Source organism: Streptomyces sp. NPDC029159 (assembly GCF_055564055.1).
The window spans coordinates 1-56,669 of record NZ_JBVHWT010000018.1; the positions used below are offsets into that span (position 1 = coordinate 1).

A 56,669-nucleotide genomic window follows, 5' to 3' on the forward strand; every position below is an offset into this window, starting at 1 on the left:
GGGGGGGGGGGGGGGGGAAGGCTGGCCTTTTTTTGGAAAGGAAAGAGGCAAGGAAGGGATGGGGGGGCGTTTGCCTCGGCGTCCTTTGTTGTTCCCCCCCCCCCCCCCCCCGGCCCGGGTGCGCGAACCGGCGCGCACCCCTGAATCTCCTGCCGTCGGCGGTTCCCCGGCGCAGGTCAACGCGGTGGACCGCGGGATTAGGGGTATCCCGACCGGTGCGGCGACTGCATGATTGTGCAGTGGTTTTCCCGCCGGAGCGAGGCGGGGCGAGGAGGGTCGAGCGGGCATGGCGGACGGAGCCGAGCCGGGCACGGTGCACAGCGGAACACCGGACGGAGGCGGTCCGCGGGCCGCCGGGGACGCGCCGGAGGCGGTGCCGCCCCCGCCCGGACCGGCCCCGCAGAACCCGTGGCGCAACCACTTCCTGAACCTCCTCGACCGGCTTCCGCTGCCGATCGCGGTGTGCCGGGCGGACGGCGGGGTGCTGATCGCCAACCCCGCGATGGCCGCCGAGTGGGGCGCCCCGCCCGGCCGTCTCTGCGGCCGCAACCTGCTGGATCTCTTCCGGCCCCGCGACACCGCCCAGTTGGACCGGCTGACGGAGGCGCTGCGGCTCGGCCGCCGCTCGCGGTACCCGGTGGCGGTGGGCTGGCGGGGGACGGACGGGGTGGTGCGGCAGGGTGAGCTGTCCCTCGACCCGGTGGGCGATCCGTCGGCGCGGCCCCCGACGCTGCTGGCGCTGCTGAAGGTCCGGGAGCAGACGGCGCCGACCGCACCGCGCGGCCGGGTCAGCCCGGTGGAGGGGCGGATCCTGGCGCTGGCCGCGGGCGGCGCCACCACCGCGGCGATCGGCTCGGCGCTGGGACTGACCGTGGACGGCGTCAACTACCACCTCTCCCGGCTGGCCCGCCGTTGGCGGGTCCAGGGCCGTACCGCGCTGGTGGCCCGCGCCTACGTGCTGGGCGTCCTGGAGCCGGGCAGCTGGCCGCCGCGGGCCACCTGACCAGGCGTTGCGCCACCCGGTGCCCGGCCGCCCGCCCGGACAGGCGTACGGATAACCTCAAGGTGTGGAGGACAACCAGCAGCCCGCGTTCGAGCGGGGCACGGACGGCCCGAAGGTCATCGTCGTCGGTGTCGACGGCTCGGACTCGTCGTGGCGCGCCGCCGCCTACGCCGCCGGGCTGGCCCGCCGCCAGGGCGCGAAGCTGGCGCTGGTCTACATCCAGCCGCTGCTGCCCGCCGGGGCGACGATGGGCGCGCCGGTCGTCGACACCACCCACGAGGTGGCCGAGGAGCTGATGGCGGAGATCCGCCGGTCGACGGAGCGGCTGCAGGGGCTGTACCGGATCCGCTGGGAGTTCCACACGCTGCGCGGCGACCCGTACGCCGGGATGGTGCAGATGGCCGACGAGCTGCAGGCGGACGCCGTGGTCGTGGGCGCCTCGGAGTCGGCCGGGCACCGCATCATGGGCTCGGTGGCGGTCCGGCTGGTGAAGACCGGACGCTGGCCGGTGACGGTCGTCCCGTAGCGGACGCCTTTCCGATCTTCGTGGGGCCGGTGGCACCGGGCGGGTCAACTCCGCTGGTGGGCCGGGGTGCGCTGGGGCACGGTGAGAGGTGCACGGGCGGAGCGCCGCCCCGACCAGGGAGACCACCGTGACGGACCACACCTACCGTGTGACGGAGATCGTGGGCACGTCCCACGAGAGCGTCGACGCCGCGATCCGCAACGGCGTGCGGCGCGCCTCGCAGACCCTGCGCAACCTCGACTGGTTCGAGGTCTGCCAGGTGCGCGGCAACCTCGTCGACGGCGAGATCGAGCACTACCAGGTCGGCCTCAAGGTCGGTTTCCGGCTGGAGAGCACGGACTGACGCCCTCCGCGGTATGCCCCGGTGAACTCCCCGCCCGGACGGCGTGGGAGATGCCTTCCCCGCCGGCCGTCGAGGGTCCATCATGAGCCGCCGTCAGGCCACGACGGAGGTACGGAGGTCACCAATGGGGTTGCGTCCGGGACACGGCGTACTGCGCCGCAAACCGATCGAGCACATCGAGGAGGCCGAGGGCGGCTCGGCCCAGCAGCTGACGCGGGTGCTGGGGCTGTGGCAACTGACCGCGATCGGCGTCGGCGGGATCATCGGCGCCGGGATCTTCACGCTGGCCGGCACCGTCGCCAACGGCAAGGCCGGGCCCGCCGTGCTGCTCTCCTTCCTGATCGCGGGCGTCGCGAGCGCCGCGGCGGCGTTCTCGTACGCGGAGTTCGCCGGGCTGATCCCGAAGGCCGGATCGGCGTACACCTACGGCTATGCGGTCCTCGGTGAGCTGGCGGGCTGGTTCATCGGCTGGGACCTGTTGCTGGAGTACACCGCGATCGTGGCGGTGGTCGCCATCGGCATCTCCGGCTACTTCAGCTTCCTGGTGGGCGAGACGGGGGCGAAGCTGCCGGATTGGATGCTGGGCGCGCCCGGCACCGGCCCGGGCCACCGGGTGGACCTCTTCGCGGCGGTCCTCTGCCTGCTCATCGCGTATCTGCTGACGCTGGGGATCAAGAACGCGGCCCGCTTCGAGATGATCGTGGTGGGGCTGAAGGTGCTGGTGGTGGTCGGCGTCGTCGCGGTCGGCTTCTTCCACATCAACACCGCCAACTACCACCCGTTCTTCCCGTTCGGCGTCAGCGGCGCGTTCACCGGCGCGGCCACCGTCTTCTTCGCCGTCTTCGGTTACGACGCGATGAGCACGGCGGCCGAGGAGTCGAAGGACGCCCAGCGCCACATGCCGAAGGCGATCATCTACTCGCTGGTCATCTCGATGGTGCTGTACGTCCTGGCCTGCCTGGTGCTGACGGGCATGCAGAACTACCAGGACATCGACCCGGAGAGCGGCTTCTCGTCGGCGTTCAAGTCGGTGGGGCTCAGCAGCGTCGCGGACGTCATCGCGGTCGGCGCGATCATCGGCATCCTCACGGTGATGTTCACCTTCATGCTGGGCGTGACCCGGGTGTGGTTCTCGATGAGCCGGGACGGGCTGCTGCCAAAGTGGTTCGCCAAGACCCATCCGACCCGGCATGTGCCGACCCGGGTGACCTGGATCGTCGGGGCGGCGTCGGCGGCCATCGCCGGTTTCCTGCCGATCGGCGAGGCGGCGGAACTGACCAACATCGGCATCCTGCTGGCGTTCGTGGTCGTCTGCATCGCGGTGATCGTGCTGCGCTACAAACACCCCGAGCTTCCGCGGACGTTCCGCACCCCGGGCATGCCGGTGGTCCCCGCGCTCGGCGTGCTCTTCTCGCTCTGGCTGATCACCTTCCTGGAGTGGCAGACCTGGGTCCGCTTCGTGGTGTGGTTCCTGGTCGGCCTGGGCGTGTACTTCGGCTACTCCTACCGCCGCTCGGAGGCCGCGAAGGCGGAGCGGCGGGAGGCGGAGTCGGGCGACGGGACGGCCTGACGGCGTGCGGGCGGCGGGCCCCGGGGCGTTTCCCGGGGCCCGCCGCCTTTCGCGCGTCACGGCTCAGAAGACGAACGGTCCCGGATCCTGGGCGCCGGTGGCCTTGCAGGTGGCGGTGATGCCGAAGACGACGACCTTGAGGGAGGTCGCTTCGAGGCTGTCGCCGGAGGCGACGGTGCCGGTGAGCGGGCCGGTGCTGACGGCGCTGCCGGAGGGGATCTTCGGGTTGGAGCTGCCGCTGAAGGTGGCGGTGTCCGAACCGTTCTTGGTGAGGGTGAGGGTGGACTTGACGGAGTTCGCGGCCACGTCGATCGGGGCGGTGACGGCCGAGGTGGAGACGCTGATGGTGGCGGCCGTGCCGTCCTGGGTGGCGGTGAGCGTGGCGGTGCCCTTGCCGTAGGTGCCGCAGTCGAAGCCGAGGGTGGCGGTGTCGGGGTTCACCGCACCGGCGGCCGGCGCCATGGCGAGGGTGCCGACGAGTGCCGCGCCGACGGCGAGGGCGCTGCCGAGGGCCTTGCCGAGCTTGCCGTGTCTCATGTGGTCCGCCTTCGTGGGGTGGCGATGAGGTGGTCGGGGCGCCGGCCGCCATGGGTGCGGGCGGCGGGCGTCCGCGCGGGGCCGCGGCGCGGTCCCGTGCCGGCACACGGAGCTGACGTGTGTTCAGCAACCTGAATGCGGTGCCCATTGAGGCATGCCCCCGCGCAGAGAACAAGGCGGAGCCGCGGACTTTTTTTGACGTGTCATCGTCAAGACACCGAGGGGTGAGCCCTCGTTCCCGCGCCGGTCCGCCCTCTTGACGGGTACCGGGCCGCCCCCAAGAATGAGCCCGCCCTGACAACGTTGTCGGCCCGCTTGTCGCGCCGGTCCCGGTACCCGCCGCGCCGGGTGCGCCGGTGCCCCGCCGCGTCCGGTGGGCCGCGCAGCGCTCACTCCCGGAGGTCCACCCATGCCATGGCCCCGTCGTACCCGGCTGCGCACCGCCGGTGCGGTGCTGGCGGCCGCGCTCGTCGGGGGCGCGCTCACGGCCCCCGCCGCGCAGGCCGCGCCCCCGTCCGGCCGCCTCACCGACCTCGTCAACCCGTTCATCGGCAGCCGCAACGACGGCAACACCTACCCGGGCGCCGCCGTGCCGTTCGGCATGGTGCAGCTCTCCCCCGACACCGGCCACACCACGGGCTACGACTACGACGACGACCACATCCGCGGGTTCAGCGCCGTGCACATCTCCGGGGTGGGCTGCGGTCTCGGCGGCGATCTGCCGGTGCTGCCGACCACCGGCGACCTCACCGAGACCGACTACGCCAAGTACGCCGCCGCCTACACCCATGACGACGAATCGGCCCGCCCCGGCTCGTACCGCGTGAAGCTCACGTCGTACGGCGGGATCGGCGCCGAGCTGACCGCCACCGCCCACACCGGACGGCAGCGGTACGTCTTCCCGGCGACGGACAAGGCGAATGTGCTGCTCAACGCCGGGCAGGCGCTGCACAAGGTGGTGTCCGCCCGGGTCGAGGTGCTGGACTCGCGCACCGTGCGCACCACCGTCACCGGCCGCGGTTTCTGCCAGGACACCCGGCCGTACACGGTGTACACGCTCACCCGCTTCAACCGGCCGTTCGCCTCCTACGGGACCTGGCAGGGCGACCGGGTGACGCCCGGTTCGGCGGAGTCGACGGGGGCGGGGCGGCGCGGTGCGTACGTCCGCTTCGACACCCGCAAGGGCCGCACCGTCGAGGCGACCACCGCGCTCAGCTATGTGGACGCGGCGGGCGCGGCACGCAATCTGCGGGCGGAGGGCGGCGCCTCCTTCGACCGGGTGCGGGCCGCGGCCGATGCGGCGTGGGAGCGGCGGCTCGGGCAGGTGCGGGCGTGGGGCGGCGATCCGACGCTGCGGCGGACGTTCTACTCGTCGCTGTACCGCTCGTTCCTCGCGCCCAACACCGGGACGGATGTGGACCGCCGCTACCGGGGCTGGGACCAGCGCGTCCACCGGGCGCGCGGGTTCACGTACTACCAGAACTGGTCACTGTGGGACACCTACCGCACCCAGGCGCAGCTGCTGGCGCTGCTCGCGCCGCGGGAGTCGCGGGACATGGCGCTGTCGGTGCTGCGGGTCGGCAAGGAGAGCGGCTGGCTGCCCAAGTGGGGCTACGGCACGGTCGAGACCAACATCATGACCGGTGATCCGGTGACGCCGTTCCTGACCAACGCCTACCGGCAGGGGCTCCTGGCCGGGCACGAGGAGGAGGCGTACGCGGCGCTGAAGCGGAACGCCGACGGGGTGCCGCCGGCCGATTCCCCCGCGGTGGGCCGGGAGGGCAACGCGGAGTACCTCACCAACGGTTTCGTCCCGTTCCTCAAGGGCCGCCCGCACACCAAGCCCGGCGACTCCGACTTCGACCACGGCGGCTCGGCGACGCTCGAATACGCGCTGGCGGACGCGGCGTTGGCGGGGATGGCGCGCGATCTGGGACATGGCGCGGACGCCGACCGGTACGCGGCCCGCGCGCAGAACTACCGCAAGGTCTTCGACGCCTCGACCGGTTTCTTCCGGGCGCGGGACGGGCGGGGCGCGTTCACCGGGCCCGCCGATCCGGCGAAGAGCGAGGGGTTCCACGAGGGCACGGCCTGGCAGTACCAGTGGCTGGTGCCGCAGGACCTGCCCGGGATGATCTCCCTCATCGGCGGCAAGGAGAAGGCCACCGAGCGGCTGGACTCCTTCTTCGCCTACGACAAGCTGCTGGCGGACCCGGAGAAGACCGCGCGCGAGGTCTGGGTCAACGGCCCGTACGACTACTATAACGCGGACAAGTACAACCCGCAGAACGAGCCGGATCTCATCGCGCCGTACACCTATCTGTCGACCGGTCAGCCGTGGAAGACGACGGATGTGGTCCATGCGGCGCTGACGCTGTTCACGGACGCGCCGACCGGGATGACCGGCAACGACGATCTGGGGACGATGTCGGCGTGGATGGTGCTGTCGTCGATCGGGGTGTTCCCCGTCCAGCCCGGCACCGACACCTGGGGGCTGAGCACGCCGGTCTTCGACCGCGTCGACCTCCGCCTTGACCGGCGGTTCCACCCGTCGGGCGGCTTCACCGTGACGGCGCCCGGTACGTCGGCGACGGACCGCTACGTGCAGTCGGTGCGGCTCGACGGCGCCGCGCGGCAGCGGACGTGGCTGACCACCGACGAGCTGTGCGGGGCACGGGAGTTGGCGTTCACCGTGGGGGGTTCGCCGTCCGGGTGGGGCACCGGGGCGGCGGACGCGCCGCCGCCGATGGGCGCGGCGGCCGGGCGGCCGGGCCGCACCGGCTGACCACGGGCGGTGTCCGGGGCGGGCGGCGGTGTGCCGCACCGCCCCGGACGGGCGCTCAGCCCTGGAGCGAGGCCCAGAACTCGTCGAAGGACATCCGGCCGTCGCCGTCGGTGTCCTTGGAGTTGATGATCGTCTGGGCGGTGGCGCCGGTCAGGTACCGGTCGCCCATCTCGGCCATGGCGCGCCGGAACTCCTCGGCGGTGACCAGACCGTCGCCGTCCTCGTCGAACCGCGCGAACTGCTCCCTGGCCTTCTCGATGTCAGCCATGTGGGCCCCCTTCGTGTGCTGGACGATCCGTGTCGCTGATACGACCCGCGTACCTTAACCCGCAGGTCGGGCCCCGGCACGGGCCAGGTAGGGCGCGGTGCGGCTGCCGGGGGCGGCCGCGACCTGCTGCGGGGTGCCGGCGGCGACGATCCGGCCGCCGTCCGCGCCGCCGCCGGGCCCGAGGTCGATGACGTGGTCGGCGCCGGCGACCACCCCCATGTCGTGCTCGACGACCACGACGGTGTGCCCGGCGTCCACCAGCCCGTGCAGCTGACGCAGCAGCACCTCGGTGTCGGCGGGGTGCAGACCGGTGGTGGGTTCGTCGAGCAGGTAGAGGGTGTGGCCGCGGCGGGTGCGCTGGAGTTCGGTGGCGAGTTTGATGCGCTGGGCCTCGCCGCCGGAGAGTTCGGTGGCGGGCTGGCCGAGCCGCAGATAGCCGAGGCCCACCTCGCGCAGGGTGCGCAGGCTGCGGGCGGCGGCGGGGACGTCGGCCAGGAACTCCGCGGCGGCGTCGACGGTCATCGCCAGGACGTCCGCGATGGTCCGGTCCCGGTAGGTGATCTCCAGGGTCTCGGCGTTGTAGCGGGCGCCGTGGCAGGCGGTGCAGGGAGCGTAGGTGCCGGGCAGGAAGAGGAGTTCGACGGCGACGAAACCCTCACCCTGGCAGGTCTCGCACCGTCCGGCGGCGACGTTGAAGGAGAAGCGTCCGGCGGTGTAGCCGCGGGCGCGGGAGGCGTCGGTGGCGGCGAAGATCTTGCGGACCGCGTCGAAGAGGCCGGTGTAGGTGGCGAGGTTGGAGCGCGGGGTGCGGCCGATGGGCTTCTGGTCGACGCGGACCAGCCGGTCGACGGCGGACAGGCCCTCGGCGGAGGCGATCCGGGCGCGGTCGTCGGCGGTGTCCTCGGCGGTCGTGTCGTCCTGGGGCCCGGCCGGTTCCTCCGCGGTGCCCAGGTGGTCGCGGACGGCGTCGGCGAGGACCCGGGTGACGAGGGTGGACTTGCCGGAGCCGGAGACGCCGGTGACGGCGGTGAAGACGCCGAGCGGGAAGTCGGCGTCGAGTCCGCGCAGGTTGTGCAGGGTGACACCGCGCAGCGCGAGCGTGCCGGTGGGCGTGCGGGGCGTGCGCTCCGGGGGCGGCGCGGGGTCGAAGAGGAAGCGGCGGGTGGCGGACTCCGCGGCGTCGGCGAGCCCCGCCACGGGGCCGCTGTGCAGGATCCGGCCGCCGTGTTCGCCCGCGCGCGGGCCGACGTCGACCAGCCAGTCGGCGCTGCGCACCACGTCCATGTCGTGCTCGACGACGAAGAGGGAGTTGCCCGCCTCCTTGAGCCGCCCGAGGACGGCGAGGAGGGATTCGGTGTCGGCGGGGTGGAGTCCGGCGGAGGGTTCGTCGAGGACGTAGACGACGCCGAAGAGACCGGAGCGGAGTTGGGTGGCGAGGCGCAGGCGCTGGAGTTCCCCGGCGGAGAGGGAGGGCGCGGGGCGGTCCATGGCGAGGTAGCCGAGGCCGAGTTCGGTGAGGACCTCGATCCGGGCGACGAGGTCGCGGGCGAGGGTGGCGGCGACGCCGTCGTCATCGCGGCGCGCGGTGGGCGTCAGCAGGGCGGCGAGCGCGCCGAGCGGGCGGGCGGCGAGGTCGGCGATGTCGTGGCCGGCGAAGGTGACGGCGAGCGCTTCGGGGCGCAGCCGCCGTCCGGCGCAGACCGGGCACGGCTCGGTGATCATGAAGCCGCGGACGCGGGTGCGCAGCGTCTCGCTCTTCGAATCGGCGAAGGTGTGCAGCACATAGCGGCGGGCGCTCATGTACTGGCCCTTGTACGGGCGTTGGATACGGCCCGCCTCGCGGACCGGTTCGACGGTGACGACGGGCTGTTCGTCGGTGAAGAGGATCCAGTCGCGCTCGGCGGACGGCAGCTCGCGCCAGGGCCGGTCGATGTCGTGGCCGAGGGTGGCGAGGATGTCGCGGAGGTTCTTGCCCTGCCAGGCGCCGGGCCAGGCGGCGACGGCGCCCTCGCGGATGGTCAGCGAGGGGTCGGGGACGAGGGAGTCCTCGGTGACGCGGTGGACGCGGCCCAGTCCGTGGCACTCGGGGCAGGCGCCGGCGGCGGTGTTGGGCGAGAAGGCGTCGGAGTCGAGGCGCCCGGCGCCCTCGGGGTAGTCACCGGCGCGGGAGAAGAGCATCCGCAGGGAGTTGGAGAGGGTGGTGACGGTGCCGACGGAGGAGCGGGCGGACGGCGCGGAGCGGCGCTGCTCCAGGGCGACGGCCGGGGGCAGCCCGCTGATCTCCTCGACCTTGGGCGCGCCGACCTGGTGGATCAGGCGGCGGGCGTAGGGGGCGACGGACTCGAAGTAGCGGCGTTGCGCCTCGGCGTAGAGGGTGCCGAAGGCCAGGGAGGACTTGCCCGATCCGGACACCCCGGTGAACGCGACCAGCGCGTCCCTCGGGATGTCCACATCGACGGTGCGGAGGTTGTGCTCACGGGCGCCGCGCACCCGTACGTACGAGTCGGTCATCCCTCCATGATCGGGCACCGTCAGGCCGGGGCGAGAACCGCCCGGGCGCGGGCGCGTGCCTCCTCCCACGGCTGCGGGGTGGCGACGACCGCGCGGAGCGCCCTGACCTGGCGCGGCGGCAGTCCGGCGGCGAGGACGCCGGTGGCGGAGCCGTCGCGTCCGTAGAGGGCGACGGCGCTGCGGGCAGCGCGGTCCAGGACGGTGGTCTCCGTCCGGTCGGCGCCCGCGGTGAGCCCGTACGCCTGGAGCTTGATGCCGTACTGGTCGGACCAGAAGTACGGCACGGGGGCGAAGGGGCGGCGCTCGGGGGCGTCCGTGCCGGGCGCGGTCTCCGCGGCGAGTTCGGCGAGGAGGTTGCGGGCGGCGGCCATGCCCTGTTCGGTGGCGTTCATCCGGTGCTCGAAGCGGAGCGGGACGCCGTGCAGCGGGTGGTCCCAGCGGGCCACGTCCCCGGCGGCGTAGATGCCGGGCGCCGCCGCGCAGTACGCGTCGCAGCGCAGCCCGTCGGTGGTGTCGAGGGCGGGCTCGCCGCGCAGCCAGCCGACGGCCGGGTCGGAGCCGATGGCCAGCAGGACGGTGTCGGCGGGTACCTCGGTGCCGTCGGTGAGGCGGACGCCGCCGGCCGTGCCGGGCGCCGGGCCGGTGAGGAATTCCGCGACGACGCCGGTGCGCAGGTGGACGCCGCGGGTGCGGTGCTCCTCGGCGAGCAGCGCACCGACCTCGGGCCCCACCGCGCGGGCCATCGGGAGGGTGTCACGGCCGATGAGCGTCACCTCGTGCCCCAGCTCCCGCGCCACGGCGGCGGCTTCGCAGCCGAGGACGCCGTTGCCGACGACGGTGAGCCGGTGCCCGGCGCCGGCCAGCCGGGCGCGGAGCGCGACGGCGTCGTCGAGGGTGCGCAGGGTGAGGACGCCGTCGAGGCCGTCCGCGCCGGGCAGGGTGCGGGCGGTGACACCGGTCGCGACGATGATTCCGGCGCAGGCGAGGCGTTCGCCGCCGTCGAGGGTCAGCGTGCGGGTGGCGGCGTCCAGACCGGTGGCGCGGGTGCCGAGCCGCAGGTCGAGGTCGAGCGGGGCGAGCTGGTCGGCGGTGCGCAGCAGCAGCCGTTCGCTCTCCCAGGTGCCGTGGAGCAGCTGCTTGGACAGCGGCGGCCGGTCGTACGGCAGATGAGGTTCGTCGCCGATCAGGGTGAGCGGTCCGGTCCAGCCGGAGCGGCGCAGCGTCTCGGCGGCGGCCAGTCCGGCGGCGGAGGCGCCGACGACGGCGAGGGGGCGGGCGGTCATGCGTGCAGCTCGATGACGCCGGCGGGGCAGAGGGCGGCGGCTTCGCGAACCGCGTCGTGCCGCTCGGCGGGCGGCGCCGCGTCGAGCAGGACGACGACGCCGTCCTCGTCCCGCTGGTCGAAGACCTCGGGGGCGGTGAGCACGCACTGACCTGCGCCGCAGCACCTGTCGGCAGCAACGGTGATCTTCATGGCCGGTAACTCCTGGGGGGTGTGGGCGGGTTGGGGTCGATCATCCGGCGGAATGGACGGTACCTCCGTCGGCGGACGACGGGCAGGGCGCGATCACCGCGGTCCGGCATTCCGGTACGGACCGGGCGCCCGCCCGGGGCCGACGGCCCGGCCCGGTGCGGGTCGCCTGCGCCTCGCACCGGCCGCGTACCGGAATGCCCGCCGGGCGTCCGTCGCACCGTGCAGGACCGCGGGGCGCCCGGCCCGCCGCACCGCCGCCGGTATCCGTACGTCCGGCGTCCGCCCGCACCCCGTGCTCAGCGTCCCGCCTTGAGCCCGGACGCGGCGGCACCCCTGCTGAGCGCGGTCTTTCCGATCGCGTCGCGCTCCTTTACCCACAGCTTGGTGCGGGCGAGGTTGATGCTGCGCAGCGGTTGGCCGTGGGTGACGAGTTGCGGGACGTACTCCGCGTCGGTCACCCGCCAGCGCTCGCCGGGCCGCTCCGGCGGGGCGAAGCGGAAGCGCGCGACGGTGCCCCAGTTGGCCTCCCACTTCTTCATGGACCCGGTGAGCTGGTCGCCGAGCCCGTAGACCACCCAGACGCCGTTGACCTTCTCGTACGCCTGCGGGGCGCGCGAGCCGGTGCCGAGGATCAGGTCGAGGTCGGGGCGGCCGTCGGTCTCCGATGCGGTCAGGGCGCGGGCCAGGGCGAGTTGGGTGGCGTCGGGGACGGAGCGGTACTCGGTGCCCCACGCCACGCTGACCACCACGAGGTCGGCACCGGCGCGGCGGGCGGCGCGGGCGTCGGCGATGATCCGCTGTTCGTCGACGAGGTTCACCGCCCAGGGTTTGGCGCCGCGGTCGGCGCCGCGGTCCCCGAGGACGTAGGAGAGGTGCGCGACCTCGGCGCCGCCGCGCGCCCGCAGCAGCGCGGGCCGGGAGCCCTCGGCGGCGTCCCGCGCCGATCCGGTGTGCCGCATCCCGACGGTGTCCAGCGCCTCCAGGGTGGTGCGGACCCCGGCGTCGCCGCGGTCGAGGGTGTGTCCGGAGGCGGTGGCGCAGGAGTCGAACCCGGCGTCCTTGAGGGCGGTGGCGACCTGGGGCGGGGCCTGGAAGGCGCCGGAGCTGGTGAAGGGGCCGGTCAGCGGGCCGAGCGGGGTCCCCAGATGGCACAGGGCGAGGTCCGCCTCGGCGATGACGGGTTTGCTGCCCTTGAGCATCGGCCGGTAGTCGTACCCGGTCGGCGCGGCGCCGCGCCGGCCGAAGTCCGGCGCGTCGTCCTGTGCGGTGTCCAGCACCTCCGGGTACGAGGCGAGGACGTCCCCGGACGCGACGAGGGTGAACGGCGCCTTGGCCGCCGAAGGCGGCGGCGCACCGGCGTGCCCGCCCGCCGCTGCCGGTGCGGACGGGGCGGGGCGGGGCGGCGGGGCGGCCGCCGGGCCACCGCAGCCGACGGCGAGGGCGGCGACCAGGACGGTCACGGCAGAGCGGGGGTACAGGTTCATCCCTGACGCATATCAAGACGATTCTTAAGATAAGCGACGTAAAGTGTGGGTTGCTGGCATATCGCCCGGACGGCGGCCCGACGACCCGACGACCCGGCGGGATGCGCACGGGGGCGTGCGCACAGGGCGGCACCCCTCCCCGCGCGCGGGCCGCCCCCTGCCCTCCCACCCCGAACCGCCCTACGCTGCCCGGATGGACACCGGCAGCCGCCCCACCACGGACCGCTTCCCGCCCGGCCTGACCATGCTCCGCACGGTGCGCCGCACGGCCGGCGGACGGGCCTGGCTGGCGCGGCTGCCGGAGCTGGTGCGGGCGGCGGAGGAGCGCTGGGGGCTGCGGCTGGGCGCCCCGTTCGACGGCGGCAGCTGCGCCTGGGTCGCGCCCGCCGCGCTGCCGGACGGTACGCCCGCCGTCCTCAAGGTCGGGTGGCCGCACCGCGAGGCCGACGGCGAGGCTCCGGCGCTGCGCGCCTGGGCGGGCGCGGGCGCCGTACGCCTTCTCGACCACGATCCGGCGCTCGGTGCGCTGCTCATCGAGCGGTGCACACCGGGCACCCCGCTCACCGCCGCACCCCTGCCGCCGGAGGACCGGCTCACCCTCGCCGCCGAGGTGCTGCGCGGCCTGTGGGCGGTGCCGCGCCCGGCGGACGGCGGGCCGGAATCGATGGCGGCGGTGTGCGACGAGTGGGCCGCACTGGTCGAGGAGCGGGCCGGGCGGCTGCACGCCGGGTACGACGCCGGGCTGGTGGCGTTGGGGGCGCGACTGCTGCGGACGCTGCCGCGCGACTCCCGGCGGACGGCCGTCGTCCACGGCGACGCCAACCCGGGCAACCTCCTCGCCGCCCGGCGCCGCCCCTGGCTGGCCATCGACCCCAAGCCGATGACCGGCGACCCGGCGTACGACCCGTGGCCGCTGCTGATGCAGATCGACGACCCGTTCGCGCACCCCGACCCGGGCCCGGTGCTGCACGCCCGGGCCCGACTGCTGGGAGGCGCCCTGGACGAGGACCCGGCGCGGCTGCTGGCCTGGGCGGCGGCGCGCGGCGTGGAGAGCGCACTGCACGAGGCGGCGCACGGCGACGCGGCGGGCGGCGCGGACGAGCTGCGGCGGGCACGGGTGGCGGCGGACCTGGCGGGGTGCTGAGCGCCCGTACGGGCCCGCGGGACTGAGCGGCGCTCCCGGCCGGCGCACCCTCTTCACCGGCACCCACCGGACATCGGAGATGTACGCCCCGGGGCACGTGCTGCACCGGCGCCCCAGCTCCACGCAGCGCACCCGAACCGCGCGCCAACCCCCTTACCCGTAAGCCGGTTGCCCGTCCGCAATCCGTTCGCCCCTCCGGCGTACGCCCCGTGCGGGGCTTCCGGAACGTCCGGTGGGGAACCACCATGCGGAGGGGCCGGCGCGGCGGGCGGCCGTTCGTGTGCGCCCGTTCCCCGCCGCGCGCGCCGACTGGAGGCCGCATGGCCGTCGAACCGTCCCCGTCACACCGCTCCCCCGCCTCCCCGCCAGGACGGCACGCCCTCGGGGCGCCGACCCTGACCGCGGCGGGCAGAGGCGAGGACGGGACGGCCGGGCGCGCGGCGGAGCCCGGCGACCCCTGGGTGCAACTCCTCGCCGACGCCGACCCCGTCTGGCGGCGTCTGCCCACGGCGTGGCACGAGGCGCCGTTCCTCGGGAACGCGCTGCTGGGCAGCTGGGCGTCCGCCGAACCGGGCGCGCAGGCGGTGCGGTTCACCGTGCAGCAGGGCGAGATCCATGAGCACCGGCCGGAGTCCGGCGCGCCGTTCGGTCCACCGCGGCCGCCGGTGGGGCACTTCACGCTGATGCCGTGCGGCACGGTCACCGCGGCCGACTGGCGGCTGCGGCTGCGCGACGCCGAGCTGACCGGCTCCCTCACCACCGACCGCGGCACCCTCACGGTCCGCGCGCTGGTGCACACCTCGCGCCCCGTGCTCGCCGTCGAGGTGGTCCCGAGCACCGGGGAGCGGGCGTTCCGCTGGCGGTTCCGTCCGGCCGGGGCGGGCGGGCCCGCGCCCGAGGGGGACACCGGCCCGCCGCCCGCCCGGGTCGAGGAGCACACCGAGGCGCACGCCGCCGTGCAGCCGCTGCCGGAGGGCGGGGCGCAGGTCACGGCGTGGCGGGAGCGGGCCGACGGGTACGGGGCGCGGACGCTGTACGCGGCGGTCGTCCCGGCGCACCCGGGCCGCGCCGCCCGGCGCCGGGCGCTGCGGGTGGTACGGGACGCCGCCGCGGAGCCGTACGACGCGCTGGCGGCGGATCACCGGTCGTGGTGGCACAGCTATTTCCGCCGCGGGCTGCGCGCCGTGGCGGACTCCCGGTTGCAGCGGAACGACGGCATCCAGCTCTACCGGGCGGCGTTCCTCCCACCGCCCCGCGAGGGACTGCCGTAGCTCCCGGCCGGGCGGACGACCTGCCGATCGCGGCGGTGCGGCCGGAGCACGGGGCGACGGCGGTGTCCGGCAGCGAGCCTGCCGCCGGACGCCGCCGCACAAGCCGAGACCAGCCCCTCCCCATCACATCAACTCTGTGAAATTCACGTCTTGATCTGAGAACTTCACATGTGATTCTGTTTGAAGCATCATGAACGACGTGATCCCTGAGAACTCGACGTCTTCCGTGCGCCCGCGCCCGGTGGTCGGCGTCTCGCTGAAGCTCTACTTCGGCCTGGCGCAGACCCGGGCCTGGCTCGCGGAGGTGGCCGCGCTCCGCGACGCCCTCACCGCGCTCCCCCGCCCCGTCGACCTCTTCGTCCTCCCCGCCTTCCCGGCGCTCGCCGACGCCCGCGACCTGCTGGCCGGAACCGGCATCGGTTACGGCGCCCAGGACGTCCACTGGGCCGAGAGCGGCGCCTGGACCGGTGAGGTCTCCGCGGGCATGCTCGCCGAGACCGGCGCCCGCTACGTCGAGATCGGCCACGCCGAGCGCCGCCGCCACTTCGGCGAGACCGACGAGACGGTGGCCGCCAAGACCCGGGCCGCCACCCACGCCGGGCTGATCCCCGTCATCTGCGCCGGTGAACGCCGCGCCGACGGCCTCGCGGACGCCGTCGGGGAAACCCTCACCCAGGTCCGCGCCGCGCTCTCCGGCGCCGTCCCCGGCAGCGAGGTCGTCATCGCGTACGAGCCGGTCTGGGCGATCGGCGCCCGCGAACCGGCCCCCGCGCACCACGTCCGGGCGGTCGCCGACGCGATCCGCGGCGCGCTGCGCGACCACGACGTCCGCGGGCGGCTGATCTACGGCGGCACCGCGGGCCCCGGCACGTACACCGAACTGGACGGCGCCGTCGACGGACTGTTCCTGGGGCGCCTCGCCCACGACACCGAGGGCCTGCGCAAGGTCGTCGAAGAGATCGCCGGCGGCTGACCCGAACCGCCTTCCCCAACCCACCCGGCCGCCCGGCCCCGCCCCGTCAGGAGACCCCGTGACCACCGCCCAGGACCCCGTCCGCATCGCCATCGGCGCCGACGACGCCGGCATCGTCATGCGGGACGCGATGATCGCCTACCTCACCGAACGCGGCTACCCCGTCACCGACCTGAGCGCCGCGCCCTCCGAGGACTACCCGGACGTCGCCGAGCGCGTCGCACGGAGCGTGGCCCGCGGCGACCACGAGCGTGCCGTGCTGATCTGCGGCACCGGCATCGGCATGGCCATCGCCGCCAACAAGGTTCCCGGCATCCGCGCCGCGCAGATCCCCGACAGCTACAGCGCCGAGCGCGCCCGCAAGTCCAACGACGCGCAGATCGCCTGCTTCGGCAACCGCACGATGGGCGTCGAGGCCGCGCTGGTCTGCCTGGAGCACTGGCTGGCCTCGGAGTTCGCGGGCGGCGGCTCGGCGCCCAAGGTCGAGAAGATCCGGCAGGTCGAGTCCCGTAACCTCCTCACCGCCTGACCCGCCGAGCCCGCCAGGAGCCCGTCCCCTCCCCTCCGCACCCTCTTCCGAAAGGCGGTAACGACCATGCGCGCCGTTGTCATCGAGAAACCGAACAAGCTGAACGTGACCACCGTCGCGGACCCCACCCCGGGCCCCGGCGAGGTCGTCGTCAAGGTGACCGCCGCCGGACTGTGCGGCACCGATGTGCACATGCTCGCGGGCGAGTTCGGCCCCACCCGCTACCCGGTCATCCCCGGCCACGAGTTCTCCGGCGAGATCGTCGCGGTGGGCGCGGGCGTCACCGGCTACGCGGAGGGCGACGCCGTCGCCGCCGACCCGGCCATCTACTGCGGCGCCTGCCACTTCTGCGCCATCGGCCGTGGCAACCTCTGTGAGCAGTGGGGCACCATCGGCATCACCGTCGACGGCGCCTGCGCCGAATACGTCAAGGTCCCTGTCGGCAACCTCTACCGGCTGCCGGAGACCGTCCGCCTGGAGCACGCCCCGCTCATCGAGCCGCTGTCGACGATCGTCCGCGGCTTCGACATCGTCTCCCCGCAGCTCGGCGACAACTTCCTGATCTACGGCGCGGGCACCATGGGCCTGCTCTACCTCCAGGTCGCCCGGCGGGCCGGTGCCGCCTCCGTGTCCGTCGTCGACATCAACGAGGACCGGCTCGCGGTCGCCCGCCAACTCGGCGCCGACGCCGTCGCCACCACCGCCGACGCGCTGACCGACGACCACCCGCGCGGCTGGCAGGTCGTCACCGACTGCACCGGCAACATCCGCGCCATCGAGGACGGACTGACCCGGCCCATCCGCGGCGGCACCTTCCAGCAGTTCGGCTGCGCCCCCGACCAGGAGAAGGCGCAGTTCTCGCCGTTCCGCATCTACAACGACGAGATCCGCATCGTCGGCAGCATGGCGATCCTGCACAGCTACGGCCGCGCCGTGGAGCTGCTGGGCAGGGGCGTCATCGACTCCGAGACGATGATCACCCACCGCTTCGGCCTCGACCGGTACGCCGAGGCCCTGGAGACCTTCAAGAAGGGCACCGGCCGCAAGCTCCAGATCGTGCCCGACGGGTCGGCCGACTGATCCGTCGGTTCATGTCCCGCGCGTCAGCTCCGGCAGCCGGATGGTGGTCTCCTCGTCCGAGGGCAGACAGGAGACCACCGTGACGCCCGGCGCGTCGAGACCGGGACGGCCTCCGGGTGCTGAGCGACGTGGTGCGGGTCGCTACCCCACCAGCGCCGCCAGTTCCGTCCCCGCCAGCAGGAAGCCGCCGACGCCGAAGTCGGCGGTGGTGTCGCGGCCGACCGGCTGGCCCGACTCCGGGCGGTCGCCCTCGGGCTGGACGTAGCCGAGGAAGCCGTCCGGGTGCAGGGCCTGCGTGACCAGGGCATGCCAAGCGCGGGCAGCGACCGGCCGGAAGAGGCGGGCCGGGACGAGTCCGGTGCGCAGCGCGTAGGCGGTCGCGTAGAGGAAGAAGACGGTGCCGCTGGTCTCGGGGCCGGGCAGGTGCTCGGGGTCGCCGAGGTTGACGTTCCAGAAGCCGTCGGGGCGCTGGATGCGGCGCAGGGCGCGCAGCTCGGTGAGGAGGGCGGTGCGGTAGGCGGGCGCGTGCCGGTGGTCGGCGGGGAGCGCGGCGAGCACCTTGGCGTGGGCGCCGGCGACCCAGCCGTTGCCACGCGACCACAGCACCGGTCCGCCCTCCGGAGAAACGATTCCTCCTGGGAGGAAACGCTTGTCGCGGTACCAGAAGCCGCTGGTCGCGTCGTAGAGGCCCGGGCCTCCCTCGGCGTTGCGGGTGTGGGTGTAGAAGGTGTGCATCGCCGCCGCGTAGGCGTCGTCGCCGCGGACCGCGCCGAGGCGGGCGAACGGCGGCATCGCCATGTGCAGCGCGTCGTCCCACGTCCAGTCGGAGTGCTGGTCCGCCACGGAGTCGACCATCGCGCGCACCGACTCGTCCAGCGCCGCGATCTTCGCCTCGTCCGGTGCGCGGTCCAGCTCGTACAGGTCCAGGTAGGCCTGGCCCGCGCACTGGTTGTCGGCGTGGCGGGTGGTGGCGCCGTCGTTGAGTCCGTAGTCGTGCTTCTCGGCCCAGCCGCGGGCGTAGGCCGCGTAGCGGGGCTCGCGGGTCAGCCGGTGCAGGGCGAGCAGGCCGCTGAAGAAGGTGGCGCGGGCCCACTTGTTGTCACCGGGGTCGGTGTGCGCCCCGATCCAGTGATCGGCGACGCGCCGCAGCACGGCGATGATCTCCGCCCGTGCGGGCAGTCCGCCTCCTGCCTCCGTCCGCCCCGCCGCCGCGGCGCGGTCGTCGCCGCCCGTGAACGGGGAGATTCCACCCCCTACGGCCAGGACGGCGCCGGTGGCGAGAAAGTGCCGACGTTCCATGACACACCCCTTCCGGGTACGACGATCGGGCACGAGCACCACGGGACGGGCCGGGGCCGGGGACTGCCCGGACGGGGTGACGCGAGGCCGCGGGCGGTACCGGCGAAGTGCGGTGGGGCCCGGCGCAGCCCATCCCGTTCACGTACGGGAACGCTGTTCGTTCATGGGAAGCGGTGCCATGGTGACAGTGGAGCCCACGGTTCGGAAGAGGGCCCGGCGCCGGAAGGGGCGAGGGTGCGGACCGGGCCGACGCCGCACCGCCCCGGCAACGGCCCTTCCGGGCAACGGGGTTCGGTACGCGGGCGCAGCCGTGCGGGATGCGGGCGCCGCCGTCCGGTACGGATGCGTAGCAGCGGCCGTGCCGCACGCGGGCGCCGCGGTCCGGTACACGCCGACGGGGAGCGGCAGCCGATCGCTGCCGCTCCCCGTCGGGCGCCGCTCCCGGACGGGAAGCGGGCGGTTGCGGTGCCGGATGTGCCCTTCGCGCCCGGTGGACCGGGGCCGGAAGGGTGCTCCGGGGTCAGTCGATGCCGCGGAAGATGTGCGGCTCGACGGGCTCCTCGTCACAGCCGGCGAGCCGGACCGGAGCGCCGCGTCCCCAGACCTCAAGGTTGCGGACTTCCTTGATCCGGCCGGGACGTTCACCCTGCTTCGGGCGGGGCTCCTTGTACTGCGTCTTGTCGAATGCCACCACGCACTCCTTCATCAGAGGTATGGGTTCCGACGCGGTGGCGCCTCGTTCACAAACCGGGAGATCGGCCAGGGTTTGTGGCGTTCCCGCGACGGGCCAAATGGTGTTGGCGTCTCCCAGGAGGGTCGTCCGTCGTCCCCCACCCTAACGACACCTAACCCCTCCCGCGCGACTTTTTCCGTCGGCCTTGCCCCGCTCTCCGCGCAGTGACGGTGATCCGCACCGCGTCGGCCCCGGTCACCGGCCCGTACGGGGTGGCGGGAGGGCGCCGCGGCAGTCCAGCGTGGCCCGCCATTCGGATGACCGCCGCCTCTCCGGCCGGGCACCGCCGCCCGGACGTACCGGCGCGTCGGGTGGCGCCCGGAGCGTCGGCCCGCGCGGCGGCACCGGGCGGTGCTACCCCTGGGCGGGTGGACTGGTTCACCGACTCCGGTTACTGGCTCGGCCGCCTGGTCTTCCAGCGGCTGCTGGCCCTCGTCTATCTGACCGCGTTCCTCGCCGCGGCGCGGCAGTTCCGGGCGCTGATCGGCGCGCAGGGGATGCTGCCCGTGCCGCGCTTCGTGGCGCGCGTACCGTTCCGCGCCGCGCCGTCCGTCTTCCAGCTCCACTACTCGGACCGGTTCTTCGCCGCCTGGTCGTGGTGCGGGGCGCTGCTGGCCGCCGCGGTGGCCGCGGGCGCCGCCGATGCGGTGCCGCTGGGCGCGGCCATGGCGATGTGGGCGGCGCTGTGGCTGATGTACCTGTCGATCGTGAACGTCGGCCAGACCTGGTACGGCTTCGGCTGGGAGTCACTGCTGCTGGAGACGGGGATGCTGGCGGTCTTCCTCGGCAACGGCGACGTCGCCCCGCCGGTCCTGGTGATGTGGCTGCTGCGCTGGCTGCTGTTCCGGGTGGAGTTCGGCGCCGGGCTGATCAAGATGCGCGGGGACCGCTGCTGGCGCGATCTGACCTGCCTCTCCTACCACCACGAGACCCAGCCGATGCCGGGGCCGCTGAGCTGGTTCTTCCACCGTCTGCCGGGCCCGCTGCACAAGGCCGAGACCGCCGCCAACCATGTGGCGCAGCTGGGGCTGCCGGTGCTGCTGTTCACCCCGCAGCCGGTGGCCGGGTGGGCGGCGGTGGCGATGGCCGTCACCCAGCTGTGGCTGGTGTTCTCCGGCAACTTCGCCTGGCTGAACTGGCTCACCCTCGCGCTCGCCCTCTCCGTCGCCGCCGGGGCCCGCCCCTGGGTCACCCCGCCGCCGCTCCCGGCGGGCGCCCCGGTGTGGTTCACCGTCCTGGTCTGCGCGGCGACCGCCGGGGTCCTGGCCCTGAGCTACCGCCCGGCCCGTAACCTCCTCGCCCACGAGCAGCGGATGAACACCTCGTACGAGCCGCTGCACCTGGTCAACTCGTACGGCGCCTTCGGCAGTGTCACGCGGGTGCGGCGGGAGGTGGTGGTGGAGGGGACGGCGTCGGCGGTGGACGGGCCGGAGACGGTGTGGAAGGAGTACGGCTTCCACGGGAAGCCGGGTGAGGTGGGGCGGCTGCCGCGCCAGTTCGCCCCCTACCACCTGCGGCTCGACTGGCTGATGTGGTTCGCCGCGCTGTCGCCGGGCTACGCCGCCGGCTGGTTCGGCGGCTTCGTGGAGCGGCTGCTCACGGGCGACAAGGACACGCTGCGGCTGCTGCGCGGCAATCCGTTCCCGGACGCCCCGCCGCTGCGGGTGCGGGCCCGGCTCTTCGAGTACCGCTTCACGACGTGGCGCGAGCTACGGGAGTCAGGCGCATGGTGGCACCGTCGTGAAGTCCGGCAGTTTCTGCCGCCCACCGCGCTGTCACCTCGTCCCGGAAGGCGGTGAGCGTCCGCAGCGCCTCCCGCAGCCCGATCTTGCGGAACTCCCGCTCCAGGGTGTCGAGTTCGGCGAGCGTCTCGACGTGGTCGCGGCCCAGCCGGGCGCGGGACTTCGCCAGGCCCAGCCCGGCCAGGGCGCGGCCGCGGGGCTCCGCCATCTCCGTGAACTCCCGCAGCGCGAGGGTGTACAGCTCGCGTGCCTGCGCGTACCGCTCGGCGCGGAAGAAGACGTTGCCGCGCATCTTGTGGTTGTAGGCGAGGGCGGCGGCGAGGTCCATGGTGCGGCATATCGCCTCCGCCTCGGACAGCAGCTCCAGCGCGCGGTCGGTCTCGCCCAGCACGGAGCGGACGTCCGCCACGCCCCGCAGCGACCAGGCGTGGCCGCGGCTGTCGTCCGCCGCGGCGGCGATGGTCACGCACTCCTCGAAGAGGTCCAGCGCCTTGGGGAGGTCGCCGGTGTTGCGGTGCATCTGGGCGATGCCGGACAGCGCCCAGACCGCATGCCGGGGCTCGCCGTGGGCGCGCGCCTGGGCCAGGAGCTGTGCGTGGAGGTCGGCGACGGCTTCGTAGTCGCCCTGGATGCGGCCGGTCTCGGCGAGCCCGGCGAGGGCGTAGCCGTGGGCCAGCCGGTCGGCGCCGTCGGCGAGGGCCACGGCGTGGGTGAGCAGCCGGCGGGCGAGCGGCAGGGCACCGCACTGGCGGGCGAGGGTGCCGCCGCTCCACAGCGCCCAGCCCATGGCGCCGCGGTCGCCCGCCTCCCGGGCACTGCGGTAGCTGTCGCGCCAGGCCGCACCGGCCGCCCCGACCCTGCCCAGACGGCGGTTGGCCTCGGCCGCCGCAAGGGCCGCGCGGGCCCGGTCCAGCGGGCTCCCGGCCTCTTCGCGCGCGCAGACGGCGGCGGCCAGCACCTCCTCGTAGGAGGAGTTGACGCCGAGCTTCGCGCCCAGTTCGCCCTGGTACTCGGGGGCGAATGCCTTGCCGTACATGTTGCGGTGCCCTCTCGTTCATGATCCGTCGTGATCACGACGCTATGAAGTCGGACGGGTAGCCCGAATCCCTCGCAGTGCCCGTCCTCACGTACCTCTGAAGTGCTACGTCCTGCCCCTGACGTCATCACCACGACGTACGGGTGTTCCCCCGCCCAACAGGGGGAGGAGCGGCAGAAGCTGACGCCGCGTCGGGTCGGGATCCCGCGCCACGGGTCGCCTTCCCCTTGCCGTGCCGCGCCGTCGGGGTCAGGCTGACCCCGTCCCTCCGCGGGTGCCGTACGGCCCGCGGGCCGCGAGCGCCGGATACCGAGGTGGAGCATGGACACAGCAGGGGCCGGGCCCGGCGTGGGGCGCCGGCGCTTCCTCGGGGGCGTCGCCGGGCTCGCGGTGGCGGCCGGGGGCGTGGCGCCGGCCGGCCGCGACGCCACTCCGGCACAGGCCGGGGGCCGGGGGCGGGCGGAGGCCCGGCGACCGCGGGCCGACCGTACCGCGTACCTCGGGACGTACACGTCGTCCGGAGGGGCCGGTGTCATCCTTGCGGAGTACGCCGCCGACGCCACCCTGACCTCCACCGGTACGGTCGGCGGCGTCCCGGACCCGTCGTATCTGGCGCTCGCCCCGGACGGCGGCACGCTCTACGCCGTCGACGAGCAGCAGGAGGGCGCGGTGACCGCGCTGGCGCTGCCGGCGCAGGGCCCGCCGAAGGTGCTGGGCAGCCGTCCCACCGGCGGCGCCGGGCCCTGCCATCTGTCGGTCCACCCGGGCGGCCGCTGGCTGCTGAGCGCCCACTACACCTCCGGGAGCGTGGCGGTGCATCCGATCGACCCGGCGGACGGTTCGCTGGGTGAGCGGACGGACCTGGTCACCCACTCCGCGCCACCGCCCGGCCCCGGCCAGGACGGGCCGCACGCGCACCAGATCATCACCGCGCCGGACGGCGGCCACGTCCTGGCGGTGGATCTGGGCACCGACACCGTCTACACGTACCGGCTGGACACCTCCGCCGGGACGCTGGCCGAGGTGGCGCGGGCGGCGCTGCGGCCGGGCGCGGGGCCGCGGCATCTGACGTTCCACCCGTCGGGCCGGTTCGCGTATCTGGCGAACGAGGTCGACAACACGGTGGTGGTCTGCGGGTACGACGCGGACAGCGGGCGGCTGACGCCGGGCGAGCCGCAGCCGACCGGCACCGGTGAGGGCACCAGCTATCCGGCGCAGCTGCTGGTCACCGCGGACGGAAAGTTCGCGTTCCTGGCCAACCGCGGCCACAACAGCCTGACCCGGTACGCGGTCGAGGACGGCGGGGCGCGGTTGCGGCTGCTGGACACGGTGCCGGCGGGCGGCGACTTCCCGCGGCAGATCGCCTTCTCGCCGGACGGACGGCTGCTGTTCGCGGCGAACCAGCGGTCGGGGACGGTGACGGTGTTCGCGGTCGACAAGGACTCCGGCGCGCTGGTGCGGCGCGGGGAGCCGTTCGCGGCGGCGGCCGTGGTGTGCGTACTGCCGCGGTGAGCAGGCACGCGGCACGGTGGAATCCGGCACTCCGCGGCGAGTGACACACTGCCGCAACAGTGCGGCATTGTCCGGAAGTTAGCGTCGCCCCCCATGAGTACGCAGACACCGGGGGCGCACGGCCTCCAGAGCGGCCCGGCACCGGCGGACGGTGCGCTGCAACAGGGGCTCAAGCGCCGCCATATGCGGCTGATCGCGCTGGGCGGGGTGATCGGCGCGGGGCTGTTCGTCGGCAGCGGGGTGGTGGTGCACGCGACGGGTCCGGCGGCGGTGCTGTCGTTCCTGGCCGCCGGGGTGCTGACGGTGCTGATCATGCGGATGCTGGCGGAGATGACCGTCGCCCGGCCCGCACAGGGCTCGTTCTACGCGCATGTCCGCGAGACGCTGGGGCTGCGGGCCGGTTTCACCGTCGGCTGGCTGTACTGGTACTTCTTCGTGATCGTGGTCGCCGTGGAGGCGGTGGCCGGCGGCCGGATCGTCCAACTGTGGCTGCCCGACGTGCCGTTGTGGGTGGTCAGTCTGGTCCTGATGGGGCTGCTGACGGCGACCAACATGGTGTCGGCACGGTCCTACGGCGAGTTCGAGTACTGGTTCTCGTCGATCAAGGTCGTGGCGATCGTCGTCTTCCTGTTCCTGGGCGCGCTGTACGTGCTGGGGCTGTGGCCGCACGCCGCGGGCGGGCTGGCGCTGCTGACGTCGCACGGCGGGTTCGCCCCGGCGGGGGTGGGCGCGGTGCTGGCGGCGGTGGTGCCCTGCGTCGGGTTCTTCACCGGCGCGGAGATCGTGACGATCGCGGCGGCGGAGTCGGTCGAGCCGGAGCGGGCGGTGGCCGATGCGATCCGCTCGATCGTGCTGCGGGTGGTGGCGTTCTACGTGCTGTCGATCTTCCTGGTGGTCGCGGTCGTGCCGTGGACGTCCCGGGCGATCGAGGTCAGTCCGTACGCGGCGGTCCTGGAGCGGCTGGCGGTGCCCGCCGCCGGGACGGTGATGAACGCGCTGGTGCTGATCGCGGTGTTGTCCTGCCTGAACTCCGCGCTCTACACGTCGTCGCGGATGCTCTTCGCGCTCACCGGCAACGGCGATGCGCCGCGCGCCTTCACGAAGGTCAGCCGCGGCGGTGTACCGCGCCGGGCGCTGCTGGCCGGGACGTCGGTGGGCTATCTGTCGGTGATCGCCGCCTGGATCTCCCCCGACGTGATCTTCTCGTTCCTGATCAACTCCTACGGTGCCGTCGCGCTCTTCGTCTATCTGGCCATCGCCTTCGCGCAGGTGCGGATGCGGCGGCGGCTGGAGCGCGAGGGCCCGGCGCGGCTGACGCTGCGGATGTGGCTGTTCCCCTGGCTGAGCTGGGCGACCATCGCGGCGATGACGGCGGTGATCGCCGCGATGGCGGTGCTGCCCGACAGCCGTTCGCAGTTCTGGCTGAGTCTGGTGACGGTGGCGGTGGTGCTGGTGGGCTACGAGTTCCGGCGGCGGGTCCCGGCGGCGCGTACGGCACCGGCGGGCCCGGCCCCCGAGCCGGACGTGGTGGGGGCGGCGATCGGCGAGAGGTAGTGCCGGAGCAGCTCGCGCAGATGGTCGACGAAGGCGTCGTAGCTCTCCCGCAGAGTGGTGCCGGGCCAGTCGTCGGGCAGCAGTTCGACGGGGAGCAGCGGGTCGGTCAGCAGATGGCGCTGGGCCGCGGCGGCGACGGTGAAGCGGTGTGCGGGGTCGTCCGCGGCGCCGAGCCGGGCGTCGAGGTCGCGGGCGCGGGCGGCCCAGCCGTCGAGGTCCCAGAGCTTGCCCGCGAGGGCGACCGGATCACCGTCGGGGGTGCCGGTGAGCCAGGTGCACTGGTCGGCGGCGGACGGGCGGGGGCGGTCGAGGTTGGCGGGGCGCAGCCAGCTGCCCTCGCGCAGCTCGGCCAGGCGCAGTCCGTCCATGGCGCGGCGCAGCGCGGTACGTTCGGCGGCGGTGCGGCGTTCGCCGGTGACGAGGGCGATCTCCCAGGCGCCGGACCATGGCAGGGTGCGCGGGGTGCGGCTGTCGTCCTGTCGGCGCTGACGGGCGAGCAGCCGTGCGGTGAGGGCGTAGTCCCCGTCGGCGTGGGTGAGGTCGCCGGCGGCCACCATGCGGGAGAGTGCGACCCGGACCGTGCCTTCGGCGATGCCGAAGAGTTCCCCGATACGGACGAGGGCGCGGACCGGAAGCTGCGCCGGATGGTTGCCCAGGAGGGTGCTGAGGACGACGGAGCGCGCGGTGAGCGGCCGCACCCCCAGGTGCTCCGCATCGTCCGCCGCGCTCCGTGGGGTGCCCGTGAGGGCCGCCCCGCGGGTGCCGTCACAGCCGTCCGCGCCATTCATTCATTACATCCTTTCCACGCTTGTCGTACAACTGTAACGTCGAGGTATGACCGTCACTCATGAAGTCGTGAATCAGCCGCCGCCGCTGACCGGTTTCACCGCCGCGGACGAGCCGGCCCTGCTGGAGACCTTGCGCCGGGAAGGCGCCGGATGGGGCGAGCGGGAGGTGACCGAACTCGGCGCGCTGGCGGGCACGGCGGCCGTCCAGGAGCAGGCCCGCTGGGCGGAGGAGGTCCCGCCCCGGCTGCACACCCACGACCGCTTCGGCCACCGCGTCGACGAGGTCACCTTCCACCCCGCCTGGCATCAGCTGATGACGGTCGCCGTGGAGCAGGGGCTGCACGCCGCGCCCTGGGCGGACGACCGGCCCGGCGCCCATCTGGTGCGCGCCGCGAAGTTCTACCTCTGGTCCCAGGCGGAGCCGGGCCACGGCTGCCCGATCTCGATGACGTACGCGGCCGTCCCGGCACTGCGGGCGGCGCCCGAGCTGGCGGCGGTGTACGAACCGCTGCTCACCTCGCGGGTCTACGACTTCGGGCTGCGGCCGCCGCTGACCAAGTCGGGCCTGATCGCGGGCATGTCGATGACGGAGAAGCAGGGCGGCTCCGACGTCCGTGCCAACACCACCCGCGCGGTGGCCGCCGCCGACGGGAGCTACCGGATCACCGGCCACAAGTGGTTCACCTCCGCGCCGATGAGCGATGTCTTCCTGACCCTGGCACAGACGGCGGAGGGTCTGGGCTGTTTTCTGCTGCCGCGCGTCCTGCCGGACGGTAGCCGCAACGGGCTGCGGCTGATGCGCCTCAAGGACAAACTGGGCAATCGCTCCAACGCCTCGGCCGAGATCGAGTACGAGGCGGCGGTGGCCTGGCCGGTGGGTGAGCCGGGGCGCGGGGTGCGCACCATCGTGGAGATGGTCAACATGACCCGCCTGGACTGCGTGCTGGGATCGGCCGCCGCGATGCGGGCCGGGCTGCGGCAGGCGCTGCACCACACCGCGCACCGGCAGGCGTTCGGCCGGTCGCTGGACCACCAGCCGCTGATGCGCTCCGTCCTCGCCGACCTCGCGGTCGAGTCGGAGGCGGCGACGCTGCTGGGCATGCGGCTGGCGGCCGCCGTGGACCGCTCGCAGGCCGGGGACGCGCGGGAGGCGGCGCTGCGGCGGCTGGCGCTGGCGGCCGCCAAGTACTGGGTGTGCAAGCGCGGCAGCTCGCATGTGGGCGAGGCGCTGGAGTGCCTGGGCGGCAACGGCTACGTCGAGGAGTCCGGGATGCCGCGGCTCTACCGGGAGGCGCCGCTGCTGTCGATCTGGGAGGGCTCCGGCAATGTCGCGGCGCTCGACGTGCTGCGCGCCCTGCAGCGTGAACCGGACGCGCTGGAGGCGTACTTCGCGGAGATCGACGCGGCCGCGGGCGCCGACCGGCGGCTGGACGCGGCCGCCGCGGCGCTGCGGAAGCTGCTGGGCGAGCTGGCCGACCCGGAGCGCGCGCAGCTGCTGGCCCGGACCGTCGCCGAGCGGATGGCGCTGGTGCTCCAGGGTGCGCTGCTGGTGCGGCACAGCTCCCCGGCGGTCGCCGACGCGTTCTGCGCCTCCCGGCTCGACGGGGCGTGGGGCAACGCCTTCGGCACCCTGCCGCCGGGCACGGATCTCACGGCGATCCTGGAGCGCACCCGTACCGGCGACGCGCACTGAGGCCCGGACGGTGGACGGAGGTGCGCCCGGCGGACACGGCGGCGCGGGGCGCACCGGGAGGGGGCGGCCGGGCCGCCGGGGCGGTAGCGTCCGGTCATGCCCTTCGACGATGAACTCGCCCCGGTCGCCGTGGTCGCCTACCGGCCGTGCTGGCCGCGGGAGTTCGCCGAGCACGCCGCCCGGCTGCGGGAGTTGCTGGGAGATCTCGCGGTCGCGGTCGACCATGTGGGCTCCACCTCCGTGCCGGGGCTGGCGGCCAAGGACTGTCTGGACATCCAGGTGCGGACGGCGCCGCTCGACGAGGAGTGTGCCGCACGGGCCACGGCGCGGCTGACGGCGGCCGGGTTCCGGCGCCGCCCCGAGCCGTGGAACCGCACCGAGGCCGCGGCCGGCCGGCGCTGCCGCAAGCTGGTCTTCGCCCCGCCCGTCGGCGCCCGCCGGTGCAACATCCACCTGCGGGAGCACGGCGGGCCCACCGCCCGCTTCGCGCTGCTCTTCCGTGACCATCTGTGTGCGGACGCGGACGCCCGCCGGGCCTGGGGCACGTTCAAACAGCGGCTGGCCGCACACGTCCCGGACCTCGCCGCCTACGGGCAGATCAAACAACCGGCCACCGAGGCGCTGATGCGCGGCGCCGAGCGCTGGGCGGCCGCGACGGGGTGGCAGCCGTCCTGAGAACGGACGGCCACCGCCCCCCGGGCAGGCGCGGTTCAGAATCCGCCACCGGCCGCACCGCGGCGGCCACGCCCCCACGACCCGTATGGCATCGAGTGCACCGACAACCCCCTCACCCGGCACCCGGTGTCGTACATACGTCCACTTCGCCTTCATCGGACCTTCACCATCGGCCTCCTCGCCCATGAGAAAAAACGAGGCATGTGTGACGACGAACTGATCCCGCCGCGCGCGGACCTGACCGAGGACCAGTGGCTGCGGGACGAGACCGTGCGGCCCGCGGCGGGCGCGCCCGGGATGCGGACGACGGGCCGCACCGTGCCGTGGGTGAACCGGCGGACGCTGCTGGGCGGCGCGGTGGCCGGCGCCGCGCTCGGTGTGCTGCCGCTCGGCGCCGGGGACCGCACGGCCGCCGCCGCACCCCGCGGCGGTGCGCCCGGCGCGTTCCCCTTCCCCGAACGCCCCAACCGCGAGGGCGAGTTCGCCGTCCTGGTGACGGGCGACGCGGGCACCGGCGACGAGGCGCAGTACGCGGTGGCCGCCGCGGCGCGGGACGTCTGCCGCGCGGAGGGCGTGGAGCTGGCCGTCGGGCTCGGCGACAACCTCTACGAGAACGGGCCGGAATCCGACCACGACACGGAGTTCCAGGACAAGTTCGAGAAGCCGAACGCCGGTATCGACGTGCCGTGGCTGATGGTGCTGGGCAACCACGACTGCTCCGGGCTGATACCGGGCAGCGGCGGCGACCCGTCCCGCGGCGACCGCGAGGTGGCGTACGCGGCGACCTCCCGCCGCTGGTACATGCCCGAGCGCTACTACAGCGTGCCGGTCCCCGCCGACCGTCCGCTGGTGGAGTTCTTCGCCATCGACACCATCCCGTGGTCGTCGTACGTCGCCCAGATCGACCCGCGCTACCGCTGGGACGGCCCGTACATGCGCGGGCAGCGGGAGTGGCTGGACGGTGCGCTGCGCGCCTCGCGGGCCCGCTGGAAGATCGTCCTGGGCCACCACCCGTACCTCAACAACGGCAAGCACGGCAGCGCCGGTGCGTACGACGGCTTCACCATCGGCCACTACACCAGCGGCGTCCACCTCAAGGAGATGTACGAGGAGGTCGTCCTCGGGCGCGCCGATCTGATCCTCTCCGGGCACGACCACACCTCGCAGCTGCTGGAGCCGACGGCGCGCACCGGCGGCACCCGGCAGGTGGTGTGCGGCGCGTCCGGCAAGACCGGCGACGGCACCGCGCACTTCGGCCACCCGGCCGCCTGGCAGAACTTCTCCGACCACGGCTTCATGCTGCTGAAGGTGTCGGGCACCGCGCTGACGCTCGATGCGTACACCGTCGACGTCGCCACCCGGAAGGCCACCCGCGCCCACCGGATCCGCACCACGACGCCGGTCGGCGGGGTGCCGGCGGGCGCACCGGCGTAGGTCCCGGCAGCCTGCGGGCCCCGCGCCCCGGGCGGGGCAGCGGGACATGCGGCGGGCCGCGCCCCGGCCTAGGGTGAGCCCATGGCCGCGTCCCGGTGGATATCGGCCCAGGTCAACGGCGCGCGGCCGCGGGCCCGGGGCCCGCACTCCCGCGCGGCGCCGCACCGCCCGGACCGGGCCGCGGCGCCGTCCCTCCCCCGTTCCCGTACGCCCGTGGCAATCGGGCGACGGGCGCTTCGGTGACCGCCGGGAGCGGCGACGGTCCCGGGCGCCGCTACGACCCGCTGGCCGCCCCGGGCGTCCGCGCGGTGCCCGAGGAGGTGCCGGGCGTCTCGCACCACGAGCCGATCGGGCTGCGCCGCCGCCTCGATCTCAACCTCATGGGCACGTTCGACTGGGACCTGGCCCGCGGCCACATGGACCTCGACGACGGTGCGCTGCGCCTCTACGACCTGCGGGCCGACGAATGGAACGGCGAGCCCCTGGCGCTGTCCTCGCGGGTGCCGCCGGAGGAGGGCGCGCGGCTGGACCGGGCGCTGTCGCTGGCGCTCCAGGACGGCGCCGCCTCGTACGGCGCGTACTTCCGGGTGCGCCACCGCGACGGGACGATGCACTGGGCGCACTCCCAGGGCCGGATCCTGCACGACGCGGACGGGCTGCCGTACCGGGTGATCGGGGTGGTCCGCGAGGCGTCGAACGAGCTGGCGGACTCGGCGCTGCTGCGGTCGTTGCAGCAGGAGCGGCAGCGGCAGACGGTGATGGTGCAGCAGACCACGGCGGCGCTGGCGCGGGCGATGTCGGTGGCGGATGTGACGCGGGTGCTGACCGGTCCGGGCGGGGCCCGGCGGTTCGGGGCGGACGCGCTGGTCCTGGGGTTGGTGGCGGGCGGCCGGTTCGAGGTGATCGCGGCGACCGGTCTCGACGGCGACGTACCGGAGGACATGCTGCGCTCCCGGCTGGACGACACGCTGCCGCTCTCGGACACGGTGGCGTCGCGGCGCCCCAGCTTTCTGCGCACCCGCGGCGAGATGATCGCCCGCTTCCCGCGGCTGCGCCCGTACGGGGAGATGCTGCCGCCGGGCAGCGCGTCGTTCCTGCCGCTGGTGGCGCAGGACACCGTCATCGGGGCGCTGGGGCTGTTCGGCAACGAGCCGTCGGGGCAGTCCGCCGAGGCGCGGAACCTGGCGCTGGCGCTGGCCGGTGTGGTGGCGCAGTCGTTGCAGCGGGCGACCCTCTTCGACCAGGAGCGGGAGTTCGCGACCGGACTCCAGGCGACGATGCTGCCGCGCCGGGTGCCGGAGATACCCGGCGGCGAGGTGACGGTGCGGTACCACCCGGCGAGCGTGGGCCGCGACATCGGCGGCGACTGGTACGACGTGATCGCGCTGCCGCAGGGCCGCACGGGGCTGGTGGTCGGCGACGTCGAGGGGCACGACACCCATGCGGCGGCGGTGATGGGGCAGCTGCGGATCGCGCTGCGGGCGTACGCGAGTGAGGGGCATCCGCCGGAGACGGTGCTGGTGCGGGCCTCGCGGTTTCTGGCGGAGCTGGAGACCGACCGCTTCGCGACCTGCACCTACGTCCAGGCGGATCTGGACTCCGGTGCGCTGCACGTGGCGCGGGCCGGGCATCTGGGGCCGCTGATCCGGGACGGCTCGGGGCATGTGGACTGGCCCGAGGTCCGCGGCGGGCTGCCGCTCGGGGTGGCCTCCGCGTTCGGGCACGACCACTTCCCCGAGACCCAGCTGTTCCTGGAGCCCGGCTCGACGCTGCTGCTGTGCAGCGACGGGCTGGTGGAGCAGCCGGGGCAGGACATCTCGGTCGGTATCGACGCGCTGACCGCGGCGGTCCGCGCCGGGCCCGAGGAGTTGGGGCCGCTCGCCGATCAGCTGGCGGAGCTGCTGTGGGCGGCGCCCGGGTCGGAGGACGATCTGGCGCTGTTGCTGCTGCGGCGGGTGCCGGACCCGGGCGGCAGCACGCTGCCGCGGCTGCGGCTCCATGTCCACCAGGCCGATCCGGCGGGCGCCGCCGATGTCCGCTCGGCGCTGCGGCGGACCGTGGACCAGTGGCGGGCCGGACCGGTGATGTACGACATCGAGGTGGCGGCGAGCGAGCTGATCGCCAATGCGCTGACGCACACGGAGAGCGGGGCGCTGGTGACGATGGAGCTGCTGGCGGGCGAGCCGCGGCGGATCCGGCTGGAGGTCGAGGACCGCTCCAGCCAGTGGCCCCGGCGCCGCAGCCCCGGCGAGACCGCCACGTCCGGACGCGGTCTGATGCTGGTGGAGGCGCTGGCGGACTCCTGGGGCGCCGAGCCCCGCGGCTCCGGCAAGGCGCTGTGGTGCGAGTTCGTGGTGCCGGACGGGGAGGCGTCGCCGGACGGGGACGGGGCGGCGGACGCGGGGTGACCGCTCCCTTCCTCCGCCCCTTGAGCCGCCCGCCCCGCAAAGGATCCGGCGCCCCACCCGGTACGGTTCCGGCCGCCGCCCTGCTGAGCAGGCGCGGCGGCCGGGGTCCGGGGAGCAGGCCCTACGGGCCGTACCAGAGCGTGGTGATGTTGCAGAACTCCCGGATGCCGTGGCCGGACAGCTCCCGGCCGTAGCCGGAGCGCTTGGCGCCGCCGAAGGGCAGGCCCGGGTGGGAGGCGGTCATGCCGTTGAAGTACACACCGCCGGCGCACAGATCGCGGGCGAGGCGCTCCTGTTCGGCCTCGTCGCGGGTCCAGGCGTTGGAGCTGAGGCCGAAGGGCGTGTCGTTGGCGAGCGCCACCGCCTCGTCGAGGTCGGCGACGCGGTAGAGCGTGGCGACCGGGCCGAACGCCTCCTCGTGGTGGATGCGCATGTCGGGGGTGAGGTGGGTGAGGACCGTCGGCTCGTAGAACCAGCCCGCGGTGGGCCGCGACGGGCGGCGGGCGCCGCAGAGCACGGTGGCGCCGCGGTGGACCGCGTCGTCCACCAGCTCCTCCAGGTCGGAGCGGCCCTGCTCGCTGGCGAGCGGGCCGACGTCGGTGTTCTCGTCCATCGGGTCGCCGACGGTCAGCGCGGCCATCGCGGCGGTGAACTTCTCGGCGAACGCGTCGTGGATGTCGGCGTGCAGGATGAAGCGTTTGGCGGCGATGCAGGACTGGCCGTTGTTCTGGACCCGGGCGGTGACCGCCACCCGCACCGCGGCGTCGAGGTCGGCGGAGGGCAGCACGACGTACGGGTCGCTGCCGCCGAGTTCCAGCACCGTCTTCTTGACCTCGTCGCCCGCGACGGAGGCGACGGCGCGGCCGGCCGGTTCGCTGCCGGTGAGGGTGGCGGCCGCGATCCGCGGGTCGCGCAGTACGCCCTCCACCGCGCCCGAGCCGATCAGCAGGGTCTGGAAGCAGCCGGCCGGGAAGCCGGCCCGGCGGAAGAGTTCTTCCAGGTAGAGGGCGGTCTGCGGCACGTTGGACGCGTGCTTGAGCAGCCCGGTGTTGCCGGCCATCAAGGTCGGCGCGGCGAACCGTACGACCTGCCAGAGCGGGAAGTTCCACGGCATCACGGCGAGGACGACGCCCAGCGGGCGGTAGCGCACCACGGCGCGGGCGGCACCGGAGTCGCGGACGTCGGCCGGATCGGGGTGCTCGTCGGCGAGGAGGACGGCGGCGTGGTCGGCGTACCAGCGCATGGTCTTGGCGCACTTGGCGACCTCGGCGCGGGCCGCCACGAGCGTCTTGCCCATCTCGGTGGTCATGGTGCGGGCGACGGTCTCGTGGTCGGCGTCCAGCAGGTCGGCGGCCTTGTGCAGCCACCCGGCGCGGGTGGCGAACGAGGTGAGCCGGTGGGTGTCGTACGCCTGCTCGGCGAGGACCAGCCGGTCTTCGAGTTCGCCCGGGTTGAGCGGTTCGAAGGTCTTGAGCGTTTCGCCGGTGGCCGGGTTGACCGTGGCGATGGCCATGAACAGCACCTCCTCGATGGGACGGGACGATCGGCTCGGCGGTGGTGCGGGCGCGCCGGGTCAGCTCAGCGGCGACGGGGCCGGTGAGGGGTCCGGTACGGGATCGGGCCCCGGCGGGCGCGGGATCGGGGACGGCGAGGGCTCGGGTCCGGGCGGCCCCGGTACGGGCCCCGGCGGTGGTTCGGGGACGGGGCCGGGCGGCGGCCCGCCGGGCTCCGGGTACGGGCCGTCCGGGTCCGGGGGCGGACCGCCGGGATCGGGCGGCAGCGGGTCCGGGCCCCCGGGCCGTGGCGGGGTGGCCGGCTCGGTCGCGGCGGGGCCCTGCCGCCCGTGGTCCGGGTCGCCGGACGTCACCGGGCCGCCGCGCGCCCGGGGGCGGTGCGGGATCGGTTGCGGCTGCACGGCGTGCCTTTCGGAGCTGGACTGCTGCGTGCGCGGGTCTCCCCGTCTCCGAGTCTGGCCCGTTCCCGGCCGCGCCGCACGCCCGGCCGGGGGCGGGCCGCCCCTCACGGCTGCGGGTCGCGGGCGTCGTAGCGGGCGAAGGCGCGGCGGCCCAGGCCGAGGGCGGTGACGGTCAGGACGCAGGCGAGGCCGCCGCCGATGACGGCGACCGCCGGGGAGGTCAGGGAGGCGGTCGAACCGGCGAGGAAGTCGCCGAGGCGGGGGCCGCCCGCGACGACCACGATGAAGACGCCCTGGAGACGGCCGCGCATCCGGTCCGGCGTCGCGGCCTGGAGCATGGTGGAGCGGAAGACCATCGAGACGGTGTCGGCACAGCCCGCGACGGCGAGGAAGAACAGGCCGAGCCAGAGGTTGCGGGCCAGACCGAAGCAGGCGACGGCCGCGCCCCAGGAGCCGACGGCCAGCAGGATCGCCAGACCGTGGCGGCGGATGCCGCCGAGCCAGCCGGAGAACAGTCCGCCGAGGACGGCGCCGACGGCGGGCGCGGCGACCAGCAGCCCCACCGTCTTCGCATCGCCCCCGAACCACAGCACCGCGACGGCGGGGAAGAGCGCGCGGGGCTGGGCCAGCACCATCGCGGCGAGGTCGGTGAAGAACGTCATCCGCAGGTTGGGGCGGGTGGCGAGGAACCGCAGCCCGTCCAGGACGGAGGCGCGGCGCCGCGGTGTGCCGTCGCCGTCGCCCTCCTCGGGCCGCATCGAGGGCAGCCGCCACATCGCGTAGAGGGAGGCGCCGAAGGCGGCGACATCGATCAGGTAGGCGGCCTGATAGCCCCACAGCCCGACGATGACGCCGCCCAGCATCGGGCCGCCCATCAGGCCGAGGTTGCTGGTCAGGGAGTTGAGGGCGTTGGCGGCGGGCAGCTGCTCGACGGGGAGCAGGCGCGGGATCATCGACGACCGCGCCGGGGAGTTCATCGCGAAGCACACGGCCTGGAGCGCGACGACCCCGTAGAGCAGGACGACATGGTGGCGGTGGGTGAGCGCCGCGGCGGCCAGCACGACGGAGAGGACGGTGGCGCCGGACGCGCTGTAGAGGCCGAGTGTGCGGCGGTCGACGGTGTCGGCGATGGCACCGCCGTAGAGACCGAAGACGACGAGCGGGACGAGGGAGCAGAGGCCGACCAGGCCGACCGCGAAGGTGGAGTGGGTGAGGTCGTAGACCTGGAGGGAGACCGCGAGGGCGGTCATCTGCTGGCCCATCCAGGAGATGGTGTTGCCGCACCACAGCCGCCGGTAGTCCGGTGAGGTGCGCAACGGTGTGAGGTCGGCGAATATGCGGGAGCGCAGCGGTACGGGGTCCGCGGGGGATTTCGTTGCATCGGGCACGCGGAAGTAAAGCATGCCCACCCGGCCGGACGGCGAGCTGTTTTCGCGGCCCCGCCCGGCGGCGTCAGACGGGCGGGGCGCACTCCGCGACGAGCCGGTCGATGTCGTCGAGCAGGGCCCGCAGCCCCCGCTCGAAGAGCCCGTCGAGCCGCAGGTCGTAGCCGTCCTCCCGCACCTCGTCGAGGAGCCGGGCGAGCGTGGGGTACGCGCCGGAGCCCAGCAGCGCGGACATCGCGGGCTCCTGGGCGTCCAGCCACTCCTCGTCGGTCAGCCCGGTCTGCCCGGCGGCGTGTGCCTCGCGCTCGGCGTGCACCGCCAGGCCCTGGATGTGGCTGTAGAGCAGGGCGTTGAGGTCGAGGACGGTCGCCGCGTCGAGTCCGTGGCCGTCGAGGGCGTCGAGCATCCACTCGGAGTAGGCGAGCAGCCGCGGCAGCAGTTGGGGGCGGGTGAGCGGACCGGTCTGGGCGAGCCAGGGGTGTGCGCGGTGCACCCGCCACAGGGCGCGGGCGCCCTCCTCCAGCCGGGTCCGCCACGGCGCCGGGGTGCGCGGGTGGTCCAGCTCGCCGAGGACGGTGTCGGTCATCAGCGCGACGAGTTCGTCCTTGCCCCGCACATGGCGGTAGGCGGCCATCGGGGAGACGCCGAGGCGGCCGGCGACGGCGCGCATGGAGAGGGCGGCGAGCCCTTCGGCGTCGGCGAGCGCGACGGCGGCGCGGACGAGGCGGTCCCGCCCCGGGTCCGCAGCGGGCGCGGTGGCCGGGGGCGGCATCGGCGCGGTGCGGCGGGGTGCGGGCGGCGCGGGCCGGGGTGCGACGACGGTTCCGGTGCGTCCGGTGGCGTGGATCAGCCCCTCCTGGCGGAGGACGGTGAGCGCCTTGGTCGCGGTAGCGAGGGCGACGCCGCTCTCCTCGGCGAGGCGGCGGGTGGCCGGTACCCGGTCGCCGGGGGCCAGTTCACCGCTCTCGATGCGGCGGCGCAGCGCGGCGGCGATCCGCAGGTACGGCGGGTCGGGGCGCTCGGCCACGTCCTGCTCCTTCCGTGTGCGGCGCCCCGCCCGGTACGGGCGCACCACCGCGATCCTTCCGGAAATTCTGCCCGCGCGCCGCCCCTGTACTAGCACAGAGACCACCTGCGGGAACGTCCGCACCCCTCTCCATGTCCTAGTACACACAGGGCAGTTGAGGCAGCGAACAGGCAGTTCAAGGGGGTGGTACAGGCGTCGCGTACGCCGTACATTCCTGTGCTGCGTACGCCGCGCTTCCGCCGCGTACACCCGATGGAGGGGGAATCCCATGACGTCCGTACTGATCTCCGGAGCGAGCGTCGCCGGGCTCGCCGCGGCCCACTGGCTGCGCCGGGCCGGCTGCACGGTGACCGTCGTCGAGCGCGCCCCGGGCCTGCGCCCGGGCGGGCAGGCGCTGGACGTCCGCGGGGTCGCGCTCGATGTGCTGGAGCGCGGTGGGCAGTTGGCCGAGGCGCGGGCGCTGCGGACCACGATGCGCGGGATGTCGATGCTGGACGGCACGGGCGCCGAGCAGTGGCGGTCGACCGAGGCGACCTGGAGCGCCGGGCGGCTGGACAGCCCGGACATCGAGATCTTCCGCGACGACCTCACCGCGCTGCTGCACCGGCACGCCCAGGACGGTGTGGAGTACCTCTTCGACGACTCCGCGACCGCCCTGGAGCAGGACGAGGACGGGGTGCGGGTCGACTTCCTCGGCGGGCGGCGGCGGACGTTCGACCTGGTGGTGGGCGCGGACGGGCTGCACTCGACGGTACGGCGGCTGGCCTTCGGCCCGGAGGAGCGGTACGTCCACCACCTGGGCGCCTACCTCGGCGTCTTCCGTGCCGCCAACTTCCTCGACCTGGCGGACTGGCAGATCTGGCTGCGGGAGGGGGACGCGAGCCTGTGCGTCTACCCGACCCGCGGCAACACCGAACTCCGCACCCTCCTCGGCTTCCGCTCCGCGCCGCTCGCCCTCGACCGGCACGACACCGCCGCCCAGCAGGCGCTCCTCGCCGAGAAGTTGGGCCATCTGGGCGGTCCGGCGCCGCAGTTGCTGGCCGCGATGGGTGAGGCGCCGGACTTCTTCTTCGACGCGATGGCGCAGATCCGCATGGACCGCTGGTCGGCGGGGCGGGTGGTGCTGCTCGGCGATGCGGCGCACTGCCCGTCCCCGCTCTCCGGGCAGGGCAGCAGCCTGGCGCTGGCCGGGGCGTACGTCCTCGCCGAGGAGGTGGGCCGGGCCGGCGGCGACCACCGTGCCGCGTTCGCCGGCTACGAGCGGCGGCTGCGCCCGTTCGCCGCGCTCAACCAGGCGCTGGCCACGGAGCATCCGGAGGGCCCGGCCCCGGACGAGGCGATGGACCGCGCCAAGAACGGGCTGCGGCTGGACGGCTGACGGGGTGACGCTCCCCGGGGCCCGGCGGCGTGGCGCCTGCCGCCGGGCCGGTGCCGGGTAGCGTGCGAAGGCCGCGCGAGCGTCACCGGGGAACCGCCGAGCGGCTGCCCGCCCGCCCACGACGAGGCCGGACCGTCCCGCCCGGCCGGGAGGAGTACGAGCCATGGACATCGGCATCGGACTGCCGGTACTGCGCCCCGATCCGCAGCTGTCGATCGCCGACTGGGCGCGGCACGCCGAAGCGCGCGGCTTCACCACGCTCGGCAGCACCGACCGGCTCGTCTACGACCAGTACGAGCCGCTGACCGCCCTGGCCGTCGCCGCCGGGGCCACCTCCCGCATCCGGCTGACCACCACCATCCTGCTGGCCCCGCTGCGCGCCAACCACGCGCTGTTCGCCAAGTCCGCCGCCACACTCGACCGGCTCTCCGGGGGCCGCCTCGTCCTGGGCCTGGCCCCCGGCGCCCGGGAGGACGACTACCGGGCGGGCGGGCTCGACTTCCGCCGCCGCGGCAAGCTGTTCGACGCCCTGCTGGAGACGGCCACCGCACAGTGGCGGGACTCCGACGGCATCGGACCGCGCCCGGCCACACCCGGCGGTCCCCCGCTGCTGCTGGGCGGCTTCACCGAGGTCGCGCTGCGGCGGATGGTCACCCACGGCAGCGGCTGGGTGGCCGGTGCCCAGGGGGTCGAGAACTTCCGTACGCACGTCCCGGGCGTCCGGCAGGCGTGGCGGGCGGCGGGCCGGGCGGGCGCGCCGCGGCTGGTGGGGACGGCCCACTTCGCCCTGGGCCCGGACGCGGAGCAGCGCCTGCACACCAGCCTGACGCGGTACTACACCTCCGGCACCTACGTCCAAAAGAGCATCGAGGCCGGGCTGGCCACGCCCGAGGCGGTCGCCCGCGAGGTGGCGGCCTACGCCGAGGCGGGCTGCGACGAACTCCTCCTCTTCCCGCACGGCGGCGGCCCGGAACAGATCGATCTGCTCGCCGACGCGGTCGGGCGGTGAGCCGCGGGCGGCGGCCTGCGGGAGGCCGCCGCCCCGGCACGGCCACGCCTCAGGGGCCGTCCGCCAGTGCGTACAGCCGCCGCGCGTTGCCCGCCGCGATCAGCGCCGCGACGCGGGCGGCGTCCTCGTACGACCAGGCGCCGTGGTGGGTCCAGTCGTCGAGGACGGTGCGCAGCGCGGTGCGGAAGACGGCACTGCCGACGGTGTACAGCTCGGGCAGGCCGTAGGCGTCGGTGGAGAAGAGGAGTTTGCCGAACGGGGTCAGCTCCAGGAATTCGGCGAGCACCGCGGTGGCCCGGGCGCCGGTGTGGCCGAGGGCGAGGCCGACGTCGGCGTAGACGTGCGGGTACACGGCCGCCAGGTAGGCGGCCTGGCGGTGGTACGGGTAGCAGTGCAGCAGGACGAGCGGGGTGCCGGTGTCGGCGGTGGCCCGGACGAAGTCGGTGAGCAGGGCCGGGTCGGCGTGGTGCAGCCGCAGGTCGGGGTCGCCGAAGCCGGAGTGGAGCTGGAGCGGCAGGCCGGTGGCGACGGCGAGTTCGAGGAGGTGGCGCAGGAGGACCGGGTCGGTGAGCCGGTACTCCCCGGCGGCCAGCCAGGCGCGGGCGGCTGCGTGCACCACGTCCCGGCCCGGCGGGTGGGACGCCAGGGCGAGGCCGTGGCGGTAGGCGGCGACGGTCTTGAAGGCGACGGCGTGCGCCGCGGCGTCGCGTACCGAGCGGGCCAGGGCGTCGAGGAACTCCTCGGCGTCCGCGGCCTGCCGGGCGGCGCGTTCGGCGAGCGTCTCCAGGCGGACGACCTCGTGCCCGGTGCCGCCGCCGGACTCCGCGGTCTCGGCGGGGCCGGTGAGCGGTCCGGGCAGCCCGGTGTCGACGAGGTAGGTGCCGATGCCCGCCGCGGTGAGCAGCAGGCGGCGGGCCTCGTCGGGGCCGAGCTCGGCGCGGCGGGCGAGGTAGTCGGCGGGCGGGGAGTGCGGCGGCAGGCCGAGGACCGGCGGGCACCAGCGGCGGAGCGCGAAGCCCAGCTGGCTGTCGAGGTAGCTGGTGCCCGGGGCGGCCGGCCGGTCCGACTCGGTGAGGAATCCGGCGAACTCGTCCGCGGACGGATGGTGGCGGAGCACGCCGTGGCAGTGGTGGTCGACGAGCGGCGGCAGCCCGTCCTGCGGCGCGGGCCTCACCAGCGCCACCGGGTCTCGGCGGCGATCTCCTCGTCGCCCTCGCCCGCGAACCGCGCGGCCTCCGCACGGCGCACCGCGAGCACCGCGCCGTGCAGCACCTCGCCCATCGCGTCGCGCAGCGGCGCCGATTTCTCCAGCTGGTCGGCGGAGTCGGTGAGGGTGGTGGGGAGGCGGACGATGCCGCGGCGGCCGCGCTCGCGGACGCCGAGGACGCCCGGGTCGCCGCTGACCGGCTCGGGGAGCACGCTGCCGCAGGTGAGCCCGTGCAGTCCGGCGGCGAGGACCGCGCCGACCACGAGGTAGGGGTTGGCGGCGGCGTCGAAGGGCTTCAGCTCGGCGTGGCCGCCGTCCGGGTCGTCGGGCGCCCCGGTGATCAGCCGCAGCGCGGCCTCGCGGTTCTCCACGCCCCAGCACTGGAAGACGCCCGCCCAGTGGGACGGCTGGAGCCGCAGATAGCTGGCGGGCGAGGGGCAGCCGAGGGCGAGGAGGGCGGGCAGCGCCTCCAGGACACCGCCGAGGAACGCCGCCGCGTCGGGCGCCAGGCCGTGGGCGGCGGCGGGGTCGCGGTGCAGGGAGCGGCCGTCGCGGTGGAGGCTGAGGTGGAGGTGGCAGCCGTTGCCGACGAGTCCGGCGACGACGGTGGGGGCGAAGGAGGCGCGAAGTCCGTGGCGGACCGAGACGGCGCGGACGGTCTCGCGGACGAGGACGACGTCGTCGGCGGCGCGCACCGGGTCGGCGGCGGCGGTGGAGACCTCGAACTGGCCCGCCGCGTACTCCGGGTGGATCTGGAGGACGTCGAGGCCCTGGACGGTGAGGGCCTCGGTGACGTCGCGGAGGTAGTCGGAGAGTTCGACGACCCGGGTCATGCCGTAGGCCGGTCCGGCGCAGGGGAAGTCGAGCGGTGCGTCCGGGTCGGTGGCGGCCGCACTGCCGGGCTCGGGGGCGCGGGTGACGACCCATTCGGTCTCGAAGCCCATCCGCAGCCCCAGGCCGTGCTCCGCGGCGCGTTCGGTCATCCGGCGGGCGAACTGCCGCTGGCAGGCGGGGTGCGGGGCGCCGAGCTGGTCGTAGCGGTCGGCGGGGGCCCAGGCCCAGCCGGGCTGTGCGGCGAGCGGGGTGAGGCGGTCCAGGTCGGGGAAGAGCCGCAGATCGCCGTCGGGGCCGCCGATGTGGGTGGATTCGGTGATGGCGTCGTCGGAGGTGAAGACGTCGAAGACCGGGGACATGCCGACGCCGCGGCGGGCGGCCTGCTCCAGGCGGTGTGCCGGGACGGCCTTGACGCGGGTGATGCCCGCGTTGTCGACCCAGGTCAGAGCGGTGTTGCGGACCCCTTCGGCGTCCAGCCGCGCCGCCAGCTGCGGTGCCTGTGCGGACTGTTGTGCCGACCGCGATTCCATGGTGCGTCCTTACCTCGCGCGTGCCGATGTCTCGGCGTCCGGTGTGCCCACGGGGCGCGTCCGCCCGCGGGGCGGGTCGGCCGCGCGCCCTGCCGGGTGGCCCTGGCTCAGGGGCAGTTGAACTCGCACCATACGCACTTGCCGCCGCCCCGCGGTTCCACTCCCCAGACATCGGCCAGCCGGTCGACGAGGAGCAGACCGCGTCCGGAGACCCCGGCCTCGCCCGGTTCGCGGCGCCGGGGCAGGTTGCTGGAATCGTCCTCGACCTCCAGCCGCAGCCGCCGTTCGGCGCTGTGCGGCATCTCGACGGTGACGGTGCAGGAACCGTCGGTGTGCAGCAGGACGTTGGTGATCAGCTCGTCCGCGACGAGTTCGATCTCCTCGGAGCGGTCCCCGGCGCCCCAGGCGCGGACGGCGGAGCGGATCATGTGGCGGGCGGCGCGCAGGCCCTCCGGGTCGGCGGGGGCGATCTGCCGCCGGACGCGGCCGGCGATGTCGTGGTGCGGGTCGCCGAGGCGGCGCAGCAGCAGGAAGGCCATGTCGTCCTCGCCGGGGTCGCGGTCGGCGAGGTCGCAGAGGCGGTCGGCGAGGCGCTGGACGTCCTGCGGGCCGCGGCGCACCTCGGCGGCCAACTCGCGGATGCCGTCGCCGAGATCGACGCCCGGCGTCTCGACGAGGCCGTCGGTGCAGAGCAGCAGCGTGTCACCCGGAGCGAGCTGCACCGTGGTGACGGGGTAATCCAGACGGGTGAATTCGGCGGAGAGTCCGAGGGGCAGCCCCCCGGCGACGGGCAGCGGGCGGCAGAGCCCTTCGGCGTGCCGCAGCAGCGGGTCGATGTGCCCGGCGCGGACGAAGCGGGCGGAGCCGCGGCTCAGGTCCGCGTCGACGTAGACGCAGGTGGCGAAGCGGTCGGTGTCCAGCTCCTTGAGGAAGGCGGAGGCGCGGGCCATGACGGTGGCGGGGGCGTGTCCCTCGGCGGCGTAGGCGCGCAGCACGATGCGGAGCTGGCCCATGAGGGCGGCGGCCCGGGTGTCGTGGCCCTGGACGTCGCCGACGACGGCGGCGACCCGGCCGTGCGGCAGCGGGATGACGTCGTACCAGTCGCCGCCGATGTCGCGGCCGAGGCGGGCCGAGCGGTAGCGGACGGCGATCTGGGCGCCGGGGACGCCGGGGATGCGGCGCGGCAGCATCGCCTGCTGGAGTCCGGCGGCGAGGTCGTGCTCCTGGTCGTGGAGCATGGCGCGGGCCAGGCTCTGGGCGATGCTGGTGCCGAGGGCGACCAGCAGGGCGCGTTCCTGCTCGCCGAAGTCGGACTCGCGCCGGAAGAAGATGCCGATGACGCCGATCGGGCGGCCCTGGGCGATCAGCGGGAGGTAGGCGGCGGAGCCCACGTCGAGGGGTTCGACGGCGGGCCAGATGCGCGGGTAGCACTCCTCGAACTCGGCGCGGCTGCCGACGAACCGCGGGGTGAGGGTGCGCACCACCTCGCTCATGGGGAACTCGTCGCCGATCCGGGTGAGCCCGAGTTCGGGGACGAAGCTGCCGGCCTTGCCCTCGGAGATCAGCCGGATGCGGCCGGATTCGACCAGCCCGAGGATGACGTTCTCGGCGCGCAGCCGGCTCAGCCCCTGGTCGCCGGCGAGGACGGCGATGACGTCGTGGACGGTGCGGGCGTGGGCGAGGGCGGCGGTGGTGCGCTGGACGACGTCGGTGTGGCGGCGGCGTTCCTCGTCGACGGCGACCCGCTCGGCGGCGTGGCGGTACTCCTCCTCGGCGTCGCGGACCACGCCGATGACGCGGAAGGGCCGGCCGGTGTCGTCGCGGCGGATGCTGCCCTGGCTGTGGATCCAGTGGAGCGAGCCGTCGCGGTGGCGGGCGCGGTAGTAGGCGCCGTAGGAGTCGCTGCCGTCCTTGAGTGCGCGGGAGACGAGGGCGTCGAGGCGGGCGGCCTCGCCGGGCGGGATGCGGTCGCCGAGGGTGGCGGGCCGGTCGTCGTACGCCTGCGGGGGCATGTCGAAGAGCCGCAGCGCGGGCGGGTCCATGTGCAGCAGCCCCCGGTCGAGGTCCCAGTCGAATCCGCCCATGTGGTTGAGGGCAAGGGTGAGATCCGGGTGGGCGGGCCAGTCGTCCGGCACCGACACGGTGGGCCGCTGAGCTCCCCGGTCAGCCATGCGGCCACTGTCCCACACGCCCCGGTAAAGGGGCTTTTCGACCACCTCTCCGCCCTCTTACGCATCACGACTGACTTTCTCATCAGTCAGTGAGCGCAACGCGAGAAATTCCCTGCTCACAGCAGGTTTAGATGAAGAAAACAGTACTCATCGTTGCGATGGTCTCAACACGACTGCTACGGTCCCGGACCATGACGGACGACCCCGCAGCCCGGGTGGCCGATGAGGCCGGGGCGCTCACGGAACGCGTCCGGCAGGCGATCGACGGGCTGGGATGCAGCCGCCGCGAGGTCGCCCGCCGGATCGTGATGGACCCCTCGAAGCTCTCCCGGTCGCTCAACGGCAGCCGCCGCTTCACCGTCGCCGAGATCGTCCGTATCGCCGACATCACCGGCGTCGACGCGGGCCGCCTCCTCGGCCCGGCGCAGCGCCCCGCGCCCCCGGCCGCGGCCGGTCCGGTGGCGGTGCCGGAGGGCGGGCGCCCGCTCCAGATCGTCCGTGAGACCGTCCGGCTCATCGCCGAGCACGGCTTCCGCGGCGTCCGGGTCGCCGACATCGCGGCGGCCTGCGGCACCAGCACCGCGGCGGTGCACTACCACTTCCCCGGCCGCGACGAGCTGCTGGAGGCCGCGGTGCGCTGGTGCATGGACGAGGACACCGCGCGCCGCGCCGCGGGCCTCGCCACCGCGGCCGACGCCCGCGGCGAGCTGCTGCACCTGATCGCCCTCCAGACGCCCCGCACCGACCAGCAGCGCCGGCAGTGGCTGGTCTGGCTGGACCTGTGGGCGCAGGCCGCCCGCTCCACCGCGATCGGCCGCCTCCACGAGCACTACTACCGGCAGTGGCGCACCACCGTCGCCGATGTGCTGCGCCGCGGCATCGACCAGGGCGTCTTCCGCGACCTGGACCCGGAGTTCACCGCGCTGCGGCTGACCGCGCTGATCGACGGTCTGGCCACCCAGGTCCTGGCCACCGCGCCGGACAGCACCGGCCCCGACACCATGCACGACGCCCTGCTCGCCTTCGTGGCGAGCGAGGTCACCGCGGACTGAGTCCGCCCGTCCCACCGGCCGCCGCCCCGGCGCCGGCCTCCCCCTGTCCCCCTCCGAAGGGAATCCCGTGAACAACGAGGTCATCATCACCTGTGCGCTGACCGGCGCGGGCGACACCGTCGGCCGCTCCCCGCACGTCCCGGTGACGCCGGAGCAGATCGCCGCCTCCGCCGTCGAGGCGGCCGCGGCGGGCGCCGCCGTCGTCCACATCCACGTCCGTGACCCCGAGACCGGTGCGCCCTCGCGCGACCCGAAGTTGTACGCGGAGACCGTCGCCCGGATCAAGGACACCGGCACCGACGTCATCATCAACCTCACCGCCGGGATGGGCGGTGACCTCGTGCTCGACGCCGACCAGCCGCTGGAGAAGGGCGCGCTGCCCGGCACCGACCTGGTCGGCGGCCTGGAGCGGCTGCCGCACGTCGAGGACCTGCTCCCCGACATCTGCACCCTGGACTGCGGTTCGCTCAACTTCGGCGACAACCTGTACATCTCCACCCCGGAGATGCTCCGCAAGGGCGCCAAGCGCATCCAGGAGCTGGGCGTGCGGCCGGAGCTGGAGATCTTCGACACCGGCCAGCTGTGGTTCGCCAAGCAGCTGCACGCCGAGGGCCTGCTGGACGACCCGACCGTCTTCCAGCTCTGCATGGGCATCCCGTGGGGCGCACCCGCCGACCCGGGTGTGCTCCAGTCGATGGTGAACATGCTGCCCGAGGGCGCGCAGTGGGCCAGCTTCGCGCTGGGCCGGATGCAGATGCCGTGGGTGGCCCAGTCGATCCTGCTCGGCGGCAACGTCCGCGTCGGCCTGGAGGACAACCTCTACCTCAGCAAGGGCGTGAAGGCCACCAACGGCCAGCTCGTCGAGCGCGCCGTGCAGGTCACCGAGCTGCTCGGCGCCTCGGTCGCCACTCCCGACCAGGCCCGCGCCCGCCTCGGCCTCAAGCCCCGCGGCTGACCGTCCTCCCCCTCCCACGGACCCCCTGGAGTTCCCCATGACCACCACTCCCCCCGCCCCCTGCGCCCCCGAGGACGTCCGCCGCGTCGCCTGCATCGGCGCCGGTGTCATCGGCGGCGGCTGGGTCGCCCACTTCCTCGCCCGCGGCTACGACGTGACCGCCTGGGACCCGGCGCCCGACGCCGAGGAGAAGCTGCGCCGTCTGGTCGCCGCCGCCTGGCCCGCGCTGGAGCAGCTGGGCCTGGCCGAGGGCGCCTCGCAGGACCGGCTGACGGTCACCGCGACGCTCGCCGAGGCCGTCGCCGACGCCCAGTTCGTCCAGGAGAGCGCCCCGGAGAAGCTGGAGCTGAAGCGCTCCCTCCTCGCCGAGCTGGACGCCGCCACCCCGCCCGGCGTGGTCATCGCCTCGTCGACCTCCGGCTACCCGATGACCGACATGCAGACCGAGGCCGCCGACCCGGGCCGTCTGGTCGTCGGCCACCCGTTCAACCCGCCGTACCTGATCCCGCTGGTCGAGGTCGTCGGCGGCGAGACCACCGCCGCGGACGCCGTCGCCTGGTCGTCGCGCTTCTACGACGTGGCGGGCAAGTCCGTCATCACCATGGACCGCGAGCTGCCCGGCTTCATCGCCAACCGCCTCCAGGAGGCCCTGTGGCGCGAGGCGCTGCACATGGTCGCCAACGGTGAGGCGACGGTGAAGGACATCGACGACTCGATCACCGAGGGCCCGGGCCTGCGCTGGGCGTTCATGGGTCCCTGCCTGACCTTCGCGCTGGCCGGCGGCGAGGGCGGCATGGGCCACATGCTCGACCACTTCGGCCCGTCGCTGAAGTCGCCGTGGACCCGTCTGGAGGCCCCCGAGCTGGACCGCGAGCTGCGCGACGCGATGGTCGACGGCTGCGAGGAGGCCGCCGGCGAGCGGACGTACGCGGACCTCGTCGCCGAGCGCGACCAGGGCGTCATCGACGTGCTGCGCGCCACCGGCCGTCTGGGAGGCACCGCCCGATGACGGCCCCGCTCCCCCTCTTCCGGCAGACCGTCCGGGACGAGTGGATCGACTACAACGGCCACCTCAGCGAGGCGTACTACGTCCTCGTCTTCGGGTTCGCGACGGACGCGCTGATGGATCGAACCGGGCTGGACGACGCCTACCGCGCGGAGTCGGGCTGCTCGCTGTACACGGTCGAGGCGCACGTCCGCTATCTCGACGAGGTGGCGCGCGGCAGCGAACTGACGGTCCGCACCTCGGTGCTGGGCGTCGACGCGAAGAAGGTGCGGTTCGCGCACGAGATGTTCGTGGGTGAGCCGGGCGACGCCCCGGTGGCGACGGAGGAGCTGTTCGCGCTCCACGTCGACCAGGGCACGGGCCGCTCCGCACCGCTGCCCGAGGCGACGCACCGCAGGCTCACCGGACTGGTGGTGCCCGCACCCGCCTGGGCGGGACGCGGTATCCGCGAGATCTGACGCGACCCGGCCGGGGCCCTCGGAGGACATCCTCCGGGGCCCCGGCGTCTTTTCAGCCCCGAGGACGGTGCCGCGGTTCGCCTGCGCGCGGCGGGCGGTGGCCCGAGCGGTCCCCCGTGGCTGTGCCGTCGCGGCGGGGGTCGGCGGCGCCGAACAACCGGCCGTCGGGGCGCACCTCGACGGCGGCTGCTCCGCTGCGCAGGGGGACCGCTCGGGCGCAGGGGTGCCCCAGGGAGGTGAGGCCGGGGAGGAGCGCTTCGGCGTCGGTTCCCTGTTCGACGTCGGAGCGGACGTCGGGTCCTCCGGCACAGTCGGCGATGGTGGTCTGGCCGCTGACGTGTGCCTGGTCGAGGGCCTCTTGCGGGTTCATCCCGTAGACGATGACGCCGAGGACCTGCTGGGCGACGTAGTCCGGGATGGGGGCGCCGCCCGCCGAGCCCGCGACCAGTCGCAGCCGTTGAGCAGGGTCGAGGACCAGGGCGGGGGCCACGGAGGTGAAGGGCCGTTTGCCCGGTTCCATGGTGTTGGCCCGTTCGGTGACACCGGCGGCGCTGTCGGGGCGGGAGAAGTTGGTGAGGGCGTCGTTGAGGATCATCCCGCGTGCCTCAAGAGCGGCTCCGAAGTCCGAGTTGACCGTGGTGGTCATGGAGACGGCGTTGCCGTGGCTGTCGACGATGCTGATCTGGCTGGTGGTGTCGTGGGTGGCGGGGTGGCGGGCCGGGCGGGGAGACAGACCCGGGAGGACGGGGTGCCGCGCGGCGGTGAGGGAGATCTGGGCCGCGCGACGGTCGAGGTGGCCGGGGGCACGCAGGGCCGCGATCGGCACGTGGGTGTAGTCCGGATCACCGACGGTCGAGCGGGCGTCCACCCCTGCGAGCCGGCTCGCCTCGATGGCCAGGTGGGTCTGGGCGAGGGTGCCCGGTGCGAGACGGGCGATGCCCTTGCGCTCGGCGAGGGCCAGGAGGTTCAGCACGTCGATGCCGCCGTAGGAGGGCGGCGGGGCCGTGCACATACGGCGTCCGAAGACGTCCCCGCACAGCGGGGTGCGCTCGCGTACCCGGTAGGCCGCGACGTCCTCGACCGTCATGAGGGAGGGGATCACGGCGGGGCCGCGGCTGTCGGTGCGCGGCTTGAGGGGGCCGCGGCGCGCCCGGGCGACGATCGCCGGTGCGATGGTGCCTGCCGGGTCGTAGAACGCACGGGCACCGCCCACCGCCACCTCGTGCAGCACCCGGGCCAGCTCGTGGTTGACCACCTTGGCGCCCACCGGTTTCGGCGTGTCCCCGTCGCAGTAACGGGCCCTCAGGTCCCGGTGGGCACACATGCCCACCGCCGACTCGTGCAGATACGGGCTGACCGGGAAACCCGTGGCTGCGAGCCTGCGCGCGGAGGTGAAGAGCGTGTCCCAGGGCCGGCTGCCGTAGGCGTGGTGGAGCCGGCCGAGGGCCCGCACGGTGCCGGGCACACCGACCGCCCGGCCCGTGTGGTCCACGCTGTCGTCGAACGCGGTGACGCCGTGGTGCCGGCGCTCGGCTGCCATGGGTACGTTCAGCGCTGCCGTGACGGTTGCCGGCGCGCGGGAGAGCCCGTCGAAGACCCGGACGCGGTGCCGGCGGCTTTCCCGGTGGACCACCTCCGAACCGCCGCCCAGACCGGAGGACTCCGGCTCGACCACGGCGAGAACCGCCTGTACTGCCACCGCCGCGTCCGCCGCGCTTCCCCCTGCGCGCAACACCTCGCAACCGGCCCGTACGGCCAGCGGATTCGCCGCGGCAACCATGAACCTCCGCCCACGGGCCGGCTTCCCGCCCGCCGGGTCCAGTCCGCCGACGCACCCCGGCGCACCGTCCGCAGCCGTCCGGGGATCACCGGCGACGCCTTGGGACGGCACCAACGCTCCCGGCCGGGCCCCCACGCCACCGACGCCCACGGTGGAGGCGGGGGCCGCAAGCGTCAGGACGACCGCGGCCAGGACGGCGAACACCGTACGACTCCTCCGCACCGACACCTCCGGTAGCCATGGGCGGCAGTGCCCCGGACGCCACTGCGGCCCGCGGACGAGCTATGCCCAGGCCCTGGCCGCGCTACCTCGCGGCCGTCCCGAAATCACCCGGCCCGCCCCGCACAAGGCGAGTAGGAAAGTTTCCTAACAATGGCGCCCCGGCATCTTGACCCGTACATGACCCGGCGTCAGGATTCCTCGGGAACGGCTCCACGCGCCGAACCAGGAGACGCACATGACGCCCACCCCCCGCGCCAAGAAGCCCCTCCACAAGAACCCCCGCATCGGCATCCCGGCGGCCGGCGCCGCCGCCCTCGCGCTCGCCGGCGGCGTGCTGATGTGGTCCCCCGCCGGACGCGCCGACGCCTCCCCGCACCGCGCGGCGGGCGGCTTCACCGTCGTCGCCGCCGGGGACATCGCCGAGCAGTGCACCGCGGACAGCAGCGACTGCGAACACCCCAAGACCGCCGCGCTGGTGAAGAAGATCAACCCGAAGTTCATCATGACGATGGGCGACAACCAGTACGACGACGCCCGCCTCAAGGACTTCACCCGCTACTACGACAAGACCTGGGGCGCCTTCAAGAACAAGACCCACCCCATCCCGGGCAACCACGAGACCTACGACCCGGACGGCGAGTTCAAGGGCTACAAGTCCTACTTCGGCAAGATCGCCTACCCCGAGGGCAAGCCGTACTACAGCTACGACGAGGGCAACTGGCACTTCATCGCCCTCGACACCAACAACCTCAACTCCACGCAGCTGAAGTGGTTCAAGGACGACCTCAAGAACACCTCCAAGAAGTGCGTCGCCGCCTACTTCCACCACCCGCTCTTCTCCTCCGGCGAGCACGGCAACGACCCGGTCAGCCGCCCCGTCTGGAAGGCGCTCTACGACGCCAAGGCGGATCTGGTGCTCAACGGCCACGACCACCACTACGAGCGGTTCGCCCCGCAGACGCCGGACGGCAAGCGGGACGACAAGAACGGCATCGTCGAACTCCTCGGCGGCATGGGCGGCGCCCACCCGTACAAGATCGAGGAGGTCCAGCCCAACAGCCAGAAGCGGCTGACCGACACCTTCGGGGTGGTCAAGCTCAACTTCACCGACACCGGCTACTCCTGGGACCTGGTCGGCACGGACGGCAAGACCAAGGACAGCAGCCCGTCCTACACCTGCCACTGACCGGCGAAGGCGGGCACCGGGCACCATGTATCTCGCGACCACGGACGCGGCCACCACGGCGACCAAGGTGACGCGGGGCCGCGTCGGCGGGCCGGTACTGGCCCTCGGCGCGGTCAGCCTCGTCACCGACATCTCCTCGGAGATGGTCACCGCCGTGCTGCCGCTGTACTTCGTCATCCAACTCGGCCTCTCCCCCCTCCAGTTCGGCTTCCTCGACGGCCTCTACAACGGCGCCACCGCCCTCGTGCGGCTGCTCGGCGGGCACGCCGCCGACCGCGGCGGGCGCCACAAACTCGTCGCCGGCTGGGGCTACGCCCTCTCCGCGCTCTCCCGCCTCGGGCTGCTGCTCTCCGGCGGCGCCACCCTCGGCATCGGCGCCTCCCTCGCCGCCGACCGCCTCGGCAAGGGCGTCCGCACCGCTCCCCGCGATGCGCTGATCTCGCTCAGCGCCCCGCCGAACGCACTCGGCCGCGCCTTCGGGGTGCACCGCGCGATGGACACCACCGGTGCGCTGCTCGGTCCGCTCGCCGCGTTCGCGCTGCTGTGGGCCACCGCCGACGCCTACGACGCGGTCTTCGTCGTCAGCTTCTGCGTGGGCCTGCTGGGCGTGCTGCTGCTCGTCGTCCTCGTACCGGACCGCGCGGCGGCGCCCGTAGTACCGCAACCCACCGCGCCCCGGCCGCGCGCCGCGCTGCTGGCCCCGCTGCGCGACGCGGCGTTCCGGCGGATCTTCACCGCCGCCGCGCTGCTGGGCGCCGCGACCATCGGCGACTCGTTCCTCTATCTGCTGTTGCAGCGGCGGCTGGAGTTCGCGGTCAGCTGGTTCCCGCTGCTGCCGCTGGGCGCCGCGGCGGTCTATCTGCTGCTGGCGGTGCCCGCCGGACGGCTCGGCGACCGCATCGGCCGCCGGGTGCCGTTCCTGGTCGGCCACGCCGCCCTGCTCGGCGGCTATCTCCTGCTGCTGACCTCCGGCGCCGGACTGCCGCTGCTCGCCGCCGTCCTGCTGCTGCTCGGCGTCTTCTACGCGGCGACCGACGGCGTCCTGATGGCGCTCGCCGGACCGGTCCTCGCCGCCGAACGCCGGGCGAGCGGAATGGCGCTGCTCCAGACCGGTCAGGCGCTGTGCCGGTTGCTGGCGGCCGCCGGGTTCGGCGCCGCCTGGACGCTGTGGGGCACCCGCCCGGCGCTGATCGCCGCGGTCACCGCACTGGCCGTGGCCCTGCTCGCCGCGGTCCTTCTGCTCCCCCGCACGGAAAGGCACCTCACATCGGCATGAACCCCTCTCCACACCGCGAGCCCGCGGTCCGGGAGCCCGAGGGCCCGCACCCCGAGGGCCCGCACCCCGAGGGCCGGGAACCGGGCGCCGTCTCCCCGGGCGCCCGGCCCGCGCCCGCCGGGGCCGCGGCCCGGTTCGCCGCGCTGCCGCTGCGGATGCGCGTCCTCGCGCTGACCGTGACGGGCGCGCTGCTGGCCGGTGTCGCCGTGGCGTACACCGTGGGCGCGGCCCGCCGGGCCGAACCGGCCGACCCCGTCTCGGCGTTCGGCCTCGACCGCGGCCGGCTGTACTTCCGCTCCACCGGCGCCGGGGACGGCCGCATCGCCCGGCTGCCGGCCACCGGCACCGCCGTCTCCGCCCACGGGCCGGAGAAGCGCACCACCGGCGGTCCGCGCTGCGACCGCTTCTACGCGGCGGCCCGCACCGGACTGTGCCTGACGCGCCGCCCCGGCATCCCGCCGCGCTCGTACGCCGTCGTGCTCGACGAGAAGTTGCGCGAGAAGCGCCGCATCGGGCTGACCGGTATCCCCAACCGGGCGCGGGTCTCGGCGTCCGGCCGGATGCTGTCGTGGACGATGTTCGCCACCGGCGACTCGTACGCCACCACGTCCTTCTCCACCCGCACCTCGATCCTCGACACCCGCACCGGCTACCTGATCAAGAACATGGAGGGCATCCCCCTCACCCTCGACGGCCGCCGCTACCACGCCCCCGACGTCAACTACTGGGGCGTCACCTTCGCCCGCGACGACAACACCTTCTACGCGACGGTCTCCACCGCGGGCAAGACCTACCTGGTGAAGGGCGACCTGCGCAGATGGCGGGCCCGCACGCTCCGCGAGAACGTCGAGTGCCCCTCGCTCTCCCCCGACAACACCCGCCTGGCCTTCAAGAAACGCGTCCGCGACGGCGCCCGCGACCCGTGGCGGCTGTACGTCCTCGATCTGCGCACCTTCAAGGAGCACCCGCTCGCCGAGACCCGCAGCGTCGACGACCAGGCCGCCTGGCTGGACGACGCCACACTCGCCTATGCGCTGCCCGGCAAGGAGACCGGCTCCAGCGACATCTGGACCGTCCCCGCCGACGGCCACGGCTCCCCCGCCCTGCGCGTCCCCGACGCCTCGTCCCCGGCCCGGGTGCCGTGACCCGGACGCGTGGCGGTCCCGTCCCCGGCGCACAATCGAAGGGTGAGTGACGAGCAGAGGGACACCGGACGGACCACCGCCGACACGCCGCGCCCGGCCGCCGGCGGGGAGGGCGGCGACCCGGCCTGCTGGCTGGACCGGGTCTGCGAGGTCTGCGGGCGGATCGACGACCGGCCGGACGGGGAACGCGACGGCTGCCGCTTCTGCGCCGAGGAGGCGGCGGCGAAGGCCGCACCGCCGCCGACCGCCCGCCGCCGGGACCGGGACGCCGACGGCCGGGCCCGCAACGCGCGGCCCCGCGACGGGCTCGGGCGGCCGCTGCCGTACGGCGCACCGGGCGTGGCCCGCCAGCCCGAGGGCGTGGTCCGGACGCCGGAGGCGACGCTGACCGAGGCGCAGCGGCTGCTCGACGCCGGGATGCCGTTCCACGCCCACGAGGTGCTGGAGGACGCCTGGAAGACCGCCGCCGAGCCGGAGCGCGCGCTCTGGCGCGGCCTGGCGCAGCTCGCCGTCGGCCTCACCCACGCGGCCCGCGCCAACGCCACCGGCGCCGTGTCCCTGCTCGACCGCGGCGCGGCGGCCCTCGCCCCGTACGCGGACACCGCCCCGTACGGCATCGACATCGCCGCGCTGACCGCCTGGGCCCGGCACCTGACCGCACGGCTGCGGGACGCCCCGGCGGATCCGGTCCCGGCGGCCGCTTCGGCGCCGCGGCTGCGCGTCTGAGCCGTCAGGCCGCCCCTTACGGTGCCTGCCGTCCGCCCCGTTCGGCCGCCCGGCGGCGCAGGTGCTGGCGGCGGGCCAGCGCCGCGCCCATGGCGAGGACCGCGGCGCCTATGCCGCCGCCCCACAGGGCGAGCGCGTCCCGCCACGGCGAGTTGCCCGCCTCGTCGGTGCGGGTGGTGTGCGGGGCGGGCTCCGTGTCGGGGCCCGGCGCCACCGCGCGGTTCATCGAGCCGATCGGCTCCGCGGTGCCCACGCTGTCGAAACCCCAGTCCAGCAGCGCGGCGGCCTCCTTGTAGACGCCGTTGGCCGCACCGGACCGCGGGTTCATGACCGTCACCAGCAGGGTGTGCCCGCCCCGTCGGGCGGCGGCGATCAGGGTGTTTCCGGCGTTGGTGGTGTAGCCGTTCTTCACCCCGATGATCCCCGGGTAGCGGGACATCCCGTTCGTGCCGGACAGCAGCCGGTTGGTGTTCTCGATACGGGTGACACCGCCGGCGGTCGGGAAGTCGGCCCGGGCGGTGGAGCAGTAGCGCGCGAAGTCGTCGTTGGCGAGCCCCGCCCGGGCGAAGACCGTCAGGTCGTACGCGGACGAGACCTGGCCCGGGGTGTCGTAACCGTCCGGGGACTTCACGGTCGTGTCCTTGGCGCCCAGCTCCCGGGCCTTCGCCTGCATCTCCCGGGCGGTCGCCTCCCATCCGCCGTTCATCGACGCGAGGACGTGCACCGCGTCGTTGCCCGAGCGCAGGAACACCCCGCGCCACAGGTCGGCCACCGAGTAGCTGCTGCCCGCCTCGACGCCGACGAGGCTGCTGCCCGAGCCGACCCCCTCCAGTTCGGCGGGCTCGACCCGGTGCACCGAATCCGCGGCGAACTTCGGCAGCGCGGTGACCGCGAACAGGGTCTTGAGGGTGCTGGCCGGGGGCAGTTTGCGGTGCAGATCCTTGGCGGCCAGGACGCTGCCGGAGTCGGCGTCGGTGACGGCCCACGACAGGGCGGAGAGGTTCTCCGGGAGTGCCGGCACCCCGGGATCGTCGGCCACCTGCACCCCGGCGACGGCCGGAGCGGGCGGGCGGTGCGCGTCGGCCGCGAGGGCCGGGGCCGGTATACAGGCCGACGGGACGCCGGCGACGACGAGCACCGCCAGTGCACCGGCCTTCCGGGACAGGAATGCATCGAGTGACATGACGATCACGCTAGGGAGCTGCCGGGCGCCTCGCAGGACGGCTGGGCCAGACGGACGACAGCTACGACCCTGCGGTGTGTCCCCACACAGAGCGACCCGCCCGGTGCGACGGGGGATGCACACCGGGCGGGTCTCAACACCTTTCTACCGCATCGCAGAACACTTATGCCTCGGAAAGCGTGTTCGTCGGCGGCTCACCACGTCACAGGCAGCGAGTTCAGGCCACGCGCACGCAGTGTCCTGCGGTGGGTGAGCGACTCCCGCGGGACGTCCAGCCGCAGCCCGGGGAACCGTTCGAGCAGCGCGCCGAGCGCGACCGCCGTCTCCATCCGGGCCAGCGGCGCCCCCAGGCAGTGGTGGATTCCGTGACCGAGGGTGAGGTGGCCGGAGAGGCCGCGGGCGAGGTCCAGGCGGTCGGCGGCGGGGAAACGGGCCTCGTCGCGGTTGGCGGAGGCGACGGAGAGCAGCACACAGTCGCCCGCCGGGATGCGGACGCCGCCGATCTCCAGGTCCTCGCGGGGAAAGCGCCGGATGGCGAGCGGGGCCGGCGGATCGAAGCGCATGAACTCCTCCACCGCGTTCGGCAGTTCGGCCGGATTACGGCGCAACGCCGTCAGCTGTTCGGGGTGGTCGAGGAGGGCGAGGACGGCGTTGCCGATGAGGTGGACGGTGTTCTCGTAGCCGGCGAAGAGGATCAGGAAGGCCAGCGAGGTCAGTTCGTCCTCGGAGAGCCGGTCGCCGCCGGGCGCGGCGTCGTCCGGTGCGGCGTCGTCCGGGGTGTCGCGGACCGCGATGAGTTCGGAGAGCAGATCGTCGCCGGGGTGGGCGCGCTTGGTGGCGATGAGGCCGGTGAAGTAGGTGAAGAGTGCGCCGACGGACTGCTTCATCAGCTCCGGACGGGACGGATCGGGGGTGATCAGCCGGTCGGTCCAGGCGCGGAAGTCCCGCCGGTCGTCGCGGGGCACGCCGAGCAGGTCGCAGATCACGACGATCGGCAGCTGCCCGGCGTAGTCGGCGAGGAGGTCGGCGCGTCCGGCCGGTTCGACGGCGTCGAGCAGTTCGTCCGCGACGCGGCGTACGGGGGCGCGCAGCGCCTCGACGCGGCCCGGGGTGAAGGCGCGGACGACCAGGCGGCGCACCCGGGTGTGGTCCGGCGGGTCCATGTTGAGGAGGTTGGCGTCGAGCGCCGGGGGCAGCGCGAAGCCGCGGTAGCTGCCGGGCGTGGCATGGCGCCTGTCGAGGGAGAGCCGCGGGTCGGCGAGGGCGGCCCGCACGTCGTCGTAGCGGGTGACGAGCCAGGCGGGTTGCCCGTCGGGGCCGGCGATGCGGTGGACGGGGCCGCTTTCGCGCAGTGCGGCGTACGCGGTGTGCGGGTCGTCGAGAAGAGGCGTCACATCGACGGGTGCTGCGGGGCCGGTCTCGGCGGTGTTCTGCATGGTGTCCGACTCTAGGGCGTGTCCGCAAAGTCCCGCCTGGCTTGCGACGCCCGGCACGCACTCCCCCAAGCTCTCGGCTCCGCTCGAGCAGGGAGGTACCCCCTTGCGGCGTTGTCGGATCACCCCGATACAACCCAGTATCGGGGCGACCCTCCGCCTTGCGAGGGCACGCACCGGACGCCGCAAGCCCCGCCCTCCGGGCGAACGACGCGACTTTACGGACACGCCCTAGGGGTGCCGGGCGGCGGTGGCCGAACTGGCCTGTGGGGAAGGGCCGGTGAGGCGGGGGAATGGCGTTCGCTCCCCCGGTCGCGGGCGGCGCCCCGGCCCGGGACCGGGAGGAGGCGCCGCCCGCGGCGACGGTGGTTCGGGCGGCCCGGACCCCCGTGCCGGGCCACCCCGTCGGTGTGTCGCCG

At 74.2% G+C, this 56,669-nt stretch carries 46 protein-coding genes; 27 read left to right on the forward strand and 19 right to left on the reverse strand.

Features of this window, described 5'->3' with window-relative positions; all coding sequences use genetic code 11:
- Positions 1-286 precede the first annotated feature (286 nt).
- The 4 genes from ACZ4U4_RS27500 (at position 287) to ACZ4U4_RS27515 (ending at position 3,442) form a co-directional block, all read left to right on the forward strand.
- Positions 287-1,003 (forward strand): PAS domain-containing protein, encoded by a 717-nt coding sequence (locus tag ACZ4U4_RS27500; protein ID WP_467879549.1) that lies wholly within the window; start codon positions 287-289, stop codon positions 1,001-1,003.
- Between the two features lie 64 nt (positions 1,004-1,067).
- A complete protein-coding gene (locus ACZ4U4_RS27505) occupies positions 1,068-1,529 on the forward strand; it encodes a universal stress protein (RefSeq protein WP_467879552.1) in 462 nt (153 codons plus the stop codon).
- Between the two features lie 127 nt (positions 1,530-1,656).
- Positions 1,657-1,872 (forward strand): dodecin, encoded by a 216-nt coding sequence (locus ACZ4U4_RS27510; protein WP_467879555.1) that lies wholly within the window; start codon positions 1,657-1,659, stop codon positions 1,870-1,872.
- Positions 1,873-1,996: 124 nt separating this feature from the next.
- Positions 1,997-3,442 (forward strand): amino acid permease, encoded by a 1,446-nt coding sequence (locus ACZ4U4_RS27515; protein WP_467879558.1) that lies wholly within the window; start codon positions 1,997-1,999, stop codon positions 3,440-3,442.
- Between the two features lie 63 nt (positions 3,443-3,505).
- Here ACZ4U4_RS27515 and ACZ4U4_RS27520 read toward each other — a convergent pair whose 3' ends face one another.
- Positions 3,506-3,979 (reverse strand): hypothetical protein, encoded by a 474-nt coding sequence (locus tag ACZ4U4_RS27520; RefSeq protein WP_467879561.1) that lies wholly within the window; start codon positions 3,977-3,979, stop codon positions 3,506-3,508.
- A gap of 409 nt (positions 3,980-4,388) precedes the next feature.
- Between ACZ4U4_RS27520 and ACZ4U4_RS27525 the strand changes: the two genes are divergently transcribed.
- Entirely contained in the window at positions 4,389-6,764 is a 2,376-nt protein-coding gene (locus tag ACZ4U4_RS27525) for a GH92 family glycosyl hydrolase (protein WP_467879564.1), read from the forward strand.
- A gap of 55 nt (positions 6,765-6,819) precedes the next feature.
- Here the strand turns inward: ACZ4U4_RS27525 and ACZ4U4_RS27530 are convergent, their stop codons facing one another.
- From ACZ4U4_RS27530 to ACZ4U4_RS27550, 5 genes are all read right to left on the reverse strand, one after another.
- On the reverse strand, positions 6,820-7,032 hold the full coding sequence (locus ACZ4U4_RS27530) for an EF-hand domain-containing protein (RefSeq protein ID WP_030279676.1): 213 nt from the start codon (positions 7,030-7,032) through the stop codon (positions 6,820-6,822).
- Between the two features lie 54 nt (positions 7,033-7,086).
- Positions 7,087-9,543: an excinuclease ABC subunit UvrA gene (locus ACZ4U4_RS27535; protein WP_467879567.1), complete on the reverse strand. Its 2,457-nt coding sequence runs from the start codon at positions 9,541-9,543 to the stop codon at positions 7,087-7,089.
- 20 nt (positions 9,544-9,563) lie between these two features.
- On the reverse strand, positions 9,564-10,826 hold the full coding sequence (locus tag ACZ4U4_RS27540) for an NAD(P)/FAD-dependent oxidoreductase (RefSeq protein ID WP_467879569.1): 1,263 nt from the start codon (positions 10,824-10,826) through the stop codon (positions 9,564-9,566).
- Positions 10,823-11,017, reverse strand: a complete 195-nt coding sequence (locus ACZ4U4_RS27545) for a ferredoxin (protein WP_467879572.1) — start codon at positions 11,015-11,017, stop codon at positions 10,823-10,825. The genes ACZ4U4_RS27540 and ACZ4U4_RS27545 overlap by 4 nt, the downstream gene beginning before the upstream one ends.
- Positions 11,018-11,313: 296 nt before the next feature.
- Positions 11,314-12,501 (reverse strand): CapA family protein, encoded by a 1,188-nt coding sequence (locus ACZ4U4_RS27550; protein ID WP_467879574.1) that lies wholly within the window; start codon positions 12,499-12,501, stop codon positions 11,314-11,316.
- Positions 12,502-12,694: 193 nt separating this feature from the next.
- Between ACZ4U4_RS27550 and ACZ4U4_RS27555 the strand changes: the two genes are divergently transcribed.
- From ACZ4U4_RS27555 to ACZ4U4_RS27575, 5 genes are all read left to right on the forward strand, one after another.
- Positions 12,695-13,645 carry an aminoglycoside phosphotransferase family protein gene (locus ACZ4U4_RS27555; protein WP_467879577.1) on the forward strand — a complete coding sequence of 317 codons (951 nt, stop codon included), beginning with the start codon at positions 12,695-12,697 and terminating at the stop codon, positions 13,643-13,645.
- 320 nt (positions 13,646-13,965) lie between these two features.
- Entirely contained in the window at positions 13,966-14,916 is a 951-nt protein-coding gene (locus tag ACZ4U4_RS27560) for a hypothetical protein (protein WP_467879580.1), read from the forward strand.
- 199 nt (positions 14,917-15,115) lie between these two features.
- Positions 15,116-15,889: a triose-phosphate isomerase family protein gene (locus ACZ4U4_RS27565; protein WP_467879583.1), complete on the forward strand. Its 774-nt coding sequence runs from the start codon at positions 15,116-15,118 to the stop codon at positions 15,887-15,889.
- Between the two features lie 58 nt (positions 15,890-15,947).
- Positions 15,948-16,418, forward strand: coding sequence for an RpiB/LacA/LacB family sugar-phosphate isomerase (locus ACZ4U4_RS27570; RefSeq protein WP_467879585.1), 471 nt, complete (start codon positions 15,948-15,950; stop codon positions 16,416-16,418).
- 66 nt (positions 16,419-16,484) lie between these two features.
- The gene (locus ACZ4U4_RS27575; protein ID WP_467879587.1) at positions 16,485-17,498 is read left to right on the forward strand and encodes a zinc-dependent alcohol dehydrogenase family protein; all 1,014 of its coding nucleotides are present in this window, start codon (positions 16,485-16,487) and stop codon (positions 17,496-17,498) included.
- A gap of 141 nt (positions 17,499-17,639) precedes the next feature.
- Here ACZ4U4_RS27575 and ACZ4U4_RS27580 read toward each other — a convergent pair whose 3' ends face one another.
- Positions 17,640-18,797: a glycoside hydrolase family 88 protein gene (locus ACZ4U4_RS27580; protein WP_467879589.1), complete on the reverse strand. Its 1,158-nt coding sequence runs from the start codon at positions 18,795-18,797 to the stop codon at positions 17,640-17,642.
- 520 nt (positions 18,798-19,317) lie between these two features.
- Positions 19,318-19,488, reverse strand: coding sequence for a hypothetical protein (locus ACZ4U4_RS27585; RefSeq protein WP_169749983.1), 171 nt, complete (start codon positions 19,486-19,488; stop codon positions 19,318-19,320).
- A 410-nt stretch (positions 19,489-19,898) separates the two neighbouring features.
- Here ACZ4U4_RS27585 and ACZ4U4_RS27590 point away from each other — a divergent pair, with 410 nt between their 5' ends.
- The gene (locus tag ACZ4U4_RS27590) at positions 19,899-21,329 is read left to right on the forward strand and encodes a lipase maturation factor family protein (protein WP_467879591.1); all 1,431 of its coding nucleotides are present in this window, start codon (positions 19,899-19,901) and stop codon (positions 21,327-21,329) included.
- Here the strand turns inward: ACZ4U4_RS27590 and ACZ4U4_RS27595 are convergent.
- Positions 21,223-22,308 (reverse strand): tetratricopeptide repeat protein, encoded by a 1,086-nt coding sequence (locus ACZ4U4_RS27595; protein ID WP_467879594.1) that lies wholly within the window; start codon positions 22,306-22,308, stop codon positions 21,223-21,225. The two genes, ACZ4U4_RS27590 and ACZ4U4_RS27595, sit on opposite strands and share 107 nt — an antisense overlap.
- Before the next feature lie 321 nt (positions 22,309-22,629).
- On the opposite strand from ACZ4U4_RS27595, the gene ACZ4U4_RS27600 reads away from it, so the two are divergent.
- Together ACZ4U4_RS27600 and ACZ4U4_RS27605 are read left to right on the forward strand one after the other, a co-directional pair.
- Complete coding sequence (locus ACZ4U4_RS27600; protein WP_467879596.1) at positions 22,630-23,820, forward strand: lactonase family protein; 1,191 nt, start codon at positions 22,630-22,632, stop codon at positions 23,818-23,820.
- Positions 23,821-23,913: 93 nt separating this feature from the next.
- Positions 23,914-25,374 (forward strand): amino acid permease, encoded by a 1,461-nt coding sequence (locus tag ACZ4U4_RS27605; RefSeq protein ID WP_467879599.1) that lies wholly within the window; start codon positions 23,914-23,916, stop codon positions 25,372-25,374.
- Here the strand turns inward: ACZ4U4_RS27605 and ACZ4U4_RS27610 are convergent.
- On the reverse strand, positions 25,278-26,162 hold the full coding sequence (locus ACZ4U4_RS27610) for a PaaX family transcriptional regulator C-terminal domain-containing protein (RefSeq protein WP_467879602.1): 885 nt from the start codon (positions 26,160-26,162) through the stop codon (positions 25,278-25,280). The genes ACZ4U4_RS27605 and ACZ4U4_RS27610 overlap by 97 nt on opposite strands.
- A 46-nt stretch (positions 26,163-26,208) precedes the next feature.
- On the opposite strand from ACZ4U4_RS27610, the gene ACZ4U4_RS27615 reads away from it, so the two are divergent.
- From ACZ4U4_RS27615 to ACZ4U4_RS27630, 4 genes are all read left to right on the forward strand, one after another.
- On the forward strand, positions 26,209-27,855 hold the full coding sequence (locus ACZ4U4_RS27615; protein ID WP_467879605.1) for an acyl-CoA dehydrogenase family protein: 1,647 nt from the start codon (positions 26,209-26,211) through the stop codon (positions 27,853-27,855).
- A gap of 96 nt (positions 27,856-27,951) precedes the next feature.
- Positions 27,952-28,530: a GrpB family protein gene (locus ACZ4U4_RS27620; protein WP_467879607.1), complete on the forward strand. Its 579-nt coding sequence runs from the start codon at positions 27,952-27,954 to the stop codon at positions 28,528-28,530.
- Positions 28,531-28,731: 201 nt separating this feature from the next.
- Positions 28,732-29,964, forward strand: a complete 1,233-nt coding sequence (locus tag ACZ4U4_RS27625; RefSeq protein ID WP_467879610.1) for a metallophosphoesterase — start codon at positions 28,732-28,734, stop codon at positions 29,962-29,964.
- A 239-nt stretch (positions 29,965-30,203) separates the two neighbouring features.
- The gene (locus ACZ4U4_RS27630; RefSeq protein WP_467879612.1) at positions 30,204-32,372 is read left to right on the forward strand and encodes a SpoIIE family protein phosphatase; all 2,169 of its coding nucleotides are present in this window, start codon (positions 30,204-30,206) and stop codon (positions 32,370-32,372) included.
- A 121-nt stretch (positions 32,373-32,493) separates the two neighbouring features.
- On the opposite strand, the gene ACZ4U4_RS27635 is transcribed toward ACZ4U4_RS27630, so the two are convergent.
- From ACZ4U4_RS27635 to ACZ4U4_RS27645, 3 genes are all read right to left on the reverse strand, one after another.
- A complete protein-coding gene (locus ACZ4U4_RS27635) occupies positions 32,494-33,885 on the reverse strand; it encodes an NADP-dependent succinic semialdehyde dehydrogenase (RefSeq protein ID WP_467879614.1) in 1,392 nt (463 codons plus the stop codon).
- A 506-nt stretch (positions 33,886-34,391) separates the two neighbouring features.
- Positions 34,392-35,690: an MFS transporter gene (locus ACZ4U4_RS27640; protein WP_467879616.1), complete on the reverse strand. Its 1,299-nt coding sequence runs from the start codon at positions 35,688-35,690 to the stop codon at positions 34,392-34,394.
- A gap of 49 nt (positions 35,691-35,739) precedes the next feature.
- The gene (locus tag ACZ4U4_RS27645; protein ID WP_467879619.1) at positions 35,740-36,699 is read right to left on the reverse strand and encodes a GntR family transcriptional regulator; all 960 of its coding nucleotides are present in this window, start codon (positions 36,697-36,699) and stop codon (positions 35,740-35,742) included.
- Positions 36,700-36,967: 268 nt separating this feature from the next.
- On the opposite strand from ACZ4U4_RS27645, the gene ACZ4U4_RS27650 reads away from it, so the two are divergent.
- Positions 36,968-38,077, forward strand: a complete 1,110-nt coding sequence (locus ACZ4U4_RS27650) for an FAD-dependent monooxygenase (RefSeq protein ID WP_467879622.1) — start codon at positions 36,968-36,970, stop codon at positions 38,075-38,077.
- Between the two features lie 163 nt (positions 38,078-38,240).
- Positions 38,241-39,086: an LLM class flavin-dependent oxidoreductase gene (locus tag ACZ4U4_RS27655; RefSeq protein ID WP_467879625.1), complete on the forward strand. Its 846-nt coding sequence runs from the start codon at positions 38,241-38,243 to the stop codon at positions 39,084-39,086.
- Between the two features lie 49 nt (positions 39,087-39,135).
- Here ACZ4U4_RS27655 and ACZ4U4_RS27660 read toward each other — a convergent pair whose 3' ends face one another.
- The 3 genes from ACZ4U4_RS27660 to ACZ4U4_RS27670 form a co-directional block, all read right to left on the reverse strand.
- The gene (locus tag ACZ4U4_RS27660) at positions 39,136-40,263 is read right to left on the reverse strand and encodes an amidohydrolase family protein (protein ID WP_467879746.1); all 1,128 of its coding nucleotides are present in this window, start codon (positions 40,261-40,263) and stop codon (positions 39,136-39,138) included.
- The gene (locus ACZ4U4_RS27665; RefSeq protein WP_467879628.1) at positions 40,257-41,657 is read right to left on the reverse strand and encodes a type I glutamate--ammonia ligase; all 1,401 of its coding nucleotides are present in this window, start codon (positions 41,655-41,657) and stop codon (positions 40,257-40,259) included. Before ACZ4U4_RS27665 ends, ACZ4U4_RS27660 begins: the two co-directional genes overlap by 7 nt.
- A gap of 107 nt (positions 41,658-41,764) precedes the next feature.
- The gene (locus ACZ4U4_RS27670) at positions 41,765-43,828 is read right to left on the reverse strand and encodes a SpoIIE family protein phosphatase (RefSeq protein WP_467879632.1); all 2,064 of its coding nucleotides are present in this window, start codon (positions 43,826-43,828) and stop codon (positions 41,765-41,767) included.
- A gap of 191 nt (positions 43,829-44,019) precedes the next feature.
- Here ACZ4U4_RS27670 and ACZ4U4_RS27675 point away from each other — a divergent pair, with 191 nt between their 5' ends.
- The 4 genes from ACZ4U4_RS27675 (at position 44,020) to ACZ4U4_RS27690 (ending at position 47,299) form a co-directional block, all read left to right on the forward strand.
- Positions 44,020-44,880 (forward strand): TetR/AcrR family transcriptional regulator, encoded by an 861-nt coding sequence (locus tag ACZ4U4_RS27675; RefSeq protein WP_467879635.1) that lies wholly within the window; start codon positions 44,020-44,022, stop codon positions 44,878-44,880.
- A 67-nt stretch (positions 44,881-44,947) separates the two neighbouring features.
- Positions 44,948-45,835: a beta-keto acid cleavage family enzyme gene (locus ACZ4U4_RS27680; RefSeq protein ID WP_030279728.1), complete on the forward strand. Its 888-nt coding sequence runs from the start codon at positions 44,948-44,950 to the stop codon at positions 45,833-45,835.
- A gap of 37 nt (positions 45,836-45,872) precedes the next feature.
- The gene (locus ACZ4U4_RS27685; protein WP_467879638.1) at positions 45,873-46,844 is read left to right on the forward strand and encodes a 3-hydroxyacyl-CoA dehydrogenase NAD-binding domain-containing protein; all 972 of its coding nucleotides are present in this window, start codon (positions 45,873-45,875) and stop codon (positions 46,842-46,844) included.
- Complete coding sequence (locus tag ACZ4U4_RS27690) at positions 46,841-47,299, forward strand: thioesterase family protein (RefSeq protein ID WP_467879640.1); 459 nt, start codon at positions 46,841-46,843, stop codon at positions 47,297-47,299. The genes ACZ4U4_RS27685 and ACZ4U4_RS27690 overlap by 4 nt, the downstream gene beginning before the upstream one ends.
- 52 nt (positions 47,300-47,351) lie before the next feature.
- Here ACZ4U4_RS27690 and ACZ4U4_RS27695 read toward each other — a convergent pair whose 3' ends face one another.
- Complete coding sequence (locus tag ACZ4U4_RS27695; RefSeq protein WP_467879642.1) at positions 47,352-49,079, reverse strand: gamma-glutamyltransferase family protein; 1,728 nt, start codon at positions 49,077-49,079, stop codon at positions 47,352-47,354.
- Positions 49,080-49,536: 457 nt separating this feature from the next.
- On the opposite strand from ACZ4U4_RS27695, the gene ACZ4U4_RS27700 reads away from it, so the two are divergent.
- The 4 genes from ACZ4U4_RS27700 (at position 49,537) to ACZ4U4_RS27715 (ending at position 53,634) form a co-directional block, all read left to right on the forward strand.
- Positions 49,537-50,487: a metallophosphoesterase family protein gene (locus tag ACZ4U4_RS27700; protein WP_467879644.1), complete on the forward strand. Its 951-nt coding sequence runs from the start codon at positions 49,537-49,539 to the stop codon at positions 50,485-50,487.
- 25 nt (positions 50,488-50,512) lie between these two features.
- Positions 50,513-51,763 (forward strand): MFS transporter, encoded by a 1,251-nt coding sequence (locus ACZ4U4_RS27705; RefSeq protein WP_467879647.1) that lies wholly within the window; start codon positions 50,513-50,515, stop codon positions 51,761-51,763.
- A gap of 155 nt (positions 51,764-51,918) precedes the next feature.
- Entirely contained in the window at positions 51,919-52,908 is a 990-nt protein-coding gene (locus ACZ4U4_RS27710) for a TolB-like translocation protein (RefSeq protein WP_467879749.1), read from the forward strand.
- 42 nt (positions 52,909-52,950) lie between these two features.
- Entirely contained in the window at positions 52,951-53,634 is a 684-nt protein-coding gene (locus tag ACZ4U4_RS27715; protein WP_467879650.1) for a DUF309 domain-containing protein, read from the forward strand.
- A 16-nt stretch (positions 53,635-53,650) separates the two neighbouring features.
- Here the strand turns inward: ACZ4U4_RS27715 and ACZ4U4_RS27720 are convergent, their stop codons facing one another.
- Positions 53,651-54,817, reverse strand: coding sequence for a D-alanyl-D-alanine carboxypeptidase family protein (locus ACZ4U4_RS27720; protein WP_467879653.1), 1,167 nt, complete (start codon positions 54,815-54,817; stop codon positions 53,651-53,653).
- 194 nt (positions 54,818-55,011) lie between these two features.
- Complete coding sequence (locus ACZ4U4_RS27725) at positions 55,012-56,253, reverse strand: cytochrome P450 family protein (protein WP_467879655.1); 1,242 nt, start codon at positions 56,251-56,253, stop codon at positions 55,012-55,014.
- Between the last annotated feature and the right edge of the window lie 416 nt (positions 56,254-56,669).

What these genes read in the sequence shown, in the direction of transcription:
- ACZ4U4_RS27500 (WP_467879549.1), top strand. Translation starts at nt 287, where the DNA reads ATGGCGGACGGAGCCGAGCCGGGCACGGTGCACAGCGGAACACCGGAC.
- ACZ4U4_RS27515 (WP_467879558.1), top strand. Translation starts at nt 1,997, where the DNA reads ATGGGGTTGCGTCCGGGACACGGCGTACTGCGCCGCAAACCGATCGAG.
- ACZ4U4_RS27520 (WP_467879561.1), bottom strand. Translation starts at nt 3,979, where the DNA reads ATGAGACACGGCAAGCTCGGCAAGGCCCTCGGCAGCGCCCTCGCCGTC.
- ACZ4U4_RS27525 (WP_467879564.1), top strand. Translation starts at nt 4,389, where the DNA reads ATGCCATGGCCCCGTCGTACCCGGCTGCGCACCGCCGGTGCGGTGCTG.
- ACZ4U4_RS27530 (WP_030279676.1), bottom strand. Translation starts at nt 7,032, where the DNA reads ATGGCTGACATCGAGAAGGCCAGGGAGCAGTTCGCGCGGTTCGACGAG.
- ACZ4U4_RS27535 (WP_467879567.1), bottom strand. Translation starts at nt 9,543, where the DNA reads ATGACCGACTCGTACGTACGGGTGCGCGGCGCCCGTGAGCACAACCTC.
- ACZ4U4_RS27540 (WP_467879569.1), bottom strand. Translation starts at nt 10,826, where the DNA reads ATGACCGCCCGCCCCCTCGCCGTCGTCGGCGCCTCCGCCGCCGGACTG.
- ACZ4U4_RS27545 (WP_467879572.1), bottom strand. Translation starts at nt 11,017, where the DNA reads ATGAAGATCACCGTTGCTGCCGACAGGTGCTGCGGCGCAGGTCAGTGC.
- ACZ4U4_RS27550 (WP_467879574.1), bottom strand. Translation starts at nt 12,501, where the DNA reads ATGAACCTGTACCCCCGCTCTGCCGTGACCGTCCTGGTCGCCGCCCTC.
- ACZ4U4_RS27555 (WP_467879577.1), top strand. Translation starts at nt 12,695, where the DNA reads ATGGACACCGGCAGCCGCCCCACCACGGACCGCTTCCCGCCCGGCCTG.
- ACZ4U4_RS27560 (WP_467879580.1), top strand. Translation starts at nt 13,966, where the DNA reads ATGGCCGTCGAACCGTCCCCGTCACACCGCTCCCCCGCCTCCCCGCCA.
- ACZ4U4_RS27575 (WP_467879587.1), top strand. Translation starts at nt 16,485, where the DNA reads ATGCGCGCCGTTGTCATCGAGAAACCGAACAAGCTGAACGTGACCACC.
- ACZ4U4_RS27580 (WP_467879589.1), bottom strand. Translation starts at nt 18,797, where the DNA reads ATGGAACGTCGGCACTTTCTCGCCACCGGCGCCGTCCTGGCCGTAGGG.
- ACZ4U4_RS27595 (WP_467879594.1), bottom strand. Translation starts at nt 22,308, where the DNA reads ATGTACGGCAAGGCATTCGCCCCCGAGTACCAGGGCGAACTGGGCGCG.
- ACZ4U4_RS27600 (WP_467879596.1), top strand. Translation starts at nt 22,630, where the DNA reads ATGGACACAGCAGGGGCCGGGCCCGGCGTGGGGCGCCGGCGCTTCCTC.
- ACZ4U4_RS27605 (WP_467879599.1), top strand. Translation starts at nt 23,914, where the DNA reads ATGAGTACGCAGACACCGGGGGCGCACGGCCTCCAGAGCGGCCCGGCA.
- ACZ4U4_RS27610 (WP_467879602.1), bottom strand. Translation starts at nt 26,162, where the DNA reads ATGAATGGCGCGGACGGCTGTGACGGCACCCGCGGGGCGGCCCTCACG.
- ACZ4U4_RS27615 (WP_467879605.1), top strand. Translation starts at nt 26,209, where the DNA reads ATGACCGTCACTCATGAAGTCGTGAATCAGCCGCCGCCGCTGACCGGT.
- ACZ4U4_RS27620 (WP_467879607.1), top strand. Translation starts at nt 27,952, where the DNA reads ATGCCCTTCGACGATGAACTCGCCCCGGTCGCCGTGGTCGCCTACCGG.
- ACZ4U4_RS27625 (WP_467879610.1), top strand. Translation starts at nt 28,732, where the DNA reads ATGTGTGACGACGAACTGATCCCGCCGCGCGCGGACCTGACCGAGGAC.
- ACZ4U4_RS27635 (WP_467879614.1), bottom strand. Translation starts at nt 33,885, where the DNA reads ATGGCCATCGCCACGGTCAACCCGGCCACCGGCGAAACGCTCAAGACC.
- ACZ4U4_RS27640 (WP_467879616.1), bottom strand. Translation starts at nt 35,690, where the DNA reads ATGCTTTACTTCCGCGTGCCCGATGCAACGAAATCCCCCGCGGACCCC.
- ACZ4U4_RS27650 (WP_467879622.1), top strand. Translation starts at nt 36,968, where the DNA reads ATGACGTCCGTACTGATCTCCGGAGCGAGCGTCGCCGGGCTCGCCGCG.
- ACZ4U4_RS27655 (WP_467879625.1), top strand. Translation starts at nt 38,241, where the DNA reads ATGGACATCGGCATCGGACTGCCGGTACTGCGCCCCGATCCGCAGCTG.
- ACZ4U4_RS27665 (WP_467879628.1), bottom strand. Translation starts at nt 41,657, where the DNA reads ATGGAATCGCGGTCGGCACAACAGTCCGCACAGGCACCGCAGCTGGCG.
- ACZ4U4_RS27670 (WP_467879632.1), bottom strand. Translation starts at nt 43,828, where the DNA reads ATGGCTGACCGGGGAGCTCAGCGGCCCACCGTGTCGGTGCCGGACGAC.
- ACZ4U4_RS27675 (WP_467879635.1), top strand. Translation starts at nt 44,020, where the DNA reads ATGACGGACGACCCCGCAGCCCGGGTGGCCGATGAGGCCGGGGCGCTC.
- ACZ4U4_RS27685 (WP_467879638.1), top strand. Translation starts at nt 45,873, where the DNA reads ATGACCACCACTCCCCCCGCCCCCTGCGCCCCCGAGGACGTCCGCCGC.
- ACZ4U4_RS27690 (WP_467879640.1), top strand. Translation starts at nt 46,841, where the DNA reads ATGACGGCCCCGCTCCCCCTCTTCCGGCAGACCGTCCGGGACGAGTGG.
- ACZ4U4_RS27695 (WP_467879642.1), bottom strand. Translation starts at nt 49,079, where the DNA reads ATGGTTGCCGCGGCGAATCCGCTGGCCGTACGGGCCGGTTGCGAGGTG.
- ACZ4U4_RS27700 (WP_467879644.1), top strand. Translation starts at nt 49,537, where the DNA reads ATGACGCCCACCCCCCGCGCCAAGAAGCCCCTCCACAAGAACCCCCGC.
- ACZ4U4_RS27705 (WP_467879647.1), top strand. Translation starts at nt 50,513, where the DNA reads ATGTATCTCGCGACCACGGACGCGGCCACCACGGCGACCAAGGTGACG.
- ACZ4U4_RS27710 (WP_467879749.1), top strand. Translation starts at nt 51,919, where the DNA reads ATGCGCGTCCTCGCGCTGACCGTGACGGGCGCGCTGCTGGCCGGTGTC.
- ACZ4U4_RS27720 (WP_467879653.1), bottom strand. Translation starts at nt 54,817, where the DNA reads ATGTCACTCGATGCATTCCTGTCCCGGAAGGCCGGTGCACTGGCGGTG.
- ACZ4U4_RS27725 (WP_467879655.1), bottom strand. Translation starts at nt 56,253, where the DNA reads ATGCAGAACACCGCCGAGACCGGCCCCGCAGCACCCGTCGATGTGACG.